The 57,120-nt window shown below is 68.8% G+C and carries 55 protein-coding genes (2 of these 55 only partly in view); 17 read left to right on the top strand and 38 right to left on the bottom strand.

Annotation, left to right across the window (positions count from 1 at the left end):
* Positions 1-178, top strand: partial view of a flavin reductase family protein gene (locus RJ03_RS14790; RefSeq protein WP_036502547.1) — the end only. Its footprint begins 314 nt before the window's first position; 178 of the gene's 492 nt are visible here — the last part of the coding sequence; its start codon lies off the left edge, out of view; its stop codon occupies positions 176-178.
* Between the two features lie 9 nt (positions 179-187).
* Here RJ03_RS14790 and RJ03_RS14795 read toward each other — a convergent pair whose 3' ends face one another.
* Positions 188-1,048: a LysR family transcriptional regulator gene (locus RJ03_RS14795; RefSeq protein ID WP_036502550.1), complete on the bottom strand. Its 861-nt coding sequence runs from the start codon at positions 1,046-1,048 to the stop codon at positions 188-190.
* Between the two features lie 70 nt (positions 1,049-1,118).
* On the opposite strand from RJ03_RS14795, the gene RJ03_RS14800 reads away from it, so the two are divergent.
* A complete protein-coding gene (locus RJ03_RS14800; protein WP_232329133.1) occupies positions 1,119-2,282 on the top strand; it encodes a YbfB/YjiJ family MFS transporter in 1,164 nt (387 codons plus the stop codon).
* On the opposite strand, the gene secG is transcribed toward RJ03_RS14800, so the two are convergent.
* Genes secG through RJ03_RS14820 form a run of 4 tightly spaced genes read right to left on the bottom strand, consistent with a single transcriptional unit; the run spans position 2,269 to position 5,098 of the window.
* Entirely contained in the window at positions 2,269-2,502 is a 234-nt protein-coding gene (gene secG / locus RJ03_RS14805) for a preprotein translocase subunit SecG (RefSeq protein WP_030518417.1), read from the bottom strand. The two genes, RJ03_RS14800 and secG, sit on opposite strands and share 14 nt — an antisense overlap.
* A 21-nt stretch (positions 2,503-2,523) precedes the next feature.
* Entirely contained in the window at positions 2,524-3,270 is a 747-nt protein-coding gene (locus RJ03_RS14810) for an SDR family oxidoreductase (protein ID WP_036502553.1), read from the bottom strand.
* Positions 3,271-3,305: 35 nt separating this feature from the next.
* The gene (locus RJ03_RS14815) at positions 3,306-4,490 is read right to left on the bottom strand and encodes an NADH:flavin oxidoreductase (protein ID WP_036502555.1); all 1,185 of its coding nucleotides are present in this window, start codon (positions 4,488-4,490) and stop codon (positions 3,306-3,308) included.
* Between the two features lie 2 nt (positions 4,491-4,492).
* Positions 4,493-5,098 carry a TetR/AcrR family transcriptional regulator gene (locus RJ03_RS14820; RefSeq protein WP_036502557.1) on the bottom strand — a complete coding sequence of 202 codons (606 nt, stop codon included), beginning with the start codon at positions 5,096-5,098 and terminating at the stop codon, positions 4,493-4,495.
* A gap of 166 nt (positions 5,099-5,264) precedes the next feature.
* Here RJ03_RS14820 and RJ03_RS14825 point away from each other — a divergent pair, with 166 nt between their 5' ends.
* The 3 genes from RJ03_RS14825 (at position 5,265) to RJ03_RS36010 (ending at position 9,699) form a co-directional block, all read left to right on the top strand.
* The gene (locus tag RJ03_RS14825) at positions 5,265-6,404 is read left to right on the top strand and encodes an LLM class flavin-dependent oxidoreductase (protein ID WP_036502560.1); all 1,140 of its coding nucleotides are present in this window, start codon (positions 5,265-5,267) and stop codon (positions 6,402-6,404) included.
* Positions 6,405-6,469: 65 nt separating this feature from the next.
* A complete protein-coding gene (locus RJ03_RS14830; protein WP_036502562.1) occupies positions 6,470-7,150 on the top strand; it encodes an FMN reductase in 681 nt (226 codons plus the stop codon).
* 125 nt (positions 7,151-7,275) lie between these two features.
* Positions 7,276-9,699, top strand: coding sequence for a thiamine pyrophosphate-dependent enzyme (locus RJ03_RS36010; protein WP_373281701.1), 2,424 nt, complete (start codon positions 7,276-7,278; stop codon positions 9,697-9,699).
* A gap of 53 nt (positions 9,700-9,752) precedes the next feature.
* On the opposite strand, the gene RJ03_RS14840 is transcribed toward RJ03_RS36010, so the two are convergent.
* Positions 9,753-10,928 (bottom strand): cytochrome P450, encoded by a 1,176-nt coding sequence (locus tag RJ03_RS14840; protein WP_036502567.1) that lies wholly within the window; start codon positions 10,926-10,928, stop codon positions 9,753-9,755.
* A 110-nt stretch (positions 10,929-11,038) separates the two neighbouring features.
* Here RJ03_RS14840 and RJ03_RS14845 point away from each other — a divergent pair, with 110 nt between their 5' ends.
* Positions 11,039-11,881 carry an SAM-dependent methyltransferase gene (locus RJ03_RS14845; RefSeq protein WP_051024699.1) on the top strand — a complete coding sequence of 281 codons (843 nt, stop codon included), beginning with the start codon at positions 11,039-11,041 and terminating at the stop codon, positions 11,879-11,881.
* A 94-nt stretch (positions 11,882-11,975) separates the two neighbouring features.
* Here RJ03_RS14845 and tpiA read toward each other — a convergent pair whose 3' ends face one another.
* From tpiA to RJ03_RS14885, 8 genes are all read right to left on the bottom strand, one after another.
* The gene (gene tpiA / locus RJ03_RS14850) at positions 11,976-12,761 is read right to left on the bottom strand and encodes a triose-phosphate isomerase (RefSeq protein WP_030514034.1); all 786 of its coding nucleotides are present in this window, start codon (positions 12,759-12,761) and stop codon (positions 11,976-11,978) included.
* Between the two features lie 2 nt (positions 12,762-12,763).
* Complete coding sequence (locus RJ03_RS14855; RefSeq protein ID WP_036502570.1) at positions 12,764-13,984, bottom strand: phosphoglycerate kinase; 1,221 nt, start codon at positions 13,982-13,984, stop codon at positions 12,764-12,766.
* A 4-nt stretch (positions 13,985-13,988) separates the two neighbouring features.
* Positions 13,989-15,008, bottom strand: coding sequence for a type I glyceraldehyde-3-phosphate dehydrogenase (gene gap / locus RJ03_RS14860; protein WP_036502572.1), 1,020 nt, complete (start codon positions 15,006-15,008; stop codon positions 13,989-13,991).
* Between the two features lie 406 nt (positions 15,009-15,414).
* Positions 15,415-16,398, bottom strand: a complete 984-nt coding sequence (gene whiA / locus RJ03_RS14865) for a DNA-binding protein WhiA (RefSeq protein ID WP_036502574.1) — start codon at positions 16,396-16,398, stop codon at positions 15,415-15,417.
* Positions 16,389-17,456, bottom strand: coding sequence for a gluconeogenesis factor YvcK family protein (locus tag RJ03_RS14870; protein ID WP_036502576.1), 1,068 nt, complete (start codon positions 17,454-17,456; stop codon positions 16,389-16,391). The genes whiA and RJ03_RS14870 overlap by 10 nt, the downstream gene beginning before the upstream one ends.
* Positions 17,453-18,394: an RNase adapter RapZ gene (rapZ, locus tag RJ03_RS14875; RefSeq protein WP_051024700.1), complete on the bottom strand. Its 942-nt coding sequence runs from the start codon at positions 18,392-18,394 to the stop codon at positions 17,453-17,455. The genes RJ03_RS14870 and rapZ overlap by 4 nt, the downstream gene beginning before the upstream one ends.
* 104 nt (positions 18,395-18,498) lie before the next feature.
* Entirely contained in the window at positions 18,499-20,619 is a 2,121-nt protein-coding gene (gene uvrC / locus RJ03_RS14880; RefSeq protein ID WP_036502580.1) for an excinuclease ABC subunit UvrC, read from the bottom strand.
* 53 nt (positions 20,620-20,672) lie between these two features.
* On the bottom strand, positions 20,673-21,527 hold the full coding sequence (locus tag RJ03_RS14885; protein ID WP_036502583.1) for a LysR family transcriptional regulator: 855 nt from the start codon (positions 21,525-21,527) through the stop codon (positions 20,673-20,675).
* Positions 21,528-21,598: 71 nt separating this feature from the next.
* Between RJ03_RS14885 and RJ03_RS14890 the strand changes: the two genes are divergently transcribed.
* Positions 21,599-22,639, top strand: coding sequence for a bile acid:sodium symporter family protein (locus tag RJ03_RS14890; protein ID WP_051024701.1), 1,041 nt, complete (start codon positions 21,599-21,601; stop codon positions 22,637-22,639).
* Here the strand turns inward: RJ03_RS14890 and RJ03_RS14895 are convergent.
* Complete coding sequence (locus RJ03_RS14895) at positions 22,617-23,903, bottom strand: winged helix-turn-helix domain-containing protein (RefSeq protein WP_036502585.1); 1,287 nt, start codon at positions 23,901-23,903, stop codon at positions 22,617-22,619. The two genes, RJ03_RS14890 and RJ03_RS14895, sit on opposite strands and share 23 nt — an antisense overlap.
* Positions 23,904-23,994: 91 nt before the next feature.
* On the opposite strand from RJ03_RS14895, the gene RJ03_RS14900 reads away from it, so the two are divergent.
* Positions 23,995-25,701 (top strand): FAD-binding dehydrogenase, encoded by a 1,707-nt coding sequence (locus RJ03_RS14900; RefSeq protein ID WP_051024702.1) that lies wholly within the window; start codon positions 23,995-23,997, stop codon positions 25,699-25,701.
* Here the strand turns inward: RJ03_RS14900 and RJ03_RS14905 are convergent.
* Together RJ03_RS14905 and RJ03_RS14910 are read right to left on the bottom strand one after the other, a co-directional pair.
* Positions 25,698-26,264, bottom strand: a complete 567-nt coding sequence (locus RJ03_RS14905; RefSeq protein ID WP_036502588.1) for a hypothetical protein — start codon at positions 26,262-26,264, stop codon at positions 25,698-25,700. The genes RJ03_RS14900 and RJ03_RS14905 overlap by 4 nt on opposite strands.
* 148 nt (positions 26,265-26,412) lie before the next feature.
* Entirely contained in the window at positions 26,413-27,132 is a 720-nt protein-coding gene (locus RJ03_RS14910; protein WP_036502590.1) for an MBL fold metallo-hydrolase, read from the bottom strand.
* A 162-nt stretch (positions 27,133-27,294) separates the two neighbouring features.
* Between RJ03_RS14910 and RJ03_RS14915 the strand changes: the two genes are divergently transcribed.
* The gene (locus RJ03_RS14915; RefSeq protein ID WP_036502592.1) at positions 27,295-27,993 is read left to right on the top strand and encodes a haloacid dehalogenase type II; all 699 of its coding nucleotides are present in this window, start codon (positions 27,295-27,297) and stop codon (positions 27,991-27,993) included.
* A gap of 115 nt (positions 27,994-28,108) precedes the next feature.
* Here RJ03_RS14915 and RJ03_RS14920 read toward each other — a convergent pair whose 3' ends face one another.
* A complete protein-coding gene (locus tag RJ03_RS14920; protein WP_083870828.1) occupies positions 28,109-30,157 on the bottom strand; it encodes an MFS transporter in 2,049 nt (682 codons plus the stop codon).
* A gap of 249 nt (positions 30,158-30,406) precedes the next feature.
* Here RJ03_RS14920 and RJ03_RS14925 point away from each other — a divergent pair, with 249 nt between their 5' ends.
* A complete protein-coding gene (locus tag RJ03_RS14925) occupies positions 30,407-31,210 on the top strand; it encodes an ABC transporter ATP-binding protein (protein WP_036502595.1) in 804 nt (267 codons plus the stop codon).
* A gap of 88 nt (positions 31,211-31,298) precedes the next feature.
* Entirely contained in the window at positions 31,299-31,712 is a 414-nt protein-coding gene (locus tag RJ03_RS14930; protein ID WP_036502598.1) for a DUF3291 domain-containing protein, read from the top strand.
* A 27-nt stretch (positions 31,713-31,739) separates the two neighbouring features.
* On the opposite strand, the gene RJ03_RS14935 is transcribed toward RJ03_RS14930, so the two are convergent.
* Entirely contained in the window at positions 31,740-33,209 is a 1,470-nt protein-coding gene (locus RJ03_RS14935; protein ID WP_036502599.1) for an amino acid permease, read from the bottom strand.
* Between the two features lie 100 nt (positions 33,210-33,309).
* On the opposite strand from RJ03_RS14935, the gene ggt reads away from it, so the two are divergent.
* Positions 33,310-35,253 (top strand): gamma-glutamyltransferase, encoded by a 1,944-nt coding sequence (ggt, locus tag RJ03_RS14940; protein ID WP_036502601.1) that lies wholly within the window; start codon positions 33,310-33,312, stop codon positions 35,251-35,253.
* A 4-nt stretch (positions 35,254-35,257) separates the two neighbouring features.
* On the opposite strand, the gene RJ03_RS14945 is transcribed toward ggt, so the two are convergent.
* The 4 genes from RJ03_RS14945 to RJ03_RS14960 all read right to left on the bottom strand — a co-directional run bounded on the left by RJ03_RS14945 (position 35,258) and on the right by RJ03_RS14960 (position 38,227).
* Positions 35,258-35,761: a PH domain-containing protein gene (locus RJ03_RS14945; protein ID WP_083870829.1), complete on the bottom strand. Its 504-nt coding sequence runs from the start codon at positions 35,759-35,761 to the stop codon at positions 35,258-35,260.
* 4 nt (positions 35,762-35,765) lie between these two features.
* Positions 35,766-36,245: a 6,7-dimethyl-8-ribityllumazine synthase gene (gene ribH / locus RJ03_RS14950; RefSeq protein ID WP_036502603.1), complete on the bottom strand. Its 480-nt coding sequence runs from the start codon at positions 36,243-36,245 to the stop codon at positions 35,766-35,768.
* A gap of 29 nt (positions 36,246-36,274) precedes the next feature.
* Positions 36,275-37,525 carry a bifunctional 3,4-dihydroxy-2-butanone-4-phosphate synthase/GTP cyclohydrolase II gene (locus RJ03_RS14955; protein WP_036502604.1) on the bottom strand — a complete coding sequence of 417 codons (1,251 nt, stop codon included), beginning with the start codon at positions 37,523-37,525 and terminating at the stop codon, positions 36,275-36,277.
* 81 nt (positions 37,526-37,606) lie between these two features.
* Positions 37,607-38,227, bottom strand: coding sequence for a riboflavin synthase (locus RJ03_RS14960; RefSeq protein WP_036502606.1), 621 nt, complete (start codon positions 38,225-38,227; stop codon positions 37,607-37,609).
* 491 nt (positions 38,228-38,718) lie between these two features.
* Between RJ03_RS14960 and RJ03_RS14965 the strand changes: the two genes are divergently transcribed.
* Positions 38,719-39,186, top strand: a complete 468-nt coding sequence (locus RJ03_RS14965) for a hypothetical protein (RefSeq protein ID WP_036502608.1) — start codon at positions 38,719-38,721, stop codon at positions 39,184-39,186.
* Here RJ03_RS14965 and rpe read toward each other — a convergent pair.
* Positions 39,158-39,820: a ribulose-phosphate 3-epimerase gene (rpe, locus tag RJ03_RS14970; RefSeq protein ID WP_036502611.1), complete on the bottom strand. Its 663-nt coding sequence runs from the start codon at positions 39,818-39,820 to the stop codon at positions 39,158-39,160. The genes RJ03_RS14965 and rpe overlap by 29 nt on opposite strands.
* Before the next feature lie 123 nt (positions 39,821-39,943).
* On the opposite strand from rpe, the gene RJ03_RS14975 reads away from it, so the two are divergent.
* The gene (locus RJ03_RS14975) at positions 39,944-40,366 is read left to right on the top strand and encodes an ATP-binding protein (RefSeq protein WP_036502614.1); all 423 of its coding nucleotides are present in this window, start codon (positions 39,944-39,946) and stop codon (positions 40,364-40,366) included.
* Positions 40,366-41,292, top strand: a complete 927-nt coding sequence (locus tag RJ03_RS14980) for an RNA polymerase sigma factor SigF (RefSeq protein WP_036502617.1) — start codon at positions 40,366-40,368, stop codon at positions 41,290-41,292. The genes RJ03_RS14975 and RJ03_RS14980 overlap by 1 nt, the downstream gene beginning before the upstream one ends.
* Before the next feature lie 8 nt (positions 41,293-41,300).
* Here the strand turns inward: RJ03_RS14980 and RJ03_RS14985 are convergent, their stop codons facing one another.
* Positions 41,301-42,221, bottom strand: coding sequence for a LysR family transcriptional regulator (locus tag RJ03_RS14985; RefSeq protein WP_036502707.1), 921 nt, complete (start codon positions 42,219-42,221; stop codon positions 41,301-41,303).
* 103 nt (positions 42,222-42,324) lie between these two features.
* Between RJ03_RS14985 and RJ03_RS14990 the strand changes: the two genes are divergently transcribed.
* Positions 42,325-43,524 (top strand): YeiH family protein, encoded by a 1,200-nt coding sequence (locus RJ03_RS14990; RefSeq protein ID WP_083870831.1) that lies wholly within the window; start codon positions 42,325-42,327, stop codon positions 43,522-43,524.
* Positions 43,525-43,537: 13 nt separating this feature from the next.
* On the opposite strand, the gene RJ03_RS14995 is transcribed toward RJ03_RS14990, so the two are convergent.
* The 6 genes from RJ03_RS14995 to RJ03_RS15020 all read right to left on the bottom strand — a co-directional run bounded on the left by RJ03_RS14995 (position 43,538) and on the right by RJ03_RS15020 (position 49,221).
* Positions 43,538-44,920 carry an RsmB/NOP family class I SAM-dependent RNA methyltransferase gene (locus tag RJ03_RS14995; RefSeq protein WP_051024703.1) on the bottom strand — a complete coding sequence of 461 codons (1,383 nt, stop codon included), beginning with the start codon at positions 44,918-44,920 and terminating at the stop codon, positions 43,538-43,540.
* A gap of 335 nt (positions 44,921-45,255) precedes the next feature.
* Complete coding sequence (gene fmt / locus RJ03_RS15000; RefSeq protein ID WP_036502619.1) at positions 45,256-46,179, bottom strand: methionyl-tRNA formyltransferase; 924 nt, start codon at positions 46,177-46,179, stop codon at positions 45,256-45,258.
* Entirely contained in the window at positions 46,180-46,740 is a 561-nt protein-coding gene (gene def / locus RJ03_RS15005; RefSeq protein ID WP_036502621.1) for a peptide deformylase, read from the bottom strand.
* A 67-nt stretch (positions 46,741-46,807) separates the two neighbouring features.
* Positions 46,808-47,830, bottom strand: a complete 1,023-nt coding sequence (locus RJ03_RS15010; protein ID WP_083870832.1) for an esterase/lipase family protein — start codon at positions 47,828-47,830, stop codon at positions 46,808-46,810.
* A gap of 54 nt (positions 47,831-47,884) precedes the next feature.
* The gene (locus RJ03_RS15015; protein WP_369817501.1) at positions 47,885-48,541 is read right to left on the bottom strand and encodes a PadR family transcriptional regulator; all 657 of its coding nucleotides are present in this window, start codon (positions 48,539-48,541) and stop codon (positions 47,885-47,887) included.
* 98 nt (positions 48,542-48,639) lie between these two features.
* Positions 48,640-49,221, bottom strand: a complete 582-nt coding sequence (locus RJ03_RS15020; RefSeq protein WP_036502626.1) for a TetR/AcrR family transcriptional regulator — start codon at positions 49,219-49,221, stop codon at positions 48,640-48,642.
* A 73-nt stretch (positions 49,222-49,294) separates the two neighbouring features.
* On the opposite strand from RJ03_RS15020, the gene RJ03_RS15025 reads away from it, so the two are divergent.
* Positions 49,295-50,134, top strand: a complete 840-nt coding sequence (locus tag RJ03_RS15025) for an NAD(P)H-binding protein (protein ID WP_036502717.1) — start codon at positions 49,295-49,297, stop codon at positions 50,132-50,134.
* A 43-nt stretch (positions 50,135-50,177) separates the two neighbouring features.
* On the opposite strand, the gene RJ03_RS38400 is transcribed toward RJ03_RS15025, so the two are convergent.
* The 7 genes from RJ03_RS38400 to pyrF form a co-directional block, all read right to left on the bottom strand.
* Complete coding sequence (locus RJ03_RS38400; protein WP_036502718.1) at positions 50,178-52,385, bottom strand: primosomal protein N'; 2,208 nt, start codon at positions 52,383-52,385, stop codon at positions 50,178-50,180.
* A 179-nt stretch (positions 52,386-52,564) separates the two neighbouring features.
* The gene (metK, locus tag RJ03_RS15035) at positions 52,565-53,779 is read right to left on the bottom strand and encodes a methionine adenosyltransferase (RefSeq protein ID WP_036502629.1); all 1,215 of its coding nucleotides are present in this window, start codon (positions 53,777-53,779) and stop codon (positions 52,565-52,567) included.
* 200 nt (positions 53,780-53,979) lie between these two features.
* A complete protein-coding gene (gene coaBC / locus RJ03_RS15040; protein WP_036502631.1) occupies positions 53,980-55,197 on the bottom strand; it encodes a bifunctional phosphopantothenoylcysteine decarboxylase/phosphopantothenate--cysteine ligase CoaBC in 1,218 nt (405 codons plus the stop codon).
* 53 nt (positions 55,198-55,250) lie between these two features.
* Positions 55,251-55,526, bottom strand: a complete 276-nt coding sequence (gene rpoZ, locus RJ03_RS15045) for a DNA-directed RNA polymerase subunit omega (protein WP_025350704.1) — start codon at positions 55,524-55,526, stop codon at positions 55,251-55,253.
* A gap of 63 nt (positions 55,527-55,589) precedes the next feature.
* Positions 55,590-56,171: a guanylate kinase gene (gene gmk, locus RJ03_RS15050; RefSeq protein WP_036502635.1), complete on the bottom strand. Its 582-nt coding sequence runs from the start codon at positions 56,169-56,171 to the stop codon at positions 55,590-55,592.
* 7 nt (positions 56,172-56,178) lie between these two features.
* The gene (gene mihF, locus RJ03_RS15055; protein WP_030513994.1) at positions 56,179-56,499 is read right to left on the bottom strand and encodes an integration host factor, actinobacterial type; all 321 of its coding nucleotides are present in this window, start codon (positions 56,497-56,499) and stop codon (positions 56,179-56,181) included.
* 615 nt (positions 56,500-57,114) lie between these two features.
* Positions 57,115-57,120 carry the final stretch of an orotidine-5'-phosphate decarboxylase gene (gene pyrF, locus RJ03_RS15060; protein ID WP_036502638.1) on the bottom strand. The gene runs 819 nt beyond the window's last position, so only the last 6 of its 825 coding nucleotides appear in the window; the start codon falls outside the window, past its right edge; the stop codon is at positions 57,115-57,117.

Below are 57,120 nucleotides of genomic sequence, written 5' to 3' on the forward strand. Positions count from 1 at the left end.
AGTGGTGGTGCTCGACGAGGCAGCGGCCTGGTTCTCCGGCCGGATCCTCGAGCGCCACGATTTCGGCGACCACGTGGGTCTGCTGCTGGAACCGCTCGGCGGCCCGAAGCCGCCGGCGGGCACCACCGGTCTGCGCTACAGCGACCTCGCCGATCTCACCCCCGGCCACCCCGCCTGAGACGGTCCGCTAACCGCTCGAGGCCCCCTGGCCGCTCAGGGCGATATCGAGGAAGCTCCGCACCGACCTGCCCGGCGCGGGACGGGTTCGCCAGGCCAGCCGCAGGGCCGAGGGCGGGGCATCGGGGACGTCGAGGTAGGCCACGCCGGGATGCGGCGCCCGGGTGCGCGCCAATTCGGGAACGGCCCCGATGCCCCGGTCGGCGGCGATCAGTTCGATCCATTCGTCGAAATTCGTGCAGGTGACGATCTCGCGCCCGGATTCGGCCGCGGGCCAACTGGTTTCGTCGGTGGTGCCGGAGACGGTGTTGACCACCAGCGGATGGGCGGCCAGATCCTGCCATCGCAGCGCCGACGCCTTCGCCAGCGGCGAGCGGGTGGAGACCGCCGCCACCCGCCGCTCGGTGCCGATGATCCGCCCGGTCATGGCGGATGGAAGCCGAATCTCCTTGCGATACAGGGCGATATCGATACGTCCCGCCGCGACGGCGGCCACCGGATCGTCGATGCGATGGATGCCGACCCGCCCGCCGCGCGCCTCGAAACGGGTGCGGACATCGGTGAACCAGTCGTCGGGCAGCAGCCAGGAGAAACCCACCGACACCCGGGCCCGCAGCCGCAGATCGGCGGTCACGGCATCGACGTCGGCGACGATCCGGGTCGCGGCGGCCAGCAGATACTCCCCCTCCGCGGTGAGGGCGAAGCGCCGCGCGCTGCGCTCGACCAGCCGGCAGTCCAGAATCCGTTCGGCCTGCTGCACCGTGCGGGTCAGCGACGGCTGCGTGGTGTGCAGCCGGGCCGCGGCGCGGGTGTAGTTGGCTTCCTCGCACAGCACCAGGAACGCGCGCAGATGCCGCAATTCCAGGTCCATACGCTCAGCGTATACATCGTGCACAGGAAGCATTTCACCGGAACGCGACGGATCCGTAGCGTGGATCGACGTGACCATCACACTTGCTCGCCAGGCATCCCTCGCGCCCGCCCTGCGCGCCTCGGCCGGTTTGGCCGCCGCCATGGGCATCGGGCGCTTCGTCTACACGCCGCTGCTTCCGGTGATGATCGACGCCGGACGCTTCGGCGCACACACCGGCGCGATCGTGGCCGCCGCGAACTACGCCGGTTACCTGCTGGGCGCGGTCGTCCTGGCACGCTTTCCGGAATACAACGGCGGCAAGGCTTTCCGGATCTCGGCTGCCGCGCTGGTGACGAGTGAAGCGGCCATGGCTGTTCCGGCCCCCGCGATACTGCCGATCATCCTGCGGACGGTGGCCGGTGTCGCGAGCGCGGTACTGTTCATCGGCTGCGCGCAGATCGCCGCGCGCCACGAAAACCGAAGGCGCGCAGCCGGTATCGCCTTCGCCGGAGTGGGTACGGGAATCGCGGCAACCGGTGCGCTGGTGCTGATCGCGCAATCGGTGCTGTCGTGGCAGGCGCTGTGGCTCGCCGCGGCCGCACTGACCGCCCTCCTGCTGTGGCCTGCGCTGCGGTTGGAGGTCGTCGCCGGCAGCCGTACCGGTGCGGCCACGGTGCGATCGAGACGCTCCTGGCGGCTGCTGCAGACGACCTATTTCCTGGAGGGTCTGGGCTATATCGTCCTGGGCACGTTCCTGGTCGCCGCGGTCGGCGCCACCGGACATCGGACGGCCGGCACCGCGATCTGGATCGTGGTGGGAGTCGCGGCCGCCCCGGCGACGGTGGTGTGGGGTCTGCTCGCCCGGCGGGCGACTCCGGTGATCGCGCTGGTGGCCGCGCTCGTGCTGCAATGTCTGTCCGCGCTGTTGCCGACGCTGTCGGCGGGTGTCTGGCCGGCGGTGGTGTCGGCCGCGCTGTTCGGCGCGACCTTCATGGGGATCACCCTGCTCGCCCTCGAGATCGGCGACGATCTGGCCGGGCCGGGTGCGGCGGCGACCTTGACCGCCGGATACGGACTCGGCCAGATGCTCGGTCCACTGGTGGTGGCGCCGGTGCTCGGCGACAGCTACGGCGCCGCGTTCACGATCGCGACGCTGATCCTGGCCGTGGCAGCCGGGACAGCGATCGCGATCGGATCGGGCCGGCGCCGCGACCCTGCGGCCGCAGCGCCCACGCCGATCAGGCGAACTTGATCTCGAAGCCGATGCCGAGAATGGCGATGAACCAGATCAGGCCCACGAAGATGGTGATGCGGTCGAGGTTCTTCTCGACGACCGTGGATCCGGACAGGCTCGACTGCACACCGCCACCGAACAGGCTGGACAAGCCTCCACCCTTCGCGCGGTGCAGCAACACCAGCAACACCAGCAACACGCTGGTGATGACCAGGAGGATATCCAGGAACATTTGCATGCCGACAGTTTATGCGGATGCTCAGCCCACCACCGAACCGGCCGTCATCCCGCCGTCGACGACGAATTCCGCACCGGTGCAATAGCTGGATTCGGTGCTCGCCAGAAAAACCACCAGATCCGACACCTCGGCGGGCAGGCCGAGCCGCGCCCGCACATTCTCGCCGCGATCGACGGCGATCTCCTCGGTGACTCCGATCATCGGCGTGAGGATGCCGCCGGGATGCACCGAGTTGACCCGCACGCCCTCGGGCGCGAGTTCCAGCGCGGCCGACTTGGTCAGTCCCCGCACCCCGAACTTCGAGGCGGTATAGGCGTGCATACCGCCCACGCCCTGGATACCGGCCGCGGAGGAAATATTGATCACCGCGGCCGGCCGGGCGGCCACCAAGGCGTCGCGCGCGGCGCTCAATCCCAGGAAGGGACCGGTCAGATTGATATCGATGACCCGCTGCCACTGCTTCTCGGTGTAGGTGCCCAGCGGGCCGCCGTCGAGGACGCCCGCATTGTTCACCAGCACGTTCAACAGGCCGAATCGTTCGACGGTGGCGGCGACGGCGGCCTGCCAGTCGGCGGACTCGGTGACGTCGAGGTGCACGTAGGCGGCCTGCTCACCCAGTTCCGCGGCCAGCGCCCGCCCAGCGTCGTCGGCGATGTCACCGAGCATCACCCGCGCACCCTCGGCGACGAAGGCCCGCGCGTGCGAGGCGCCCATGCCGGAAGCGCCGCCGCTGATGAGGGCGACTCGGCCCGTCAAACGTCCACTCATGAATTCGTCTCTCTCTTCTCTCTCGCCGATCCGGATCAGTGGGTGGGAATGGGTGGGCCGTCCAGCCGCAGCACGCATCGGGTCCCGGTGTAGATGCTGGGCATGCATTCGTTGCAGTGGATGCAGGCCGAGCGGGTGTCGGCATCGGACCGGATGCGCTGCAACAGATCCGGCTCGCGCAGCAGGGCGCGTCCCATCGCCATGAATTCGAAGCCTTCGCGCCGCGCCCGCCGCATATCGTCGATATCGGTGATGCCGCCCAGCAGCACCAGCGGCATCGACAGCTCGCGGCGGAATTGGCGGGCCCGTTCGAGCAGATACGTGCCGTGATACGGATATTCGCGCAGGAAGGCCTTGCCGACGAGCTTGAAGCCCAGCCGGGTCGGGCCGGGCAGCGTCTTGGCGAACGCCTGCCGTGGCGCATCGCCGTGGAACAGCAGCATGGGGTTGAGCAGCGAACTGCCCGCGGTCAGTTCGAGGGCGTCGAGTCCGCCGTCGGATTCCAGCCAGGACGCCACCTGGAGCGATTCGGCCAGCGAAAAACCGCCGCGCACACCGTCTTCCATATTCAGCTTGGCCAGAATCGCCAGCCGGCCGCCGACGGCTTCGCGCACCGCGAGGGCGATCTCGCGGGCCATCCGGGCGCGATGCTCCAAGGGCCCGCCGTAGGCGTCCTTGCGGCGGTTCAGCAGCGGGCTGAGGAACGAGCTGACCAGATAGTTGTGACCGAAATGCAGTTCTACGGCATCGAATCCGGCTTCCTCGGCCAGCAATACCGCCCGCACGTGCGCGGCGACGAGATCCTGGATGTCGGCCACCGATGGCGACTGCATCATCTTCATGCTGAGCGGCGACCACAGCCGCGTCGGTGCCAGCGCCGGTGCCCGGTTGGAGGCGGCGTTGGCCACCGGTCCCGCGTGGCCGATCTGCGCGCTGACCTTGGCGCCTTCGGCATGGATGGCGTCGGTGAGCCGCCGCAGACCTGGTAGCGCTTCGGGGCGCATCCAGATCTGGTGACGATCGGTGCGTCCGCCCGGCGCGACGGCACAGTAGGCGATGGTGCTCATCCCGACGCCGCCGGCCGCGATCTCCCGATGGAACTCGATCAGTTCGTCGGTGACCAGCGCATCGGGTGTGCGGCCCTCGAAGGTGGCGGCCTTGATCACCCGGTTGCGCAGGGTGATCGGGCCCAGATCGACGGGTTCGAAAATGTCGTTCACTACTACTCCTGTACGGCGGTGTGCGAAGCGGTGGAGGCGGGCACGGGCGGCGGCGCGCTCAACCCGGCGATGACGAATTCGCGCAGCGTCGCCACCGAGGACGGCGCTATGTCGTAGTCCTCGGTGCTGCCGAAGCGCATGATGATCAGGTCGAAGGCCAGTTGCCAGCGGCGGCGTGCCTCGCCGGAGGTCAGCTCGGGCAGCAGTTGCGACCACGACTCCATCCGGAACCACTGGTGCTGCCAGGACATCGGCCGCCGGCGCAGGATCAATCCGGCCAGCAGCCGCAGATGCAACCGGCCCATCGGGTCGGCGGCGAGGTCGACGAACGGCGCGAGCACCGCATCGACCACCGCCGGGACGGAGCTGGGTTCGGTGGCCGTGGCCGCCGCCAGCCCCTCGGCCCACAGCGGTCCGAGCCGATCCTCGATCAGGGCGGCGATCAGCGTTTCCTTGGAGCCGAAGTGGTAGTGCACCGCGGCCGGGTTGGCGCCCGCGGCCACGCAGATCGCCCGCACCGAGACGTCCTCGTAGCGCTCGGTCAGCAGTAACCGCTCCGCGGCCGCCAGCAGTTTGGCCCGGGTACCCGCCGCCACCTTCTCGCCCATGCGGTTAGTGAACCACGACACAGGACAGGTTTCAATCATTGATTGAATCAGTGAGACAAAGTGCTGCGCAACGGCGGTTTTTCCGATAGTGGACATGTCAAGGAATACTGGGGCAGCCGCCCTCGTTCAGGTGATTGAACTTTTGATCAGACCCCAGGAGGCGGCCATGCAGTTCGGCATCTTCACCGTCGGCGACGTCACCGTCGATCCGACCACCGGAATCGCGCCCACCGAGGGCGAACGCATCGACGCGATGATGCGCCTGGCCCTGAAGGCCGAGGAGGTCGGGCTGGACGTGTTCGCCACCGGTGAGCACCACAATCCCCCGTTCGTGCCGTCCTCGCCGACCACTATGCTCGGCTGGGTCGCCGCGCGCACCGAAAAGCTGCAGTTGTCGACCTCGACCACCCTCATCACCACCAACGACCCGGTGAAGATCGCCGAGGACTACGCGATGCTGCAGCATCTGTCGGGCGGCCGGGTCGATCTGATGATGGGCCGCGGCAACACCGGCCCGGTCTACCCGTGGTTCGGCAAGGACATCCGCAAGGGCGTCGAGCTCGCGATCGAGAACTATCACCTGCTGCGCCGGCTGTGGCGCGAACCGGTGGTCGACTGGCAGGGTCAGTTCCGCACGCCGCTGCAGGGATTCACCGCCACTCCCGCACCGCTGGACGGCACGCCGCCGTTCGTGTGGCACGGCTCGATCCGGTCGCCGGAGATCGCCGAGCAGGCCGCCTATTACGGCGACGGCTTCTTCCACAACAACATCTTCTGGAACAAGGAACACACCCAGGAGATGGTGCAGCTGTACCGGCAGCGGTTCGAGCACTACGGTCACGGCTCGGCCGACCAGGCGATCGTCGGCCTGGGCGGGCAGGTCTTCATGGCCGAGACGGAGACGGCGGCCAAGAAGTTCTTCCGGCCGTACTTCGACAACGCGCCCGTCTACGGGCACGGTCCGTCGCTGGAGGACTTCACCGAGATGACGCCCCTGACCGTCGGTACTCCCGAGCAGGTCATCGAGCGCACCCTCGGCTTCGCCGACTACGCCGGCGACTACCAGCGCCAGCTGTTCCTGATCGACCACGCCGGCCTGCCGATCGACGTCGCCCTGGAACAGGTCGAAATCCTCGGCCGCGAGGTGGTGCCGGTGCTGCGCAAGGAATTCGAATTGCGCCGTCCCGCACACGTTCCCAGTGATCCGCCGACCCACGCGTCGCTGGTGGCCGCCGGTCCGGAGGCGCCGCACCACTTGGTCGAGCCGGCGCGCGAGCGGCTGCTGGCCGCCGCCGAGCAGGCCTGATTCATCCCGCAGTAATCAACCGACCGCCGTACTCATCCACCGCATCGAACGAGGGACGAAAACCCATGTCGCATACCGTTGTCGTACTCACCGCCGGGTTGTCCCAGCCGTCGAGCACCCGTCTGCTCGCCGATCAGCTCGCCGATGCGGTGACCTCGGCCGTCGGCGCCCGCGGTGAGGCCGTCGACATCGAGGTCATCGAATTGCGCGATCTGGCAAGCGATCTCGCCGCCACGATGGTGTCCGGCGGTCTGCCGACCCCCGCGGTGGCGGCAGCGCGGGAGAAGGTCTCCGCCGCGGACGGTCTCATCGCCGTCACCCCGGTGTTCGCCGCGAGCTACTCCGGGTTGTTCAAGATGTTCATCGACGTGCTCGACACCGACGCGCTCAACGCCATGCCGGTGCTCGTCGCCGCCACGGCCGGAACCGCGCGGCACGCGCTGGTGCTCGAGCATGCGATGCGGCCGCTGTTCACCTATCTGCGCGCCGTCGTCGTTCCGACCGGCGTGTTCGCCGCGACCGAGGATTTCGGTTCGGCCGGACTCGGCGAGCGGATCCACCGCGCCGCGGCCGAATTCGCCACCCTCGTGGTCGCGGTGCCGACCGGTGTGGACGGCTTCCTCCCGGAACCGACCCGGGCCCGGCAGTCGGGCAACCATGTCGGCGAGGTGACGCCGTTCGCGAAGCTGCTCGCTGGCCACACGGGGCATACCCAACATCCCCATCGCCCGGCCGAACAGCGGTAGGACACCCCCGGCCGACGATCGGTTCGCCCGCTTTAGCAGGCGAGGGAAACATCTCGGCAGATTCACTGCTGCCGCCCGCGCACCGGATTCGGTGCGCGGGCGGCCGCAGGCGACATGATGGAGGGGTGACAACGGGCCCCGAAGAGCTTCTCGACGAATGGTTGCGTATTTCCCTGCGAGAGGTGCGGCCGGGACCGCGCCGCGCCGCCACCGATCCGATCGGCAGCGGTAGTCCGATCACCGTCGGGACATGTCTGGAGTTGTTCGATGCCCAGGCCACGAGCCGGCATCTGGATATCGCGGCGCGGCGGCTCGGCGTGGCGAAACGCGGGTACTACAGCATCGGCTCCAGCGGCCACGAGGGCAATGTGGTGCTGGCACAGGCATTGCGCAGCACCGATCCGGCGCTGCTGCACTACCGGTCGGGCGCCTTCTTCGTGCATCGCTGCCGCCAGGTCCCGGGGCTGGATCCGATTCGTGACGTGCTGCTGGGTGTCGTCGCGGCGGCCACGGAACCGATCTCGGGCGGGCGGCACAAGGTGTTCGGCAGCGCGCCCGCGTCGGTCATACCGCAGACCTCCACCATCGCCTCCCATCTGCCTCGGGCGATGGGTCTGGCGTTCGCCCTCGATCGGGCGCGACGGCTGGGCCGGGAAACACCGTGGCCCCGAGATGCGGTGGTGCTGTGCACATTCGGGGACGCCTCGGCCAACCACTCGACCGCGACAGGTGCGATCAACGCCGCGATCCACACGGCTCACCAAGGTATTCCGATGCCGCTACTGTTCGTCTGCGAGGACAACGGGATCGGAATCAGCGTGCCCACTCCCCCGGACTGGATCGAATCGGCCTTCGCGTCACGACCGGGTCTGCGGTATTTCGACGCCGACGGCTCCGATCTGCGGCAGGCCCTGTCGGTGGCCTCCGCCGCCGCGGAATCCGTGCGCGCGCGGCGGCGGCCCGCCCTGTTGCGGCTGCGCACGGTGCGACTGCTCGGCCATGCCGGATCCGATGTGGAGTCGGCGTATCGGCGACCGGAGGATATCGAGGCCGACCGGCGCCGCGACCCGGTGGCCGCCACGGCCCGGCTCCTCGTCGAGATCGGCGCGGCGACCGCCGAGGAGGTTCTCGCCCACTACGACGCGATCGGTGCCCGAGTGGCGGCGACGGCGGCCCGGGTGGCGGAGGAACCGCATCTGGACTCGGCCGAGGCGATCCGGGCGCCAGTGGTATTCGCAGGTGAACGACAGCCCCTCGCCATTCTCGGCCCGCGAGCCGACGATCGCACGCCACGCGTCGACTCCGCGCCGCAGCCGCAGGCCGAGAGTGCGCTTCGCACAAGCGCTTTCGATCAGACGGCCGCCGGATCCGCACCCACCGCCCGAGCGCGACCTCGCAACGCTCCCGGCGACTCCGGCTCCCGCGCTTCGACGCCGGCGGATTCCATTCACTCCTCGACCGACGGTGAGTCCGGTTCGACGGGGCGCGCGCAGGCGGCACCGGGACAGACGGCCGAGCGACCCGGGCCGATGACGCTCGCACAGTCGATCAACCACACCCTCGCCTCACTACTCGCCGATCAGCCCGATGTACTGGTCTTCGGCGAGGATGTCGGCCGCAAGGGTGGTGTCTACGGCGTGACCAAGGGGCTGCAGCGTGAGTTCGGGGCGCGTCGTGTGTTCGACACCCTGCTCGACGAGCAGAGCGTGCTCGGCACCGCGCTGGGCGCCGGACTCGCCGGATTCGTTCCGATTCCGGAGATCCAGTATCTGGCCTACGTGCACAATGCGCTGGACCAGATCCGGGGTGAGGCGGCGACCCTGTCGTTCTTCTCCGCGGGGCAGTACCACAATCCGATGGTGGTGCGGATCGCCTCGTTCGGTTATCAGCGCGGCTTCGGCGGGCATTTCCACAACGACAATTCCGTTGCGGCGCTGCGCGATATCCCCGGAGTGGTCGTCGCCGCGCCGGCCCGGGCCGACGACGCGGCCGCGATGCTGCGGCGGTGCGTCGAGGTCGCTCGCGGCGAGGGCAGGGTATGTCTCTACCTCGAACCGATCGCCCTCTACCACACCCGCGACCTGCACCGCCCCGGTGACGCGGGCTGGCTCGCCACCCCCGCCGACGAACCGGCATCCCTCGCCCGCGCCCGAATCCACGGCGACGGTGCCGATCTCACGATCGTCACCTTCGCCAACGGTGTGCCGATGAGCCTGCGCGCGGCACGCCGCTTGGCGGACAACGGCATTCACGCACGCGTGCTCGACCTGCGCTGGCTCACGCCGCTTCCCGTCGACGATCTGCTGCACCATGCCCGCACCACCGGCGCCGTACTCGTCGCCGACGAGACCCGCCGCAGCGGCGGGGTATCGGAGTCGGTGTGCACCGCGCTGCTCGACGGCGGTTTCGACGGCCGTCTCGCGCGCGTCACCAGCGCCGACAGTTTCGTCCCGCTCGGACCGGCCGCCGAACTGGTGCTGCTGAGCGAAGCGGCGATCGAGGCCGCGGCGCATCGGCTGCTGGAATCGGGCCCCCGCTCCCAGGTCTGACGCACGCGGGCGGGCGCGCCGAAGACCGGCCGCACCCGCCCCGCGGCCGATGCTCAGCGCAGGGTGACCGTTGTCGGCAGCGCGGCGAAACCGCGATTGTTCGAGGAATGGAGGCGCCGCAGCCCGGCCGGGTCGACGTCGTAATCGGCGATGCGGGCGGTGATCTCCCCGAGCGCGGTCCGCAACTCGAGCAGGCCGAGATTCGAGCCGAGGCAGTGGTGGCGGCCGCTGCCGAAGACCAGCGCATCGGAGGTGTCTCGATCGAGATCGAAGGCGTCGGGCCGGTCGAACACCTCGGGATCACGGTTCGCCGAACCGGTCAGCAACAGCATCCGCGCCCCCGCCGGAATCGTCACGCCGTGCAGTTCGACAGCTTCGGTGGTGGTGCGCAACTGCGACTGGGTCGCCGGGTCGTAGCGCATGCCCTCGGCGATCCAGTCGTCGACGCGCCCCAGCGCCGCGGCCCGCTGGTCCGGATTCGCCCACCCGGCGTACCAGAGATTGCCCAGGGTGAGCATGCTCGTCTCGATGCCCGCGCCGATCAGCAGGATCAGCACGCCCACGATTTCCTCGGGGGTGAGCCGGTCGTCCCCGTCGGCGGCGTCGAGCAGACCGGACAGCAGGTCGTCGGTGCGGTGCTTGCTGCGTTCGATGGTCAGCTCGGTGTAGTAGCCGACCAGGGCGCCGATCGCCTGCATCGCCTCCGGCCGCAGGTCGGTCGACTCCTCCTCGGTGTACATGATCTCCATGCCGAGTTTGCGCACCAGGTCGCGGTCCGCGCGCGGCACGCCGACCAGTTCGGAAATCACCTCGGTGGGGTACGGGCCGGCGAAGTCGGTCATCAGGTCGAAACTGCCGCGTTCGAGCAGCGGCTCCAGGAGGTCGGTGGCGATCTCACGCAGTCGCGGCGCCAGCGCCTGCACCCGGCGCGCGGTGAACGCGCGCGTGACCAAACCACGCAGGCGCGTATGTTTCGGCGGATCCATCGCCACGAAGGAGAAGAACTGCTCGGCCTGAGGTCCCCAGAAGGCCGGTTCCATCCGCAGCCCGTTGGCGCTCGAGAAGCGATCCGAATCACGCAGTGCGGCAAGGACATCGGCGTAGCGCGACAGTGCCCAGAAGTCGTCGTCGCCGTTGCGGAACACCGGCGCCTGTTCCCGAAGTTGTGCGTAGACCGGATACGGATCGTCGTGAATTCCGAAATCGTACGGACTGAATTGCACTGACATCTTCGACCTCCCCAGCCGCACGGCAGGGGCCGCGCCGGTTCGCCATCCGACCTGACAGGATGACAGTAGTCGATAATGGTTCGTCGCCGTCGACGGAAGGAAGAGGTGTCATGGAACCAGTGACCGGATCACACCGCCCGCATGCGGATCCGGTGGCGCCGCCCGGTATCGATGTCACCACCCCGCATCCGGCCCGGCGCTACGACTACTGGCTCGGTGGCAAGGACAACTTCGAGGCCGACCGAGCCTCCGCCGAAGCGGTGGCCGAGGCCTTCCCGAGCGTGCAGATCTCCGCGCTGGAGAATCGAGCATTCCTGCACCGAGTGGTCGGTTATCTGTCGGCCGAGGTCGGCATCCGGCAATTCCTGGATCTCGGCGCCGGCCTGCCGACCGCCGGCAATGTGCACGAGATCGCGCAGGCCGCCGCGCCCGAATCCCGCATCGTCTACGTCGACAACGATCCGATCGTCGCCCTGCACGCCCGCAGCCTGCTCGCCGGCGCACCCGAGGGCGCGACCGCGTATCTGGAGGCCGACGCGCGCGAACCCGAAAAGATCCTCACCCACCCGGACCTGCTGACCACGCTGGATCTGTCGCAACCGGTGGCGCTGATGATGCTCGCGGTGGTGCATTTCTTCACCGACGAGGACCGCCCCTACGACATGGTGCGGCAATGGATCGACGCGCTGGCGCCCGGCAGCTATCTGGTGATGTCGCATGCCACCAGCGACCACCTGTCCGAGGAGGACCTGGCCGACAGCGAACAGGCCAACAAGCGCAGCGGTATCCCGTTCCGGCTGCGCTCGACCGCCGAGTTCAGCCGATTCTTCACCGGGCTCGAACTCGTCGAACCCGGGATCGGGTCGATCATCAACTGGCCCATCGAGTCTCATCGGGCACATCCGCGGCCGGAGGCGGTATCGATGCTCGGCGCGGTGGCGCGCAAACCCTGATCCGGTTTCCTCGACGACGTCGGCCCCGATTCCGCGGAGTGCGGAACCGGGGCCGAATCGTCATGTGCTGCAGGCGGTTACCCGCCGGCCGCGATCAGGGCAGCGGACCGCCCGCGGCGATCGCCGACAGGGTCGCGAACTCGTCGCCCTTCAGCGAGGCACCACCGACGAGCGCGCCGTCGATATCGGCGGCCGCGATGAGCTCGCCGACGTTCTTGGCGTTCACCGATCCGCCGTAGAGGATGCGCACACCCGCCGCGACCTCCTGGCCCGCCAGCTCGGCCAGTTCGGCGCGCAGCGCACCGCACACCTCCTGCGCGTCCGCCGGGGTGGCGACGCGACCGGTGCCGATCGCCCAGACCGGCTCGTAGGCGATGACGACCTTCGCGATCTGCTCCGGCGTCAGCCCCTTGAGCGAACCCCGCAGCTGCTCGAGGTTGTACTGCACGTGGGTCTGCGCCTCGCGCACACCCAGCCCCTCGCCGATGCAGACGATCGGAGTCATGTCGTACTGCAGCACCTTCTTGGCCTTCGCCAGCACCGTGGCGTCGTCCTCGTTGTGGTACTGCCGCCGCTCCGAGTGGCCGACCACGACGTAGCTGCACGACAGCTTCGCCAGCATGGCCGCACTGATCTCACCGGTGTAGGCGCCGGATTCGTGCACCGACACGTCCTGGGCACCGAAGGTGATCCGCAAGCGGTCGCCCTCGATGAGGGTCTGGATGCTGCGAATGTCGGTGAACGGCGGGATGACCGTGACGTCGACCTTGTCGAAGTACTTGTCCGGCAGGGCGAACGCGATCTTCTGCACCAGGGCGATGGCCTCGAGGTGGTTGAGGTTCATCTTCCAGTTGCCGGCGATCAACGGTTTGCGTGCCATGATCAGCCCTCCCCGTCCTCGAGCACGCTGATACCCGGAAGCTGTTTGCCCTCCAGGTATTCCAGCGAGGCGCCGCCGCCGGTGGAGATGTGAGAGAACCCGTCCTCCGGCAGGCCGAGCGTACGCACGGCCGCGGCCGAATCGCCGCCGCCGACCACCGTGAACGCACCCTTACCGGTCGCGCCCACCAGGGCCTCGGCCACCGCACGCGTCCCCGCGGCGAAGGCCTCGAACTCGAACACACCCATCGGCCCGTTCCAGAACACCGTCCGAGCCTCGGTCAGCAGCGCGGCGAACCGCTTGGCCGACTCGGGCCCGATGTCCAGGCCCATCCAGCCCTCGGGAATCTCGTTGGCGGCCACCGTCTTCGACTCCGCGTCCGCGGCGAACTTGTCCGCGGCCACGATGTCCACCGGCAGGTGGATGACGTCGGCGAAACGCTCCAGCAGCCCCTTGCAGGTATCGATCATCTCCTCCTGCAACAGCGAGGAGCCGACCGAAAGACCTTGGGCGGCAAGGAAGGTGAAGCACATACCGCCACCGATGACGAGGGTGTCGACCTTGGGGGCCAGCGCCTCGATCACGGCGAGCTTGTCCGACACCTTGGAACCGCCGAGCACGACCGCGTACGGGCGCTCGGTGTCGGTGGTGAGCTTGCGCAGGACGTCGACCTCCGCGGCGACCAGCGTGCCCGCGTAGTGCGGCAGCAGTTCGGCCACGTCGTAGACCGAGGCCTGCTTGCGGTGCACCACCCCGAAGCCGTCGGAGACGAACGCACCGTCGTCGCCGACCAGCTCAACCAGCGCCCGGGCCAGCTTCTGGCGCTGGGCGTCGTCCTTGCTGGTCTCGCGCGGATCGAAACGGATGTTCTCCAGCAGCAGCACATCACCGTCGGTGAGGCCCTCGGAGCGCGCGAGCGCGTCCTGGCCCACCACATCACCGGCGAGCTGGACGTTGCGGCCGAGCTCCTCGCTCAGCTTCGCGGCCACCGGTGCCAGCGAGAGCTTCGGATCGGGTTCGCCCTTGGGACGGCCCAGGTGGGCGGTGACGACGACCTTGGCGCCGGCCTCGGCCAGCGTCTTGATCGTGGGCACCGAGGCGATGATCCGGCCCGGATCGGTGATCACGCCGTTGTCGAGGGGAACGTTGAGGTCGGAGCGCACGAGCACGCCCCGCCCCTCCACGCCCTCGGCAAGGAGATCCTGAAGGGTCTTGACTGCCATGGGTTTACAGCGACTTGCCGACGAGGCCGATCAGGTCGGCGAGGCGGTTGGAGTATCCCCACTCGTTGTCGTACCACGACACGACCTTGACCTGGTCGTCGATGACCTTGGTCAGCGGCGCGTCGTAGATCGAGGAGTGCGGGTCGGTCACGATGTCGCTGGAGACGATCGGGTCGACGTTGTACTTCAGGATGCCCTTCAGCGGGCCCTCGGCGGCGGCCTTGTAGGCGGCGTTGATCTCGTCGACGGTCGCCGACTTGCGCAGCGTCGCGGTCAGGTCGGTGACCGAACCGGTCGGCACCGGTACGCGCAGCGCGTAGCCGTCCAGCTTGCCCTGCAGCTCCGGGAGCACCAGGCCGATGGCCTTGGCGGCGCCGGTACCGGTGGGCACGATGTTCAGGGCGGCGGCGCGGGCGCGACGCAGGTCGCTGTGCGGGCCGTCCTGCAGGTTCTGGTCCTGCGTGTAGGCGTGGATCGTGGTCATCAGGCCACGCTCGATGCCGAATTCGTCGTTGAGGACCTTGGCCAGCGGGCCGAGGCAGTTGGTGGTGCACGACGCGTTGGAGATGATGTTCTGGCTGCCGTCGTACTGGCTGTCGTTGACACCCATGACCACGGTCAGATCCTCACCCTTGGCGGGTGCGGAGATGATGACCTTCTTGGCGCCGGCGGCCAGGTGTCCCTTGGCCTTGGTGGCGTCGGTGAAGATGCCGGTCGACTCGACGACCACGTCGACACCCAGATCGCCCCACGGCAGCGCGGACGGGCCCTCCTTGATGGCCAGTGCCTTGATCCGCTGGTCGCCGACCACGATGGTGTCGTCGCCGTCGAGCGAGACGTCCTGCGGCAGCCGGCCGAGGATCGAGTCGTACTTCAGCAGCGTGGCCAGGGTCGCGTTGTCGGTGAGGTCGTTGACCGCGACGATCTCGATATCGGTGGTGCCGAGCGCTTTCTGCGCCTCCACCGCCCGGAAGAAGTTACGTCCGATACGACCGAAGCCGTTGATGCCTACCCGGACAGTCACGTTATCGCTCCTCAGCTTTCAAGCGGATTCATTCCGATGCCAGACCACCCTAATGCCCGGCCATAACATCACGGACACGCCCCTGCCGCGACCTCACCGACCCGACGCTGCGCCGGTGAGCGTATATTCGCGCCTTTCGCACCGAACCGTCGCGGACGCGGCCGCCGGCCCTGCCCACTCGCGGCGGGGATACCCATCTGCCAGGCTTTTCACCGGCCCCGGATCACCTGTTTCGGTGCCGGTGGGTTCGGTAGCGAAAGCCTATCGCACCGCGCTCGCTCGCGACGGCGTCACGATCGCAGGTTGTGGACAACCACGAACCTGTGGACAAACCATCGCTCGTGCGGCACAAGGAGTTTCGCGGCGAGGGTCCGGGCCGGCATCCGCGGCCCGGGACCCTCGCCGCTCACGCGTCTTCGAGAAGTTCGGCCGTGACCGCCGACTCGGTATCGGGAATGCCCAAGTCCTTGGCGCGGCGGTCGGCCATGGACAACAGCCGGCGAATACGCCCGGCGACGGCGTCCTTGGTCATCGGCGGGTCGGCCAGCTGGCCGAGTTCCTCCAGGGAGGCCTGGCGGTGCTGCACGCGCAGCCGTCCCGCGGCGGCCAGATGGTCGGGCACGTCCTCGCCGAGGATCTCGAGGGCACGCTCCACACGAGCCGCGGCGGCGACCGCGGCCCGGGCCGAGCGGCGCAGGTTGGCGTCATCGAAGTTGGCGAGGCGGTTCGCCGTCGCGCGGACCTCCCGCCGCATCCGGCGCTCCTCCCAGGTCAGGCGCGTGTCCTGGGCGCCCATCCGGGTCAGCAGGGCACCGATGGCCTCCCCGTCGCGCACCACGACCCGATCGGTGCCGCGCACCTCGCGGGCCTTGGCCGAGATACCCATCCGGCGGGCCGCGCCGACCAGGGCCAGTGCCGCCTCGGGCCCGGGGCAGCTCACCTCGAGCGCCGAGGAACGCCCGGGCTCGGTCAGCGAACCGTGGGCCAGGAAGGCGCCGCGCCAGGCCGCCTCCGAATCGCCGATGCTGCCGCCGACCACCTGGGCGGGCAGCCCACGCACCGGACGGCCGCGCACATCGAGCAATCCGGTCTGGCGGGCCAGCGCCTCGCCCTCCTTGGACACGCGCACGACATATCGGGAGGTCTTGCGCAGACCACCCGCGCCCAGCACGTGCACATCCGATCCGTAGCCGTAGAGCTCGAAGATCTCGCGCCGTAGTCGCCGCGCGATCGAGCCCATATCGACCTCGGCCTCGACGATCACCCGACCGCCGACGATGTGCAGGCCACCGGCGAACCGGAGTAGGGCCGACAGTTCCGCCTTGCGTGCACTCACCTGCGAGACGGACAGACGGCTCAACTCGTCTTTCACCTCGGCTGTCATCGCCACGAGACCCGCTCCTTTCCACCCAACACGGACCGCACCTGCTGGACCGGATGCCGTCCTTCGACTCGAAGCCCTGCCAATTCCGGCCGAGGTTGGCGGATCACCTGATCCAGTGCGGCGGCTAGCTTTCCAGGGTGGTGCCGGTCCGTCCCCGCCTCGGCGACATCAGCGAAGGTTACTCGTGCACGCAGCTGTTCGGCAGCTCTTGCCACATGTTCGCGCTCCCTACCCTCGGGTACGGAGCCGGAGTCCACCAGCACATCATCGACAGCGAAATCCGGTGCGTGCTGGGACAATACATGCAGATGCCGTTCGGCGGAGAATCCCGCGGTCTCTCCGGGCTCCGCCGCCAGGTTCAGGACCAGCACTTTTACCGCGCGGGTATGCATCAGCGCCGCCCGCAGATCCGGCACGAGCATGTGGGGAATGACGCTGGTGAACCAGGATCCGGGGCCCAGGACCACCACATCGGCGTGCTCGATCGCCGAGGTGGCCTCCGGGCTGGCCGGCGGGTCGGACGGGATCAGCCGGACCCGGCGCACCTTGCCCGGCGTGGTGGCCACCGCGACCTGACCGCGGATACACCTGCTCACCCGCGGGTCGGCCTCCAGCCCGGAGACGTCGGCCTCGATGGTCAGCGCGGTCGGCGACATCGGCAGCACGCGGCCGGTGCAGCGCAGGATCGCGGCCATCTCGTCGAGCGCCGCGACCGGGTCGCCGAGCACCTCGGCCAGCCCGGCCAATACGAGGTTGCCCACCGAATGCCCGGCCAGCGCTCCGGTGCCGCCGAAGCGATGCTGCGCCGTGCGCGCCCAGATCCCGTCGGGGTCCTCGGCCAGGGCGGCCAGCGCCATCCGCAGGTCGCCCGGCGGCAGCATGCCCAGTTCGGAACGCAGGCGTCCGGACGATCCGCCGTCGTCGGCGACGGTGACGACCGCGGTGATGCGCTCGGTGATCCGGCGCGCGGCGGTCAGCGTGGCGTAGAGGCCGTGTCCGCCGCCCAGGGCGACCAGCGTGGGTTCGGAGGGAGTGGTGTCGTCACGATGGTCCGCGTCGGTCATTCGCGCCCCAGATCCCGGTGGACCACGCGGACGACATCGGTCGAGGCACTGTCGGGCCGGCCCAGCAGTTCACCCAGCTCCTCGGCGATCGCCACGCTGCGGTGCTTACCACCGGTACACCCCACTGCCACGGTCATATATCGCTTACCCTCCTGGCGGTAGCCGCTGGTGGTCAGGTCGACCAGATGGCGGCAGGTATTCACATAGTCGTCGGCGCCGGGCCGTGACAACACGTACTCGCTGACCACGGCGTCCTGCCCGGTATGTTCCCGCAATTCCGGAATCCAATGCGGATTCGGCAGAAATCGCACATCGAAAACCATGTCCGCATCCAGCGGAACGCCGTATTTGAATCCGAACGATTGGATCGTCACCTGCAGGGCCGCGGGCGCGCCGCCGCCGTAGGCCTCCTCCAATTTGCGGTGCAACTGGTGGACCGACAGCGCGGTGGTGTCGATCACCAGATCGGCGGCGGTCTTGACCTTCGACAAGGCACGGCGTTCCGCGGCGATCCCGGCCGAGAGGGTGCCGTCGGCGCTTTCGCTCTGTAGCGGGTGGCGGCGGCGGGCGAAGCCGAAGCGCCGGATCAGCACATCGTCGGAGGCCTCGAGAAACAGCAGGCGGGTGCCGACACCGTTGGCTCGCAGTTGATCGGTCACCCCGGACAGATCGCCGGTGAAGAAGCGGCTGCGCACATCCATGACCAGCGCCAGTTTCGTGATCGGCGGATCGGCGGCGGCGCCGAGCTCGATGAGCCGGCCGATCAGCTCCGGCGGCAGATTGTCCGCGACGTACCAGCCGAGATCCTCGAGGACTCGGGCCGCGGTACCGCGACCGGCACCGGACAGGCCGGTGACGATGACCACCTCGACCGGATGCGCCTCGGGCCGCGGCCGAATGCCGGTACTCGCGTTGGGGTTCGATTCGACGCTCGTCATGTCCTATCGGGTTCCGTCCGTGGCTGCCATTCGATCATCCTGCCCGCCCCCACCGGCCGCGGCCGTGCGCGCAGCGCCGGCGAAACCGAGCCGTGACCGAGACGTCATTCGGAGTTGAGTGCCGCGAGCACGGCCTTGGCCGTCGCCACCCCGATACCGGGCACCTCCGTGATTTCCTCCACCGTAGCCTGCTTGAGTTTGGCCACCGAACCGAAGTGCGTCACCAGTGCGGTACGCCGCGCCTCACCCAGCCCCCGCACCGAATCCAGGGCCGAGGCGGTCATCCGGCGCGAACGCTTACTGCGATGGAAGGTGATGGCGAACCGGTGCGCCTCGTCGCGCACGCGCTGCAGCAGGAACAGCGATTCGCTGGTGCGCGGCATGATCACGGGGTCGGGCTCGCCCGGCACCCACACCTCCTCCAGGCGCTTGGCCAGCCCGATCACCGCGACGTCGGTGATGCCGAGTTCGTCGAGCACCTCGGCCGCGGCCGCCACCTGCGGCGCGCCGCCGTCGACGACGTACAGGTTCGGCGGATAGGAGAATTTGCGCGGACGTCCGGTGGCCGGATCGATCCCGGGCGGCAGATCCGCGGGCTCCGCCTCGGCGGTGGCGATCGCCGCGGCGCCGGCCCGGTGCTGCGAAGCATCGGTTCCGCCCTCGTAATGCGCCGTGCCGGCGTCGGCCTTCGCCGCCGCACTCATCTCGTCCAGTTCCTTGCGCAACCGATAGAACCGGCGCCGGGTGACCTCGGCGATGCTGGCCACGTCGTCGGAGCGGCCCTCGCCCGCGGCCTCCTTGATGGTGTAGTGGCGGTATTCCGATTTACGCGGCAGCCCGTCCTCGAACACCACCAGCGAGGCGACGACATCGGTGCCCTGCACGTGGCTGATGTCGACACATTCGATGCGCAGCGGCGCGCTGTCGAGATCGAGCGCATCCTGAATGCCTTGCAGCGCGGCCGATCTCGCGGTCAGATCGCCGGCGCGCTTGAGTTTGTGCTGAGCCAGCGCCTCCTGCGCATTGCGCTGCACGGTCTCCATCAGCGCCTTCTTGTCACCGCGCTGCGGCACCCGCAGCGCCACGGCCGAACCGCGCAGCCCGGACAGCCAGCCCTGCACCTGCTCCGGATCGCCGGGCAGTTCCGGCACCAGGACCTCGCGCGGGACCGCGGTGGCGGGGGTTTCGGTATCGGTGTGCTCGGCGAAGGCGGCCTGCTCGCCGTAGAACTGGGTGACGAACTGTTCCACCAGGGCGGCCAGCTCGCTCGGCCCCCGGTCGCCCTCGTCGATCGGCGCGGCGCCCGCGGCGTCTTCGGTGCCGGCCCAGTTCAGGTCCACCGCGTCACCCGATTTGTCGACGACCCAGCCGCGCTGGCCGCGCACCCGTCCATCGCGCACGTGAAAGATCTGAACCGCGACCTCGAGTTCGTCGGCGGCGAAGGCGATCACATCCGCGTCGGTGCCGGTGCCGAGCACGACCGCCTGCTTTTCCAGCGCGCGCTTGAGGGCGGCGACATCGTCGCGCAGCCGGGCGGCGGTCTCGAAGTCCAGATCCGCTGCGGCGGACTGCATTCGGCGTTCCAGCTCCCGCACCATGCGATCGGTGCGGCCGGACAGGAAGTCGCAGAAGTCCTCGGCGATGCGGCGGTGTTCGTCGGCGTCGACCCGGCCGATGCAGGGCGCCGAACATTTGTCGATGTAACCGAGCAGGCACGGACGCCCGATCTGCCTGTGGCGCTTGAACACTCCGGCCGAACACGTCCGCACCGGGAACACCCGCAACAGCAGATCCACCGTCTCGCGAATCGCCCAGGCGTGGGCGTACGGCCCGAAATACCGCACGCCCTTCTTGCGAGCACCCCGATAGACGAACACCCGCGGATATTCCTCGTTCATACTCACCGCGAGCATGGGGTAGGTCTTGTCGTCGCGGTAGCGCACGTTGAAGCGCGGATCGAATTCCTTGATCCAGTTGTACTCCAGCTGCAGCGCCTCGACCTCGGTGGAAACCACCGTCCACTCGACGCTCGCGGCGGTGGTCACCATCTGCCGGGTGCGCGGATGCAGCGAGGACACATCGGCGAAGTAGGAATTCAGGCGGCTGCGCAGACTCTTGGCCTTGCCGACATAGATCACCTGCCCGTAGGAATCCCGGAATTTGTAGACGCCGGGTTCGACGGGAATGGTGCCCGGTGCGGGGCGATAGGTCGCGGGATCTGCCACGCCACCAGGTTAACGACCGGCACCGACAGCGGTTGACGCGCGGACCGCCCTCGTCATCGGTGCATCCGATGGGCGCCGGCGAGGATCGCGTCGCAGAGTGCCTGTTCGGGTTCGGAGAGCCGGCTGTGCCGGCGCAGCAGCACGAACTCCAGCTCACCCAATTCCGGCAGCTTCTCGTCCTCGACCGCGAAAAGCCCTGGCGGAAGCAGGGTTTCGGCGTGCGCCACGACTCCCAGGCCGGCCAGCACGGCGGCCCGCAGCCCGAGCTGACTGTCACTGACGCAGGCGATCCGCCAGGTCCGGCCCTCCCGTTCGAGTGCGCGCAGTGCCACGTGCCGGGTCAGGCTCGGCGGCGGATAGGTCACGACGGGCACCGGATCGACGATGTCGCCGATGCCCGAGCGCCCGGCCCACACCAGCCGGTCGCGCCACAGCAGTTCCCCGTGCCGCTCGCCGGGCAGCCGCTTGGCCACCATCAGGTCCAGCTCGCCCGCCGCCATCCTCGTCTTGAGGTTCTCGCTGAGCCCGACGATCAGTTCCAGATCCACGCCCGGATGCGAACGCTGAAATTCCAGCAGGACGTCGGGCAGTTCACGGGCCACCAGGTCGTCGGAAGCGCCCAGCCGGATCAGTCCGGTGAGGAGGGAATCGGAGAAGTACCGGTCGGCCTGAGCCTGTGCGTCGAGGATGCTGCGCGCGAAGCCGACCATCGCGGCCCCGTCGGCGGTCAACGCCAGATTGCGGGTGTCACGGCGGATCAGTTCGCGGCCCGCGGCCTGCTCGAGCCGCGCGATATGCCCGCTGACCGTGGACTGGCGCAGGCCGAGGATGCGGCCCGCCGCGGTGAACCCGCCGGCGCGTTCGACCGCCAGGAAGGTGCGCAGCAATTCCGGATCGAACACACTCATCACGTTACTCGTTCATAGATATCGCTTCCATCGGCTTTGGCGATCAGTGGGTCGCGCCGTACCGTGGCGAGGTGACGTTGCTGGCCAAACTCCGTATCGACGGCTTCCTGCTGGGCTTGTTCGCGGCGATGGCCATCGGCCTGATCCTGCCCGCTCGCGGCGGCGCGGCCGACGTCCTGGCGTGGGTCACCAAGGTAGCGATCGCGGTGTTGTTCCTGCTGTACGGCACCCGGCTCGAACCGCGCGAGGCGCTCGCGGGCCTGCGGCACTGGCGGCTGCACACCACGGTGCTCACCGCGACCTACGTCCTGTTCCCGCTGCTCGGCCTGGCGATGCGACTGCTGGTCCCCTCGGTGCTCAGCGACGAGCTCTACACCGGAATGCTGTACCTGTGCCTGCTGCCCTCGACGGTGCAGTCCTCGATCGCCTTCACCGCCATCGCGCGGGGCAATGTCGCGGCCGCGGTGGTCAGCGCGTCGGTGTCGAACCTGCTGGGCGTCTTCCTGACACCCCTGCTCGTGATGCTGCTGATGCAGACCACCGGTGACGCCACCGTCTCGCCGATGTCGATCGTGGAGATCGTGGTGCAGTTGCTGCTGCCCTTCATCGCCGGTCAGCTGCTGCGACCGAAGCTGCATCGGCTATTGGCGCACACCACCCTCACCAAGGTCGTCGATCGCGGTTCGGTGTATCTCGTCGTCTACGCGGCCTTCAGCGCGGGCATGGTCGAGCACGTCTGGCAGGGACTGGCCGTGGGTCGCCTGCTGGCGGTCGCAGGCGTGGCGATCGTCCTGCTGGCGGTGGTGCTGGGCGTGACGGCGGGAGCGGCCCGGCTGCTCGGATTCGACCGGGCCGACCGCATCGTGGTGATCTTCTGCGGATCCAAGAAGAGTCTGGCCACCGGCCTGCCGATGGCGACGGTCCTGTTCGCCGGCCATCCGGTGGGCCTGATCGTGTTGCCGCTCATGATCTTCCACCAGATCCAGCTGATCACCTGTGCCGCACTGGCCGGGCGATGGGGTCGCGCCGCGGAGGAGGCCGAGGCAGCCCGGACCGCGGTCACATCTCCCGACGCGGCGGTCCCGGGTATCACCCCGGTTCCGCGAAGCTGACCCCGGCCGGCGCCGAAAGCCGTTCGCGGGCAGCCACTTCGACGGCCAGCGCCGCCGCCAGATCCCCGCGTTCGCCGACCACCACGGTCTCGAGCTCGAGCCACCCGGCCATCGCCTCCAATTGCCCGGCCAGTTCGTAAGCGACGCGCGCGTGGGGCCGATCGGGTTCGGCGAAGGCCCCGAGCACGTGCAGCCGGCCGGTCGCACGATCCGCGCGCAGGTCCACCCGGCCGACGAGTTCACCGTCGAGCAGGAACGGAAAGACGTAATAGCCGTGCACCCGTTTGTGTTCCGGGGTGTAGATCTCGATCCGGTAGTGGAAATCGAACAGCCGCTCGGTCCGAGGCCGGAAGAAGATCAGCGGGTCGAACGGGCACAGCAGGGCGGCGCCGTCGACCCGCCGCGGGAGCCGGGCCCCGGTACGCAGGTAGGCCGGCTTGTCCCAGCCGTCCACCCGCACCGGCTCGAGTTCTCCGGCGTCGACCAGCTCGGCCAGCGCCGGTTCACACTGCCGCCGATGCAGCCGGTAGTAGTCGCGCAGGTCGGTCTCGGTGGCCACCCCCAACGCGTCGGCGGCCCGCAGGACCAGCGCACGCACGGCGTCCGCTTCGTCGACGCGGCGGCTCACGACCTCGGCCGGCAGCACGCGCTCGGTGAGGTCGTAGTGCCGCTGGAAGCCGACCCGCTTGTCCACCGAGAGCTCCCCGGTGGCGAACAACATCTCGCACACCACCTTGGTATCGCTGTGGTTCCAGCCCCAATGATCCTTGCGCCGCGGGCGATTCAGCTCGAGCTGCCGTTCCACCTCCGCCGCGGTACACGCACCGACCTGGTCGATCACGTTCAGTACACGGCCGGGCAGATCGGGATTCTCGTCGAGTACCCGGCGCGCCCCGCCCCAGCGGCCGTGCGCGTAACCGGCCATCCGCCACCGCAGCAGCGGCCAATCCTCGACCGGAATCAGCGCCGCCTCGTGTGCCCAGTACTCCACGAGCCGGCGCGGCCGCCGCGCGCTGTGTTCCCATATCGCCTCGTCGAGCAGCGTGCGATCGTAGGCGCCGATCCGGGCGAACACCGGCGCGTACTGTGCCCGGACCACCGCCGCGACCGAATCCAGTTGCAGCAGTTTGGTATTACGGACGACGCCGAGCACGGTGCGGCGGCTCGCGCCACCAGACCCGTCCGCGCGGTCGCGGGCGGCGGTGGCGAATCCCTGGGCGGCGAGTGCGGCCCGGCGGGCCGCGGCGGAGGTGATGGTGCGCACGCACCGAATCTGCCATGGGCCACCGACAGATATGCCGGAGCCGGGCTCACGACGGCTCGAATCTGCTACCTTGAACACGTTCGATACACGAATGTATCCAAATCGCCCCGAATGCGGAGGAGTGCCCGTGGCACCGTCACAACAGCCGGATGTCATCGTCGTCGGAGCCGGGCTGGCCGGACTGGTGGCCACCTACGAGCTGACGCGCGCCGGACGGCGGGTGCTGGTACTCGACCAGGAGAATCGCAACAATCTCGGTGGGCAGGCGTTCTGGTCGCTGGGCGGATTGTTCCTCGTCGACAGCCCGGAACAGCGGCGCCTCGGCATCAAGGACTCCTTCGCGCTGGCCTGGCAGGACTGGCTCGGTTCGGCGGGATTCGATCGCGACGACGAGGACCACTGGGCTCGCCAGTGGGCACGCGCCTACGTCGAGTTCGCCGCCGGGGAGAAGCGGCAGTACCTGCACGATCTCGGCCTGCGGGTGACTCCCCTGGTCGGCTGGGCCGAACGCGGCGGCGCCACCGCCGACGGGCACGGCAATTCGGTGCCACGCTTCCACCTCACCTGGGGCACCGGGCCGGAGGTGCTGCGCGTCTTCCTGGAACCGGTCCTGGCCGCGGAGCAGCGCGGACTGGTCGAATTCGCGTTCCGGCACCGGGTCGACGATCTGATCGTCGAGGACGACGCGGTGGTCGGCGTCCGGGGCAGCGTGCTGGAACCGAGCGACCTGGATCGAGGCGTGGCCTCGTCGCGAACGACGGTGGGCGAGTTCGAATTCCGCGCTCCGGCGGTGCTGGTGTCCTCCGGCGGCATCGGCCACAACCACGACCTGATCCGGAAGAACTGGCCCACCGAACGGCTCGGCCCCTGCCCGCAGACCATGATTTCCGGCGTGCCCGCCCATGTCGACGGCCGCATGCTCGCGATCTCCGAATCGGCCGGCGGGCGCATCGTGAACCGCGACCGGATGTGGCACTACACCGAGGGCATTCACAACTGGGATCCGATCTGGCCCGATCACGCCATCCGCATCATCCCGGGACCGTCGTCGCTGTGGTTCGACGCGAACGGAAAGCGTTTGCCCGCACCGTGTTTCCCTGGTTTCGACACGAATACCACGATGAAGGCGATCCTCGACACCGGCTACGACTACTCGTGGTTCGTGCTCACCCAGTCGATCATCGAGAAGGAGTTCGCGCTCTCGGGTTCCGAGCAGAATCCCGACATCACCGGCAAGGACCTCAAACTCACGCTCAAGAGCCGCGCGGCCAAAGGTGCTCCCGGCCCGGTCGAGGCGTTCAAACGGCACGGCGTGGACTTCGTCGTCGCCGACACCCTGCCGGAACTGGTGCGCGGCATGAACGAGATCGCACGCGGCCCGCAGCTGGACCTGGCCGCGCTGGAACACCAGATCGTCGCCCGGGATCGCGAACTGGACAACAAATACAGCAAGGACGCGCAGCTGATGGCGGTCGCCAACGCGCGACGCTCACTCGGCGACAAACTGGGCCGGGTCGCGGCACCGCACCGCATTCTCGATCCCGCGCACGGTCCGCTGATCGCGGTACGCCTGAACGTGCTGACCCGCAAGACGCTGGGCGGTCTGCAGACCAACCTCGACTCGCAGGTGATCCGCTCCGACGGCGCCCCCTTCCCCGGCCTGTACGCCGCGGGTGAGGTCGCCGGCTTCGGCGGCGGTGGCGTCCACGGCTACAACGCGCTGGAAGGCACCTTCCTCGGCGGGTGCATCTTCTCCGGTCGCGCGGCCGGGCTCGCGTTGGCCCGGCAGCCGCGTTAGGGGCGCTCCAGGCTCTTCGCGCCGACGGTGCGGGTCAGGCTGAAGATCGGCAGGCCGATCACCAGATGTTCGATAGCGGTGGACACTCCCACCCAGATATCGCTGGACAGCGTCAGCGGAATGACCACCGCCGCCGCGATGAGGATCCCGACGATCCAGGCGAAGAACATGTCCGGCGACGGCGTGCCCAGATGCAGCAGGTACCAGAGCACGCCGGCGAGCAGGGCGCACAGGAACGCGACCACGGCGAACCAGTAGCCCTGCTCGGCCATCGGGTTCCAGACGCCGAATTTGCCGCTCTCGGTGGCACGGGTGGCGACGACGTCGATGATCCACGCGCACAGCCACGCCGCCAGCGCGGTGACGACCGCGGTGGCGAGCACCCCGCCCGCGAACATGCCCACGTTCACCTCGGGCCGCCGGGGCGCCGGCGGCGCTCCGCCCGGCGTCCGGTAGGGCTGGTAAGCGGGATCCTGCTGGTAGGCGGGTTCCTGATACCCGCCCGGCTGATAACCGCTTTCGTACCGCGTGGTGTGCTGCTCACGCGGATCCTGGGGATGCACCGCCGATCACCTCCGTCGAATGTGTGTGCCGAGTGTAGGGCCGTACCCACCGCCCGGCGCGCCTACGGCATACCCGGTGTCGCGTCGGCATACACCCGCCCCTCCGTTGCGCGCCGGATCGAGGCGCCCCGATCCGGCGCGGAACCGATCATGCCGGAAGCAAGCGTCTCTCGTAGTCGGCCGCCAGTGCCCGCAGCGCGGCGGCGCCGTCCCCGGCGAAGCTGGAGCCGTGCATCACCGCGAGGGTCGCCGGATTCAACTCCGCCAATCCGTACAGGGCGGCCGGTACCGCGGGCCCCAGTGACGTCGCCCGGAAGACGTCCTCGGCGAGGACGGCCGGACCGACCACGTCGGATTCCGTCAGTGCGGGCCCGTCGCCGACCTGGGTCATGAGATCACCGCAGAACAGCACACCCGTGGTCTCCTCGTAGAGCACCCGCGACTCCCAGTTGTGCGGTGCGTGCGGAGTATCGATATGACGGACGCGCCGCTCGCCGAGTTCGATGACCTCCCCGTCGGCCAGCGGGCGTGGCGGCCGGTCGGCGAGATCGTCGAGGGAGACCTGACAACCGAGGATTCCGTGTGCCACCTGCGCGTGCGGCGCGGCGGCGAGGAACAGGTTCATCGCCCCGCATTCGTCGGCCTCGACGTGGCCGAAGGTGATCCAGCGCAGCCGTTCGACCGGCACGATAGCGTTGATCTGCTCGCTCACCAGCGGGTACAACGCGCGCATGCCGCAGTGGAACAGCAGTGGCTCCTCATCGACCACGAGAAATTGGTTGAAGCTGAATCCGGTCGGACCGACCTCGGGCACGAAGGTGGATATCCGGTAGATCCGGTCGGCTATCTCATCGGTACGGGTCTGCATGGTCTCGCTCCCATCCGGGCCTCGCGCGCCGGGCGATCACCTACGGCGGCGCGGACCCGCTGTCTCCGAGTCGACCCCCGAGTCAGATGTTATCCAGATCACACGGCGGTCGATAGTGCCTGCCGCGCGGCTCGCCGCCCGGCCGCCGATACGATCGCGATCATGAACGACCGGCCCAAGGCTCTGCTGTTCGACGTCCAGGGCACCGCCACCGATTTTCATTCCACGGTCGTGGCGGCGGCTGCGGCGACCCTCGGGCAGCGATATCCCGGCCGGGACTGGTCCGCATTCGTGAACGATTGGCGCGCAGCGTATTTCCGTGGCACCGCCGCGGTCAGTGACCACTGGGTCAGTGTCGATTCGATCTATCGCGCGGCACTCGACGAACTCCTCACCGAGCGCGGGATGGATGCGCCCTCGCAGGCCCGCGCCGAACTGAATTCCGCGTGGAAGCGCCTGGATCCGTGGACGGACGCGGTGCCGGGCCTGACGCGCCTGCGACGCCGCTACACCCTGGCGACGTTGTCGAATGCCGACGTCGACGCGGTCGTCAGCATCACCCGGCACTGCGATTTCCCGTGGCACGCCGTGTTCACCGCAGAGATGGCGGGCGCGCACAAACCTGATCCCCGCACCTACCGCATGGCCGCGCACTACCTCGGCGCCCAGCCGGGCGAGATCATGATGGTCGCGAGCCACAAGTACGACATCCGGGCCGCGGCCGCCCTCGGCTTCCGCACCGCCTTCGTCGCACGGCCGCTCGAATTCGGCGATCCGGCCCTGGCGGACACCGCATTCAGCGACGAATTCGACCTCAACGTCACCGATTTCGAGGATCTGGCCGAGCAACTGGGGTGTTGAACCGCATCGGCGAGCGCGTACGCCGGCATTCGACGATCGCCGCCATGACGATCGCCGCCATCGAGGTCCGGAACGTACGCGCCGCCCGTTCCGGACCTCGATGCGCGTCGCGGAACTACCCCGCGGGCGCCGGCTCGGCAGGCGGCGCGGCTTCACCCTCCGCCGATTCACCTGCGCCGGACGCACTTTCGGCGACCGCGACCGGCTCTGCCGCGGTCTGCGCCGCACCATCGGTTTCCGCCAGCGCCACGAGTTCCTGACGTACGCGCAGGTCGTGTTCGGCGGCATCGGCGGCGGCCCGCTTCGGACTCCAGCGCCCGGCCATCAGGAACACGAACGGCAGGAACAGCACCTGGGCGATCAGGCAGATCCACCACCACTGCCGCCACTGCACCGGCGAATCGGCGGCCGCCTGTTTCACCTCGGGGCCGTGCGCGGCGACATAGGCCAGATCATCGGCCGGCACGGTGGCCACCGCCTGCAATTGCGATTGCGCGGTAACGAGTTTCGGGCCGACCGTACTCGCGACCGCGAGCTGCTCACGCGGCACCTGCTGGGTCGCGGCCAGCCGCCCCGCCGCTTCGGCCGGGCTGACGCCGAACTTCGCCGCCACCTGACCGACCGCAGCGCCCGCGGCCCGCGCATCGTTCGGATTCGCCGCCAGGGCGCCGAGCGTCGCCGGATCCACCGCCTGCAGGGTCGCCAATTCCTGCGGGTAGCGGGCGTTCAACGCGATCGTGGCCTGGATGTCGGCGGGCGCCGCGCCGGTCAGCTTCGTCAGCGCGGCCATCTGAGCGGCCGGATCGGCGGGATTGCGGCCGAGTTGCGTCATGGTCTCGGCGCCGACGGTCTGGATGGTCGCCAGCTGCGGTCCGTACTGCGCCTGGATCTCCTGCAGTCGCGGACCGTTGTTGACCAGCGGCCCGGCGGCGTCGACCACCATCAGCAGACCGAACAGCGTGAAGGTCACCACCGTGCGCAGCACACCACCCCACACGGCCAGCCCGACCGCGGTCGCGGCCGGGTTGTGGCGCTCCACGGTTTCGGTGAAGCTCGCCATCCAGGTGGCGTAGGCGATGCCGCCACCGACCGCGATGACCATCATCACCACCGCGAACGAGTAATAGCCGGTGTCGGGATGATCGGTGTAGCCGAGGAAGACGTACAGCCCGACGATGCTGATCAGGGCGCCCAGGATCATGAACGGTTTGCGCACCTTGAGGATGTCGGACACGATGCCGGTCACCACCAGCGCCACCGCGTTCGCGATCCAGTACCAGTTGCCCAGAGCATTGGCCTGCGCCGGTGTGAAACCGAAGTTCGTCGCCAGATAGACCGGCAGGAACGACACGATGGTGTAGAAGAATGCCAGGAAGATGCTGATGGCCAGGGCCGAGCCGACCACGTCGACGCGCATCATCTGACGCCACTGCCCGCGCTCGAGCGCCTCGACGTCCAGCCCCTTGGCCCGTGCCTCGACCAAAGCCCGATCCCGCAGGCTCACCATCACCTGATCACGCAGGCGCGGACTCAGTTCGCGCAATCCGATCACCGCGACGACGGCGACCGCACAGCTGATCACCCCGCACAGCCGGTAGTGGAACTGCCAGTCCGGGTGGCTGTCGAGGGTGCGGGCGGTGATCTCGCTGGTGACCAGTGCGCCGATCACCGGTCCCAGGGTCCAGAATCCCATCGCCGAGGCGCGGCCCAGCTGCGGCGAGAAGTCCCGGATCAACGCCGGGGTGGCCACCAGCACCGCACCCTCGACCACGCTCACCACGCAGTAGACGAGGAGATAGGCCATCTTCGTGGTCGTCGCCGGCAGCGCGAACAGGGTGAGCAGCGAACAGATCACCACCCCGTAGGCCACGATATTGGCGCGCCCCCAGCGATCGAGCAGCCCCGCCGCCACCGAGGCCGCGGCGCCGAAGGCCGCGCCGATGATGAAGATCCACACGAAATAGGCGAAGGAGAGGTGGAAGTAGGCGATCAGCTGATTTCCGACCGCGCCCGCGACGAAGAGCTGGTAGTACAGCACGATCGAGGTGATCACCACGAGCGTCAGGTACCAGGAGCGGGCGGGGGTATCGGGATAGTGCGGTAGTTTTCGCCGCCACAATCCGGTGAGCAGGGTGGGAGCGGCTGCTGTCGAGGTCGAGCTCATGGTCGAGATGCCTTTCTGACCACGGCATCTCGTCGCGGGACGAATCTCTTGTGATTCCGCACGAGCACCGGGTGGGAAAAGGGTAGCGGCCGATCGTGATCCACATCACTTTTCCGGCAACTCGATCGAACCGACCGCTCCGATTGCGGGGCACATACCGACCGGTCGACGGTTGCCGAGTATTCGCAGCGCTGTTCGCGCAACCCGCGACCTATCAGCTTGTCTGAGGAGTTTGCTACCGTGGAGCCCATGGTCGACTCCCCCATCCTGCAGGTGGACGCCGTAGATTTCGTGCGCAACCGCAATCCGATCCTGTCCGCGGTGTCGCTGACCGTGCGCGCCGGCGAGCATTGGACGCTACTGGGCCCCAACGGCGCCGGCAAGACCACACTGCTGAAGATGCTCGGCGCGTTCGAACATCCCACCCACGGCAGTGTGCACGTCCTCGGCCATCGGCTGGGCCGGGTGGATATGCGCGAATTGCGCACGGCCATCGGGCATGTCGACCCGCGGCACACACCGCCCTACCCCCTCACCGCGCACGAGGTGGTCCTGACCGGACTGACCGGTACCGCCGATACCAAGCAGCGCTGGTCACCGACGCCCGAAGAGGATGCCGAGGCGGATCGGCTGATCGAACTCATGGGACTGTCCCCTCGCCGCGACGCCCGCTGGCCCACTCTGTCTCAAGGTGAGCGCGGGCGCGCCCTCATCGCCCGGGCGCTGATCGCCGAGCCGCGACTGCTCCTGCTCGACGAACCGGCCACCGGCCTCGACGTGGGCGGCAGGGAACAGCTCATCGACCGGATCGATCTGCTGCAGGCCACTCATCCGGAACTGGCGTCGGTCCTGGTCACCCATCACCTCGAGGAATTACCTCCGGGAACCACCCACGCGCTCCTGCTGCGCGCGGGACGTTGCGTCGCGAGCGGACCCGTGGACGAGGTGCTGACGAGCGGCAATATCAGCACCTGTTTCGACCATCCGATCCGGCTGACCCGCACCGACGACGGACGCTGGCATGTGCGGGCGGAGCGCAGCGTGCACGCCTGAGCACGAATCTTGTCATTGACAAGATTCGTGCAACATGCGATGTTGGGCAGGCGTCAGCATTCACTCGCCTCGTCGAAAGTTCTTCGCCATGCCCACACTGCCCTGGGTCACCGTCGAGCGGCCCACCACCGATACCGTCCACGTCATGGCCTCGCGGCTGGAAGTCCGGTCACTGCGGCACGTGCCAAGATTCCTCGCGACCTCGATCGTGCTGCGGCGCCAGGCCCGCCGCTCCCCCGGCGCCCTCGGCATCGCTCTGCAGGCCGACCTCGCCCGCCGCACGTTCTGGACCCTGTCGGCCTGGACCGATCAGGAGGCGATCGGCGCCTACGCCCGCACCGATCCGCACGCCTCGGCCATCGTGCGCGCCCGCGCGGTGATGCGCGAATCGACGTTCGTGTTCTGGTCCGTCCCCGCCGCCGACCTGCCGATCGACTGGTCCGAGGCTCGCCGTCGCATCGCCGAGGAACGCGAGAAGCGAAGCAGCACAGCCGCTCTCTGAGACGACCCGCCGCCGCGCCCGGCCGGCTCAGTCGTCGACCGGGACCGATTCCGACAGCCTGGCCGGCTGCTCGTCCTCGGGCGGTTCCCGCAGCCGCGCCACCTCCAGTACCCGCGAGCGGGCCGCGAACCAGCCGACGATCAGCGCCGGGATCAGAATCACCAGACTCGCGACCGTCCAGGTGCCGACCGGGTGATCGAAGGCCATCAGCACCAGCATCGCGGCCAGGAAGACCAGGGTCGCGATGCCGGTATACGGGGCGCCGAACATGCGGAACGCGGGACGTTCCAGCTCACCACGCCGCCAGCGCCGCCACAGCGCCAGCTGGCACAGCACGATCGTCGCCCAGGAGGACAGGATGCCCAGCGACGCGATGTTGAGCACGATCTCGAAGGCGCGCGCCGGCACGATGTAGTTGAGCCAGATGCCGACCAGAGCGATCACACTCGTCAGCACGATGCCGCCGTAGGGCACACCGCGGCTGTTCATCCGCGCGGTGAATCGCGGTGCGCTGCCGTTGACCGCCATCGAGCGCAGAATGCGGCCGGTCGAGTACAGACCGGCGTTGAGACTCGAGAACGCCGCGGTGAGCACGACCAGATTCATCACCGAACCGGCATGCGGGACACCCAACTTCGTGAAGAAGGTGACGAACGGGCTCTCGTCGGCATGGTAGGCGGTGTAGGGCAGCAGCAGGGCCAGCAGGATCAGGGAGCCGACATAGAACACGGCGATACGCAGGATCACCGAGTTGATGGCGCGCGGCATGATCTGCTGCGGATTCTCGGTCTCGCCCGCGGCGGTGCCGACCATCTCCACCGCGGCGTAGGCGAACACCACTCCCGAGGCGACCGTGACCAGCGGCAGCACCCCGGTCGGGAACCAGCCACCGGACTGCGCGACCAACCCGAAACCCGTTGCGGCCCCGTCGACCCGGAATCGCCCGCCGAGGAAGACGATGCCGATGATCAGGAACGACACCAACGCGACGACCTTGATCAGCGCCGCCCAGAACTCGAGTTCACCGAACCATTTGACCGAGATCAGATTCACGCTCAGCACCAGGCACAGCGCGATCAGCGCCAGCACCCACTGCGGGATCGCACCGAACGCGCCCCAGTAGTGAAGATAGGTGGCGATCGCGGTGGTGTCGACGATGCCCGTCATGGACCAGTTCAGGAAATAGGTCCAGCCGGCGATGAAAGCCGCCTTCTCCCCGTAGAACTCGCGCGCATAGGAGACGAACGACCCCGACGAAGGCCGGTGCAGCACCAATTCGCCCAGCGCCCGCAGGATGAAGAAGACGAATACACCGCAGACCGCGTACACCAGGAACAGTCCCGGTCCCGCGTGCGCCAGCCTCCCGCCGGCGCCGAGGAACAGGCCGGTGCCGATGGCGCCGCCGATCGCGATCATCTGCAACTGCCGCGGCTTGAGGCTCTTGTGGTAGCCGCTGTCCTCCGCGGACAGGTGCGTCTGTGCTGGTATCTCGCTCATCGGTGGGGTGATCCCTTGGTCGAGGTCGGGGCGGCTCGACGTTACCCGGTGTGGGAATGATGCCCGGCGTGGTGGGGCAGGTGCGCGTTAAAGTGCCTGCATGAGGCGCACGCGAGCGATTCTGGCCGGCGCGAGCGCCGCCCTGCTGCTGACCACCGGGCTGCTCACGGGCTGCTCGCCCACCACCTCCGAGGCCGGCCGAAGCTGCGTCGAAGGTCCGGACGGCACCCCGATCACGGCCGCGGCGGGACCGGCGGCGAGTGCGACGAATCTGGCCACCAATCCCGAGATCGCCACCGGCTACCGCAGCGGTATGACCCCGGTCCGAACCCACACCTTCGCGGTCTCCACCGCGAACCCTCTGGCCACCCACGCCGCCTGCGAGGTTCTGGCCGACGGCGGCACCGCGGCCGACGCGCTGATCGCCGCGCAGACGGTACTGGGCCTGGTCGAACCGCAGGCCTCCGGCATCGGCGGCGGCGCATTCCTGCTCTATTACGACGCCGCGGCCGGATCGGTCGACGCCTACGACGGTCGCGAGGTCGCCCCCGCCGCCGCGACCGAGAACTATCTGCGCTGGATCAGCGACACCGATCAGTCGATGCCGCAACCGAATACCCGCGCCAGCGGACGGTCGATCGGCGTACCGGGCGTGCTGCGACTGCTCGAGGCGGCCCATCGCGACCACGGCAAGCAGTCCTGGCGCGACCTGTTCGGTCCCGCGATCTCGCTGGCGGACAACGGTTTCGACATCAGCGCCCGGATGGCGAGCCAGATCGCGCAGTCGGCCCCGGATCTGGCCCGGGACGCGAATGCCAGGCAGTACTTCCTGCAACCGGACGGCTCCCCCAAACCGCGAGGCTTCCACCTCGCCAATCCGGCCATGGCAAAGACGTTGAGCGCCGTCGCCTCCGACGGTCCCGACGCCTTCTACACCGGAGCGGTCGCCCGCGACATCGTCGACGCCACCGCGACCACCAGTGGTGGCCGTACCCCGGGTCAGATCTCGCTCGACGATCTCGCGCGGTATCAGGCGAAGAAACGCACCGCCCTGTGCACCGACTACCGCACCCACCGGATCTGCGGGATGCCCAATCCGTCCTCGGGGGGTATCACCGTCGCCGCGACCCTCGGGATTCTGGAGAACTTCGACCTCGCCGGTCTGTCCCCAGACCGTCTCGACCGCAACGGCGGCGTCCCGAAAGCCGAAGCGGTGCATCTGATCTCGGAGGCCGAACGGCTGGCCTACGCCGACCGCGACAAGTACATCGCCGATCCCGATTTCGTTCCGCTGCCCGGCGGCTCACCCGCCGCGCTGGTGAACGAGGACTATCTGAAGCAGCGGGCCGCGCTCATCGATCCGAACCATTCCATGGGTACCGCGCAGCCGGGTGACTTCGGCCCGGTCCCGCTGGGCACCGGCGTGCAGCAACCCGAACACGGCACCAGCCACATCTCCGTGGTGGACCGGTACGGCAACGCCGCGACCATGACCACCACCGTCGAATCGGCGTTCGGCTCGTTCCATCTGGTCGACGGATTCGTCCTGAACAACCAGCTCACCGATTTCAGTGCCCAGCCGGCCGATGCGGCGGGTGTGCCGCTGGCCAACCGGGTGCAGCCCGGGAAGCGGCCGCGCAGTTCGATGAGCCCCACCCTGGTCTTCGATCGGACGCCGGATGGGTCCCGCGGTCAACTGGTCGATGTCGCCGGGTCCCCCGGCGGTTCGGTGATCATCCAGTTCGTGGTGAAAGCGCTGGTGGGCCTGCTGGATTGGCATCTGGATCCGCAGCAGGCGGTCTCGCAGGTGGCCTTCGGCGCGGCGAACACACCGGTGACCGGGGTGGGCGGGGAACATCCGGCGATCGACGCCACCGACAACGGCGCCCATGATCCGCTGGTGCAGAAGCTGCGCGAAATGGGGCATCAGGTCTCGGTCGACCCGCAGTCCAGCGGGCTCAGCGCCCTGCAGCGCGAGAGCGGCGGCTGGATCGGCGGAGCGGATCCCCGTCGGGAGGGCATAGTCCTCGGCGACGCCCGCTGACCGGTCAGTCCTGCTGTGCGGCGGTGTATTTCGCGCCGAGTTCGCGGAAGCGATCCATCGCGCGGGCGGCGTGATCCTTGTCGTTGACGCGGATCGCCAGCATCGGAACGTACTCGTCCCCGGCCAATTCCAGTCGCGCCCAGGACTTCTTGTCCGGAATCGCGACGCCGCGGATATCGGCCCAGCGGAACTCGTTGTCGCCCAAGATGTTGCGCACGACGACGCCCTGCGGTCCGACGCGCACCCGCGGCCGGGTCAGCAGCAGCACGGCACCGGCCAGCAGCAATCCGAAGCAGATGATCGCCACCTGGTCGGCGCCGCGGAAGTTCACCCCGGTCGTCGAATTGCTCGACAACACCCCGGCCAGGATGAACAACACCGCGATCACGGCCGCCACGATGCGCGCGGTCCGCACCGCCCGGCGCGGACGCACCTCGAGATCCCACTGCTGTCCGTCCGCGCCCGGGGGCTGCGGACCGCGTTTGAACAGATGCACGACCGGCGGCATCGGCTCAGGCTTCTCGGCGCAGCGCGCGCAGGGTCAGCGCGGCATCCAGGGCCGCGGCACTCGCCTGCTCGCCTTTGTTCTCGGCCGAATCCGGCAGGCCCGCGCGGTCGAGGGCCTGCTCCTCGGTATTCACCGTGAGCACCCCGTTGGTGACCGGCGTGCCCTCGTCCAGCGACACCCGCGTCAGCCCGGCGGTCACCGCATCGCAGACGTATTCGAAATGCGGTGTCCCCCCGCGGATCACGACGCCCAGCGCCACGACCGCGTCGTGGGTGCGGGCCAGCGCCTGCGCGACCACCGGCAACTCCATCGCCCCGGCACAGCGCACCACCGTGATCTGCTCGACGCCCGCTTCCCGGGCCACCCGCTCGGCATTGGCGAGCAACGTATCGCAGATGGTGGTGTGCCACCGCGAGGCGACGATGCCGACCCTCAGGTCCTTCGCGTCCGCCAGCGCGAACTCCGGTACACCCGTACCGCTCATCGACCGATACCCCTTCTCACGAATTCTGACTACTGCGCGGTCTCGCCGAGGTCCAGGTCGTCCAGGCCGACCAGGTCGTGGCCCATCCGGTCGCGCTTGGTGCGCAGATACCGCAGATTCTCGGCATTGGCCCGCACCGGCATCGGCACCCGTTCGGTGATGCTCAGGCCGTAGCCGTCCAGGCCGACCCGCTTGGCCGGATTGTTGGTGAGCAGCCGCATCGACTTGATCCCGAGATCGACCAGGATCTGCGCCCCGGTGCCGTAGTCGCGGGCATCGGCGGGCAGGCCGAGTTCGATATTCGCGTCCACGGTGTCGTGCCCGGAATCCTGCAGCTGATAGGCCTGCAGCTTGTGCATCAGGCCGATGCCGCGGCCCTCGTGCCCGCGCATGTAGAGCACCACACCGCGCCCCTCGGCGGCGACCATCTCCATCGCGGCATCCAGTTGCGGGCCGCAATCGCAGCGCAGCGAGCCGAACACGTCGCCGGTCAGGCACTCCGAGTGCACGCGCACCAGGACATCGTCACCGGAGTCGACGCTCAGATCGCCGCGCACCAGCGCCACATGTTCGACGTCGTCATAGATGCTCTTGTAGCCGACGGCCTTGAATTCGCCGTACTTGGTGGGGATGCGCGCCTCGGCGATCCGCTCCACCTGCTTCTCGTGCTTGCGGCGCCACGCGATCATGTCGGCGATCGAGATCAGCGCGAGTTCGTGCTCGTCGGCGAAGATCCGCAACTCTTCGGTGCGGGCCATATCGCCCTCGTTCTTCTGGCTGACGATCTCGCAGATCACACCGGCCGGGCTCAGACCGGCCATCCGGGACAGATCCACGGCCGCCTCGGTGTGGCCGGGCCGCCGCAGCACCCCGCCGTCCTTGGCGCGCAACGGCACGACGTGGCCGGGCCGGGTGAACTCGTCGGCACGCGAGGCCGGATCGGCGAGCAGGCGCATGGTCGTCGCGCGGTCGGCGGCCGAGATGCCGGTGCTGATGCCCTCTCGCGCGTCCACCGACACCGTGTAGGCGGTGCCGTGCTTGTCCTGGTTCATCGAATACATCGGCGGCAGGCCCAGCCGATCGCAGTCCGCACCGGTCAGCGGCACACAGATGTAGCCGGAGGTGTATCGGATCATGAAAGCCACCAGCTCGGGGGTCGCCTTCTCCGCGGCGAAGATGAGGTCGCCCTCGTTCTCCCGGCCCTCGTCGTCGACGACGACGACCGCCTTACCGGCGGCGATATCGGCGACTGCGCGCTCGATGGTGTCGAACCTGGTCACGTCTGCTGTGCTCCACTTCGGAATAGGTGCGACTCGAGCCTACTGGGTCGGGTCGCCGGTACGACGTCGCGGTTGCCCCGGTCAGCCACGCTGCTGGAGCCGCTCGACATATTTGGCGATGACGTCGACCTCCAGGTTCACCGTGGTGCCGGCGGGCGCGGCGCCGAGGGTGGTGAGCTCGCGGGTGGTGGGGATCAACGAGACCTCGAACCAGTCGCGGTGCCCGGGTTCGCCGCCCTCGTCGACGCCGAGGGCCGAGACGGTGAGCGAGATGCCGTCCACGGTGATCGACCCCTTCTCGACCACATAGCGAGCCAGATTGTCGGGCAACGAGATTCGCACGACCTCCCAGTTGTCGGAGGGGATGCGCGACACGATGACCCCGGTGCCGTCCACATGGCCCTGCACGATGTGGCCACCGAGCCGGCTGTTCACCGCCGCGGCGCGCTCCAGGTTCACCTTCGAGCCGATGTCGAGTTTGCCGATGCCGGAGCGGTTGAGCGTCTCCCCCATCACGTCGGTGGTGAAGCTGTCGCCGTCGACCACGTCGACCACGGTCAGGCAGACGCCGTTGACCGCGATGGAGTCGCCGTGGCGGGCATCGGAGGTTACGGTCGCGCCGCGAATCGTGAGCCTGGCCGCGTCCGCGGACCGCTCGGCGGCGACGATCTCCCCCAGCTCCTCGACGATGCCTGTGAACATCCGTATCTCCTGTCAGCCCGGCGCCCACCGCGTCGGGGCGTCCGCTAGCGCAAACGGTGCCGGCGGCCCGGGGTATTCCCCCGCGGGTCGCGGTGTCATCAGCGTAACGACGCGCTGTAGCAGAGCACATCCGGCCGTCCTACCGACCGGTCATGGCCGGACATTCAAGACTTTCGGACCGGAAAAGCGCACCGAACCGGGCGCCGTATCGGCGACGCGCCGAGCGGGCTGATCGGCTCCCCCGCGCGACGGCCACATCGCCGAATGCCGAAAAGGAATAGCGAACAATTTCAGGAAAAGGAAATCGAATTTTTGGTTTTCACCGGTCGAATATCCGGCTTCTACCGGCCCGGATCGCAGCCGAATTCAATTTGTTACCCACGTGACTGCGAATTCAACCCCAACGCTTGCACCAGGGCGTATTCGGTAGCAATATTGTTATGCAGTTGATTCCAACCGTTCATTGGACAACAACCTCATGGGGGTGCGGCGTGACCACGGTGATCGATACGTCTCTCACGGATCGTTGCGAGCGGTATCGCCGCGTCTTTCATCTGCCCGCGTCGGTGGACGACGCATCGCGGCACATCGTGCTCGAGATCGGGCAGCAATTCGGCGCGGTCACAATGCCGGCCGATGTGGGTGAGCGGGTCCTGCGCCAGCTCACCCAGTCCGGACTGGTCACTCCCGTCGTGCACCATCCGCGGGCGCGGCGCTGGACCTTCATCACCGGCCCGTCGTGCTCCGCCAGCGTCAGCACATCCGTTGCGGCCGAACTGTTCCGGCTGTACACGACGGTCGCGTGCACGGGTAGTCACGTGGTGCTGCCCTCGGCCGAGGACGAACGAACCGGCTATCGGATCTGGGTGCAGACGCCCGACCATCTCGAGGCGGTCGTCCCCATGGCCGCGGTCGTGGAGGCCGCTCGGCTCAGCGCCGCGCCGCCTGCTCCTCGATGACCTTCTCGCGCAAGGCTTCCACGGTCGCGGCCGGATCGTCCGTGCCGTACACCGCGGACCCGGCGACGAAGCAGTCCACACCGGCCTCGGCGGCGGCTTCGATGGTGTCCATATTGATGCCGCCGTCGATTTCGACGACCAGACGCAATTCACCGCTGTCGACGAGCCGGCGGACCGCGCGCGCCTTCTCCAGCACGTGCGGAATGAACGACTGACCGCCGAATCCGGGCTCGACACTCATCACCAGCAGCGTGTCGAAATTGCGCAGAATTTCCAGGTACGGCTCGATGGGCGTATTCGGTTTCACCGACAATCCGGCCTTGGCGCCGGCGGCGCGGATATCCCGGGCCACCGCGACCGGATCGTCGGTCGCTTCCGCGTGGAAGGTCACATTGTAGGCACCGGCCTCCGCGTACGGGGGCGCCCAGCGGGCCGGATCCTCGATCATCAGATGGCAGTCCAGCGGGATGTCGGTGGTCTTCAGCAGACTCTGCACCACCGGCAGGCCGAGGGTCAGGTTCGGTACGAAGTGGTTGTCCATCACATCGACGTGCAGCCAGTCCGCTCCCTCGACGGCGCGTACCTCCTCCGCCAGACGAGCGAAATCAGCGGACAGGATGGACGGCGCGATCATCGGCGACGGCCGGTGAAAGTGGGAATTCGAGAGGGACACAGCGCGTGAGTGTACTGGGTCGATCACACCGGTTTTCGGCACTGTCGGCGATTGCGCGACGCGAAGTTGGGTAGCCTTCGTAGGGTGATCAACATGTCGGCTGAAGAGGGACTGCGCAGTACACCCGTCGAAATCGGAGTGGCGGCCACCGTGTCGCAACTGCCCATCGTGCGCGGATTGGCCGAAACACTGGTCCTGCTCAGCGATTTCACGCTCGACGAGGTCGCCGATATCCGGCTGGCCGTCGACGAGGCGTGCTCGACGCTGATCGAACTCGCCGTTCCCGGCAGCACCCTGCAGTGCCGCTTCACCGTCGGCGACAACGATCTGCTCGTCCGGGTGGCCGGCATCGCGGCCACCTCGAAGCTGCCCGACCAGCGCAGCTTCGGCTGGCATGTACTGCGGACGCTCACCGACGGCATCGACGTCGCGCAGGAGCCCTTCGATTCGGCGATTTCCGGATACCCGACGGTGGTCGAATTTCGCCGGGTCCGGGGGAAGGCGTAGTGGCCGACGAGAACAACGTGTTCGAGGCCGAGGACGCCGAGAACACCGCGGGTACGGCCGCGAGCGGATCCCCTGACGACACCGGCGCCGAGGACGGCGAGGGCCGCACGGACGGCGGTGAGGCAACCCCGGACGACGAGGAGGACGGTGACGAGGTCGCCGAGGTCACCGGTTCGGTTTCCGGATACGACGATGTGAACCTGCTGTTCCAGGCACTGTCGGAGGCCGGTGACGGCCGCCGCGCCGAACTGCGCGACGAGTTGATCAATCGCTGTATTCCGTTGGCGGACCACATCGCCCGCAAATTCAGCGGCCGCGGCGAACCGTTCGACGACCTGACGCAGGTGGCTCGGGTCGGGTTGGTCCACGCCGTCGACCGTTTCGACGTCTCGCGCGGCTCGAACTTCCTGTCCTTCGCGGTGCCCACCATCATGGGCGAGGTCCGGCGCTACTTCCGCGACAACACCTGGGCGATGCGAGTTCCCCGGCGGGTCAAGGAAACCCATCTGCGCATCGGTTCGGCGATCGATACGCTCTCGCAGTCGCTGGGCCGCTCCCCGACCGCCAAGGAGATCGCCGCCGAACTCGACATCCATCCCGACGAGGTGACCCAAGCCGTCATCGCGGGCAACGCGTATCAGCCCAGTTCCATCGACGCGGTGTCGGTGGGCCGCGATACCGAGGCCTCGCTGCTGGACACCCTCGGCGAGGAGGAGTCGCAGTTCGACCGGGTCGAGGAGTACGTGGCGATCCGGCCGCTGCTCGCGGGCCTGCCCGAACGGGAACGACGCATCCTCACCATGCGCTTCTTCGAATCGATGACGCAGACCCAGATCGCGCAGCGGATGGGGATATCGCAGATGCACGTCTCCCGGATTCTCGCGAAAACCCTTGCGCGGCTCCGGGAGCAGAGCGCCCGCGAGTGACGCCGACGCTACACCGGATCCGGTGTAGCGGCCCGCTGGGCGTGCACGATGGCGGACATCAGTTGTCCGGCCGGACCGCCGAGTTTGCGCGGTGGACGCCACACCGCGCGCAGGGTGCGCCGTAGATCCAGGCCCGCGACGGTGACCGCGCGCAGTTCGCCACGCTCGAGCTGGTCGCCGACCGCCAGCGTGCTCAGTACCGCGGGCCCCACGCCGCCGAGCACGCTGGTGCGGATGGCCGCGGCGCTGCCGAGTTCCAGCAGTGGTTCGGCGCGCGGATATTCGGCCAGCGCGACGTCGAGGGTACTGCGAGTCCCGGATCCGGGTTCGCGCACCACCAGCGGTGTCGCGGCCAGCTCGGCGACGGTGAGCGGTGTGCGGCGGCGCGCCCAGGGATGCCCGGGGTCCACCACGACGAGCAGTCGATCGTGCGCGACGGTCACATGCGGCAACCCGTCGGGCACCGCCGGCGATTCGACGAATCCCAGATCGCATTCCCCGGCCACGAGCCGGTCACACACCTGGCGCGAATTGTGGACCTGCAGATGGACTTTCACATCCGGATGACCGCGGCGGAACGCGCCGAGCCACCCCGGTAGCAGACATTCCGCGACCGTCATGCTGGCGGCGACGGTGAGTTCGGCCTCCTGGTCGGTGCGCAGTGCGGCGGCGGCGTCGAGTAGCCGGTCCAGGTCCGCCAGTACCTCGCGCGCCCAGTGCACGACGACGGTTCCCGCGGGGGTCAGCGTGGAGCCGCGCGGTGAGCGGCGCAACAGGGCCAGGCCCAGCCGATGCTCCCACTGGCGCACCGCACGGCTGGCGTTCGGCTGCGCCATATCGATCGAGCGTGCGGCCGCACCGAGACTGCCGTGGTCGTCGATGGCGACCAGCAGCTCGAGGAAACCCAGGTCGGGGCGTACGTCGGCCATACCGCAATCATATGCGTTGAGCACAACCCATATCACCAGGATATGAGTGCGATGCCGTTTCGGCCGCTACCGGCCCCCACCGATTCACGAGACCGTTGTCGTCATGACAAGTCTGGATTCCTCGCGAGCGGCCGAGGCCGCCGACGACGTGCCCGGCGCCACCGAGCCGGGCACGGCCGACCACACCGTTGATACCGACAAGCTCGCGGTCGGTTCGCAGCGCGGTATCGAATCCTCCCCGCAGACCTCCGTCCGCACGCTACGACGGCGGTGGCGAGCCCGGCTCGGGCGACGCGGAGTCGCTGCCGGGCGCTCGGACGCGGCCGGCGGGGCGGATATCGTCCCCGGATTGACCCTGACGGTCGCGATGACCGCGCTCGTGCTGGGTATCGCCCAGTTCACGCCCACGGTCAGCCCGCTCCTGCTGGCGATCGTCGTCGGGGCGGTGCTCGCCAATTGCGTGCCGTTGCCGCACCGGGTGCAGCCGGGACTGCAGTTCTCGGCGAAGCGGCTGCTGCGCGTCGGCGTCGCGCTGCTCGGCCTGCAGCTGACATTCGCCGACATTCTCGGGCTCGGGCCCGCCGTGATCGCGGTGGTCGTCGCGATCGTCGCCCTCGGCATCGGCGGCACGATGTTCATGGGCCGGCTGCTGGGATTGAGCTGGACGCAGCGACTGCTGATCGCGTGCGGATTCTCCATCTGCGGTGCGGCCGCCGCGGCGGCGGTGGACGGCGTGGTCGACGCCGAAGACGAGGAAGTGCTGACCGCGATCGCGCTCGTGGTCGTCTTCGGCACGATCATGATCGGCGCGCTGCCCCTGCTGTCGAGCGCTCTGGGCCTCGACGATCGCACCGCCGGGATCTGGGCCGGTGGGTCCGTGCACGAAGTGGCGCAGGTCGTGGCGACCGGCGGCGCGATCGGCGGCGCCGCGCTGACCGTCGCGGTCGTGGTCAAACTGGCGCGGGTGGTCCTGCTGGCACCCGTGCTGGCGGTGATCGGCTGGCAGGTCCGGCGCCGCGAGGACACCGCGCCCGGCACCCGCAGGCCGCCCCTGATTCCGCTGTTCGTCGTCGCCTTCCTGGCCTGCGCCGCACTGCGCACCACCGGGCTCCTGCCCGAATCGGTACTCGGCATGGCCAAACTGCTCCAGACCGCGCTGCTCACCGCCGCCATGTTCGCCCTGGGCGCGGGTGTACGCCTGGCCGCCCTGCGCCGCGTCGGGCCGCGCCCGCTGATCCTGGCGCTCCTGTCGACCGTGTGGGTGGCCGGCATCGCGCTCACCGGCGCGGTTCTGGCCGGCTGAGCGAACCGTGGTGTCAGAGCGGTTTACGCAGGGCGGCCATGAACATGGCGTCGGTGCCGTGCCGGTGGGGCCACAGCTGAGCGGCGGGACCGTCGCCGGTGTCGGCGACTCCGGGCAGCAACGTGCGAGTGTCGAGTTGTTCGGCGTCGGATCGGCGGACGAAATCGGAGACGACCGAGACGGTTTCGGCCAGGTGCGGGGAACAGGTGGAATACACCACCACACCGCCCGGGCGCAGCAGATCCCATGCGGCGGTGAGCAATTGGCTCTGCAGGGTGGTCAGGTCGCGCACATCGGCCGGGGTGCGCCGCCACCTCGCCTCCGGGCGCCTGCGCAGCGCGCCCAGTCCGGTACACGGCGCGTCGACCAGGATGCGGTCGTAGCCGGGTTCCAGCCCGGAGTCGCGGCCGTCGACCACATGCACGCTGACCGGAAGGCCGCGAGTGGCCTTGCGCACCAGCTCGGCTCGGTGTTCGGCGGGTTCGACGGCGTCGACCCGATACCTGTCGATATCGGCCAGAGCGCCCAGCAGGGCGGTCTTACCGCCGGGGCCGGCACACAGATCGAGCCAGCGCCCGCCGTCCGCACCGAGCAGCGGCGCCCGGGTCAGCGACAACGCGACGAGCTGGCTGCCCTCGTCCTGGACCGCGGCCATACCCTCGCGCACCGCTTCCAGCTGTCCCGGGTCGCCGCTGTCCAGGTACACCGCATACGGTGACCAGCGGCCCTCCTCACCACCACTGACCAGCGCCAACTCCTCGGCGGTGATATCGCCGGGCCGCGCCACCAGGTGCACGATCGGCCGTTCGTCGTCGGCGGCGAGCAGATCGCGCAGCTCTCCCGCCCGAGCACCGAGTGCGTCGGCGAAGGCCTGCGCGATCCAGACCGGATGCCCGAATTCGAATGCCGCGCGGCCGATCGGATCGCGCGGCGCCAGATCCTCCACCCACTGCTCCGGTGTCCGCGCGGCCGCCCGGCGGAGTACCGCGTTGACGAAACCGGCTTTGCCGCTTCCGGATTCGGTGCGCACCAGATCGACCGACGTATCCACCGCCGCGTGCGATCCCACCCGGGTCCGCAGCAGCTGATATACGCCCAGACGCAGGACGTCGAGCAGCGGGCCGTCGATCTCCGCGATCGGACGTCCCGCGCATTCGGCGATCACCGCATCGAGGACGCCCATCGCGCGGCAGGAGCCGTAGGCGAGTTCGGTCGCGAAAGCCGCGTCGCGCCCGGACAATCCGTATTCGCGCAACAGGACGGGCAGAACGAGATTGGCGTACGCGTCGCGCTCACGCACCGCTCGCAGCACATCCCGGGCGACCAGCCTGGGAGCGTCACCCACCACACCGCGTCGTCCCTGGGGCCGGGCCGCGGGGCGACCGGTCCGCCGCACATCACGGTCCGCACGACGAGAGTCCGCGCCCTGAGCGGAATTGTCGCCGCGAGACGAATCCTGACGCGTGCCCCGCCTCGGGTCGGCGCCCCGCGACGTTTTTCCGGCGCCCCCGGCACCGCGAGCACCACTCGCGCCGGAGCGTCGTCCACGCTCGTCCGACGAATCGCGCCCCTCGCCCCGGCGAGCCCGAGCAGCGTCACCACCCCGGCTGCCCGAACCTCTCCCCGCGTCGCCGCGACGCCGAGAATCGTTGTCCGCCCGGCCTTTTCCGCGGCGCGCATCGTCGGCTCGCCGCCCGTCACGGTCCCGGTCGTCTTCTGCGCGTGGGCCGGTCACTCGACCACCGCGCCGGGCTCCAGGCGTGCGCCGCGGGCCCAGTCCAGAGCCGGCATCATCCGTTTGCCCTGGGGCTGCACCTGGTCCAAGCGCACGGCGGTGGTGGCGGTGCCGATGTAGACACCGGACTTCCGGACCTCGATCACCCGCTCGGGCAGTTGGTCCTCGACCAGTTCGACCGGGCCGAGTTTCAGTCGCTTACCGTCGATTTCGGTCCATGCGCCCGGCGCGGGAGTGACGGCGCGAATCCGGCGGCCGACCGCCAGCGCCGGTTGATCCCAGCGGATGTGCCCCTCGTCTGCCTCCACCTTGGGCGCATAGGAGACACCCTCACCGGATTGCGGCACGGCCTGGACGGTGCCGTCCTCGATTCCGTCGAGGGTGGATTCGAGCAGTTGCGCACCGGAGACCGACAACCGCTCCAGCAGGGCGCCCGCGGTATCGGTGATGCCGATGCGTTCGGTGACCACGCCGTAGACCGGCCCCGTGTCCAGACCTTCCTCGATGCGGAAGGTCGAGGCGCCGGTGATCTCATCGCCGGCCAGGACCGCCGCCTGCACCGGTGCCGCGCCCCGCCAGGCGGGCAGCAGCGAGAAGTGCAGGTTGACCCAGCCGTGGGGCGGGATGTCGAGCACCACCCGCGGCAGCAGCGCGCCATAGGCCACCACCGGACAGCAGTCGGGTTTCAAATCCGTCAGTGCCGCAACGAATTCCGGCTCCGAGGGTTTGCGCGGGGTCAGCACCGGAATGCCGTATTCGTCGGCCAGCCGCCCGATCGGCGAGCGTGTCACCTTGCGACCGCGACCGGCCACCGCATCCGGCCGAGTGACCACCGCCACCACCTCGTGGCGCTCGGATTCCAGCAGCCGCCGCAGGGACGGCACGGCCGGTTCGGGAGTCCCCGCGAAGACCAGGCGCATCTACTCGCCCCGCCCGGACTCGGGGCGGCTGCCGGCGACCTCGGCCGCCGACATCACCGTCTTACCGGCGACGAACCACTCCGACTCCCGCACCGCGCGCATGGCCTGCTTGCGGGTGGCCGGTTCCAGCCGCTGCAGATACAGCACGCCGTCGAGATGATCGGTTTCGTGCTGCACGCAGCGGGACAGCAGCCCCTCGGCCTCGAATTTCACCGGCTCACCGTGCATATCGACTCCGCGTGCGACCACGCGGTGGGCCCGGGTCACGTCGTAGCGCAGCCCCGGAATCGACAGGCAACCCTCCGGGCCGGTCTGCTCGTCGGTGCCGAGGACTTCGAACACCGGATTCACGACGTGCCCGGCGGCATCACCGGTGTCGTAGACGAACACCCGCAGGCCGACACCGATCTGCGGCGCGGCCATGCCGACGCCGCCGCTGGCGTGCATGGTGTCGGTGAGGTCGGTGACCAGCTGCTCGAGGTCCCTGTCGAAGGCGTCGACCTCGTCCGCGCGGGCGCGCAGGACGGGATCGCCGAACAGGCGAACGGGCTGGATTGTCACAGGCACACTCCCGGGCGAGACGACATTGCGGTCGCCCCAGTTTACGGGCGGCCGGAAATCCGTTTCGTCAGGAATGCGCGCCCAGGATCACCTCACCGATTTCGGTGCCCAGCGGCACGTAGGCGCACTGCGGCAGCGGCGCGTGCTCGGGGTCGAGCAGGGTGAGCAGCAGCTGCTGCACGTACGGGTCGTACACCATGTGGAAATGCCCGGTCAGATCGATGGGGCACAGATCCTGCAACACGATGTTGCGCGCGCCCGGGCCGGTCAGGGCGATGTTGGTAGCGGGCTGGATGATCTCGTCGACGCGGCTGCCGACGGTGGTGTATAGCACACCGGGCACGGTGTCGCCGCCGGCGTCGAGTTCGCGTACGAACGGCGAACCCTGCGCCTGCTGCACAGCGGCCAGCGACGTGACCTGCTGATAGACGTTCCAGAGTCCGGGCACGGCGTCGGCGAGCGGAACCAGCCCGTACATCTGGGCGCCGTAGCTGGGCGAGGCGAGTCCGATCCACTGATCGACGTGGGGAGCGCCACCGAGTTTGTCGATGTAGTAGCGAGTGATGTTGGCGCCCTGGGAAAATCCGACCAGGTCCACCTTGCCGGCGCCGGTGGCGGTCAGGACGCGGTCGACGAAGTCGCCGAACTGTCGCGAGGACGCCCACAGATCCTCGGTGCCGTAGCTCGTGGCATCCGGTTTGCCGCCGTAGTTCGGGGCGAAAACGCAGAAGCCCGCGGCGACGAGCTGCGGGCCGATGCCGCCCCAGTCGGTGTAGGCGGTGGCGTCGGTCCCGTGGGCCAGGATGATCGGGCGCGGATGCCGCGCGCTCGGCCGGCAGGTGAAATCGTTGGTGCCCCACGGCGTGGTGCCGGGGTGCGCTTTCAGATAGCGCGAGGCGGCGAGATGGTCGCCCTGCGGTGGCCCCCAGTCGGTGGGGACCACCGCCGGGCGAGTGTCCGGCGGCGAGGCCGGGGGCGGTTCGGCCCAGGTGTTCGCGCTGCCGCCGAACGCCGCCCCGCACGCCGCCACCGTCGCGAGTGCCCTACGCCACGCGAGGCCCCCGTCTCGGCGGTTCCGACCTCGTCCCATCCTTCGATTCTGCGCCGCGTGGACCGGTACGTGTGACGGGCCACCGGATCGGCCTCACTCGGCCGCGGTGGTGTCGTCGTCGGCGAGGATCCGGTAGATCGAACGCCGGGCCTCGGTGAGGACCTCGGCGGCCTTACCGGCCTGTTCGGGCGTGCCGGCGCGGGCGACCTGCCCGACCGCACCCATCAGCTGGCCGACCAGTTCGCGCAGGTCCAGCGCCTGATCGCCGACACCCTCGCGGACGTCCTGCCAGGGATCGCCCAGTTCGTCGCGATGTTCGGTGACGTACTCGGCGCCCGCGTCGGTCAGTTTCGCGGTTTTGCGACCGGCCACCTTCTCGATGATCACCAGGCCCTCGTCCTCGAGCTGGGACAGCGCCGGGTAGATCGAACCGGGGCTGGGCCGCCAGATGTCGTCGCTACGTTCGCGGATCTGCTGGATCAGCTCGTAGCCGTGCATCGGCCGTTCCTGCACGAGCAGCAGGATCGCCGCGCGGACATCTCCGCGCCGTCCGCGCCCGCCGCGACCGCGCCCGCGGCCGACATGACCGCCCGGACCGAATCCGGGCCCGAAATCCGGGCCGAAGGGTCCGAAGCCGTGTCCGCGCGGGTGGCGACGGAACTGTTCGTGTCCGCCGCGTTCCTGTGGGTCCGGCCGGGGTCCGCGACGGCGGCCGCGACCGAACCTGTCCATGTTCTCCATGCGTTCCATGATTGCCTCCTCGGGCATTGTCTTACGTTGACGCAATCAACGATATATCGGCAATGCATCTTTGACAAGTATGGGCGCGCCACAGCAAGAGCCGCGGTTCAGGCCGCGAGCGAATCGATCCAGCGTTCCAGCCGGTCGCCTTCCGTTCGCATCAGTTCCGGGTCGCGAAAGGTGTTGGTGAGCAGGGAAATTCCCTGGTAAGAGGCAATCAGCGCGACGGCAAGTTCGCGCGCGTCGGGGCGGCCCATCTCCTCGAATTGCCGCTGCACCCAGGCCAGCAGAACGCCCATCACCTCGGCGAGCTGCTGCTCCATTCCGTCGGAGCGTTTGTCGAGTTCGGTGGCCAGGGTTCCGGACGGGCAACCGTATCGGGCCGCGAGATCGCGCTGATCGACCCAGGACCGGATCAGCGCCCGCACCCGATCGACCGGCCGGGGTTGCCGGTCGAGTTCGGCGAGGAAGCCGTCCAGAGTGTGGGCGTGAGCGCCGATGGCCGCCTGGATCAGCTGATCCTTGGTCTTGAAGTAGTAGTACACGTTGCCGACCGGCACCTCGGCGGCCCGGGCGATGTCGGCGATCGTCGTCTTCTCCACTCCTTGCCGATGGAAGACCTCGGCGGCCGCGGCGGCGAGCCGTTCGCGCTTACCGCCGGCCCGCTTGCTGTCGACTGAGTTAGTCATACAACTAACTATAGACACCTCGCCGACGATGCCGTACGGTCATATTAGTCAGTCAACTAACTTAGGAGTGAAGATGATCGTGGTAACCGGAGCGACCGGCAACGTCGGACGGCCGTTGGTGCGGATGCTCGCCGAAGCCGGTGAGAAGGTGACCGCAGTATCCCGCCGCCGTCCCGACGACCTCCCCCACGGCGTGCGGCACATCGCGGCCGATCTGACGAATACGGGCGAGGTCACGGCAGCCCTCGACGGCGCGGAACAGCTGTTCCTGCTGCTCGCGCCGGGATCGCTGGCGGCAGATGTGCCGGGCGTGCTGGCCGCGGCACGGGACGCGGGAGTGCGGCGCATCGTCCTGTTGTCGTCCCAGGGGGTCGTTACCCGGCCCGACAGCGCCTCGCACGGACAGTTCGGAAAGCAGGTCGAGATTGCCGTCCAGAACTCGGGGCTGGAATGGACCATATTGCGGCCGAGCGGTTTTCAATCGAACGTCGCGATGTGGGCGGACGCCGTGCGCACGCAGCGAACGGTCACCGCCCCGTTCGGTGATGTCGCGATCCCCTTCGTGGACCCCGACGATATCGCCGCCGTGGCCGCCGCCGCCCTGCGCGAACCCGGTCACGCCGGCCGGACCTACGTGTTGACCGGCCCCGCGCCCGAATCACCGCGTGACCGGGTGCGTGACCTGGCCGAAACCCTCGGCGAGCCGGTGCGTTTCGTCGAGCAGACGGCCGAGCAGGCGTACGCGCAGTTGCTCACCGTGATGCCCGCCGACGCCGCCGACACCACCTTGGCGATCATCGGTGCGCCGACCGCCGAGGAACTGCGGGTCAGCGGCGATGTCGAGGCGGTCCTCGGCCGGGCACCGCGGCCCTTCTCGGCGTGGGCGCGGCGCAATATCGACATGTTCCGTTGAACATCACCGCGGCCTGGCCCGGCACGACGAATTCGCTTGCGCGTCAGCCGATGTCGACCGGATCGATCTGCACCCGCAACGGACCGTCCGAGCGATGACTGCTGCGCACCGCGAGGGCGGCGGCCAGTGCGCGCGACAGCGCCGAGCCCGCCCGCCGGTCGACCCGGAGAATCATCCGTTCGACCTCGGCGGGCGCGGCGTCGCCGGAGAACGGCGTCCGGGCGCCGGGCGGCAGTGGCACCGGGCCCAGCACTTCGACGCCGTCGGGAAGTGCCGTCTCACCGAGGAGCTCACCGATGGTGGCGGTCGTACCGTCCACCGCGGCCAAGCGCACCGCGGGCGGGAAGCGGACCTCACTGCGAGCGGCCAGTTCGTGGCGGGCGTGGCCGATCGGATCCCAGCGCACCAGCGCCTGCACGGTCGGCAACGCCGGTTCGGCCATCACGAGCACTTCGCCGGTGGGGCGGACCAGGGCGGCCGCGGACATCCAGCGCCGCAGCGCATCCTCGGCGGCCCGCAGGTCCGCTCGGCCGAGCAGCGCCCAGCCGTCGAGCAGCAGCGCCACCGCGTAGCCGCCCGGCACCGGGGGCTCCGCACCGATGGTCGCCACCACCACCTGCGGGCCGTCCGGCACCGCATCGAGCACCGCGGTACCCCCCGAACCGCGGATCGGCACACCGGGAAAGGCACGGCCCAGTTCCTCCGCGGTGCGCTGGGCGCCGATCACCACCGCCCGCAGCGCCCGTGAACCGCACGTGCCACACCGGAAGGCCGCTTCCACCTTGCCGCACCAGCGACAGCTCGGGCTCTGAGCGAGATCCCCGGAACCCTTGCTGCCCAACGGAACTACCGATGGCCGGCGTTCGTCCGGGGCCGTGTCCGGGCGGAAGAGGTCCGGACGCTGTGCGCCGGCATGTCCCACGCGATGATCACCGGCGAGCGTCTGGCCGACCCGGCCGGCGGCGGGCGCATCACCTGCCGACCGCGCCGTACCCCGGGAAGCGTCGCCTCGGGATCTATTGTTCGGCCGGGCGTCTCGCCTGCCCCAGGTTCCGCTCTCCGGCAACGACAGCGGGCCGTTGCAGTGCCGGCAGCGGGCCGGGGTGCGGCATTTCGCGCAGGCCAGGGCCGGGACGTATCCGCGTCGGGGCACCTGCACGAGCACCGGGTCACCGGTGGCCAAGGCCCGGCGCGCCGCGGCGAAGGCGGTGCCCGGGATGCGGACGGCCCGCGCCATCGGGTCGCGCTCCAGGGCGATGTCGCTGTCACCCGGCGCATGGATTCGAGGTGTGTTGGCGCGCAACGTCTTCCGGTCGGCGATCAGATCGTGCGCCCATCCGGATTCGACGATGGCCTGCGCCTCGGCGGTCCGCGCGAAGCCACCGACCAGGAATGCCGCGCCGGTTTCGTGCGCCCGCAGCATCGCCACCTCACGGGCGTGCGGGTAGGGTGCGCGCGGTTCGGCGTAGGTGTCGTCGCCGTCGTCCCATACGACCAGCAGACCCAGGTCGTGAGCCGGTGCGAAGACCGCACTGCGGGTTCCGACCACGATCCGGGCCGCGCCGCGCAACACCGCGAGCCAGCGCCTGTACCGAGCGGCGGGCCCCAGCCCGGCCGACAATCCGGCAACCGAATCACCCACCAACGCAGCACATTCCGCCACGACCCGGTCGAGGTCGCGCTGGTCCGGAACCATGATGATCGCACTGCGGCCTCCGGCGACCGTCGTGGCGGCAAGTTCCGCGAGCCGGCGCGGCCACTGCTCCCCCGGCATCGCCTGCCAGGCCGCGCGAGGTCCGCTTCCGCGCCGCAGCGCGGTCAGATAGGAGTCGCCGTGCACATAACGCGACCAGCCCGGGAAGTCGGCTGGAATCTCCGGCAGCTCAACCGGTTTCGGTTCGGCCGCTTCGGTGCGCGCATGCCGCGGCGGAATCGCCAGCCGCAACACGTCGGCGCGGGTTCCGGCGTACCGCGCGGCCACCGCGGAGACGAGGCGAACGATCTCCGGCGTCAGCACGCGCTCACCCGACACCACCCGCTGCAACGGCTGAATCTTGCCGGAATGCTCTGTGCGCGTGAGCCGTTCGAGAATGTAGCCGTCGACCAGGCGGCCGGAGAAGCGCACCCGCACGCGCACCCCCGGCTGGGCGAGCTCGTCCATCTCCCGCGGCACCGAATAATCGAAATCGCGGTCCAGATGGGCGGGTTCGAGCAACGGCAGCACCCGCGCGATCGGCTTGTCGAGCGGAATGTCGCGAGCCTTCTCGACATCGGACGTCGACACCGCGCCGCGGGCCGCCGCGGAGCCGTTCTCGTCCCCGGCTTCCGGATCGGCCGCCTCATCGGTGGACGGCACGCAAACGGCGCCCTCCGTCGGAACGGAGGGCGCCGTCGGTTCTACCGCTTCCGCCACGGCAGGCGCGGACCCGATCAGAGACCGGCGGCCGCGCGCAGCTTGTCGGCGCGGTCGGTGCGCTCCCACGGCAGGTCGATATCGGTGCGGCCGAAGTGACCGTAGGCGGCGGTCGGCGCGTAGATCGGCCGCAGCAGGTCCAGGTCGCGGATGATCGCACCCGGGCGCAGGTCGAAGACCTCGCCGATCGCCTTCGAGATCTGCGACGGATCGACCTGCTCGGTGCCGAAGGTCTCGACGAACAGGCCCACCGGGGCGGCCTTGCCGATCGCGTAGGCCACCTGGACCTCGACGCGGTCGGAGAGTCCGGCGGCGACCACGTTCTTGGCCACCCAGCGCATGGCGTAGGCGGCCGAGCGGTCCACCTTCGACGGATCCTTACCGGAGAAGGCGCCACCGCCGTGACGGGCCATACCGCCGTAGGTGTCGACGATGATCTTGCGGCCGGTCAGGCCGGCATCGCCCATCGGACCGCCGAGGACGAACTTGCCGGTGGGGTTGACCAGCAGCCGGATATCGGAGGTGTCGAGCGGGTTGGGCAGTTCCAGATCGGCCAGGACCGCGTCGACGACCTTCTCACGGATATCGGGCGCCAGCAGGTTGTCCAGGTCGATATCGGCCGCATGCTGGGTCGAGAGCACCACCGTGTCCAGCCGGACCGGACGATCGCCCTCGTATTCGATGGTGACCTGGGTTTTGCCGTCCGGGCGCAGGTAGGGCAGCACACCGGACTTGCGGACCTCGGTCAGCCGCCGCGAGAGCCGGTGCGCCAGCGCGATCGGCAGCGGCATCAGCTCGGGGGTCTCCTTGGTGGCGTATCCGAACATCAGGCCCTGGTCACCGGCGCCCTGGCGTTCGATCTCGTCGTCGGACCCGCCGACGCGCGCCTCGTGCGAGTGGTCGACACCCTGCGCGATATCGGGCGACTGCGCGCCGATGGCGACGTTCACGCCGCAGGAGGCGCCGTCGAAGCCCTTCGCCGACGAGTCGTAGCCGATCTCGAGCACCTTCTCGCGCACGATGGTCGGAATATCGGCATAGGCCTCGGTGGTGACCTCACCGGCGACATGGACCTGACCGGTGGTTACCAGGGTTTCGACCGCCACCCGGCTGTGCGGGTCCTCGGTGAGCAGCGCGTCGAGGATGGAATCGCTGATCGCGTCACAGATCTTGTCCGGGTGACCCTCTGTGACGGACTCACTCGTGAATAGCCGGCTACCGGACGTGCGCACAGTTGTTCCCTCTCCCTCAACGGGTTTCTCATGTCGGGATGCGACAGTAGCGGCCTCGCGTCACCGCACAACCCTTTACCTCAGACTATTCCAAACTTGCCACGGCCGGGCGAAGCGGCGGCGTCCGGGCCCTCGCATCGGCCGCCGCGGGTATCCCGACCGCGTCGCCACGGCGGCGGCGCGGTCGAACAGCTTGCGGCTCAACGCAAGAGCGGGCCCAGCGCATCGAGTACCCGGCTGGCGAGCAGCGCCTTGGAGCCGTGATCGAGCGACTGTTCGGTGCCGTCGGCGCCGAGCAGCCAGCCGTCGTTGTTGTCGACCTCGAACGCCTTACCCTCGCCGACGGCATTGACCACCAACAGGTCACACCCCTTGCGAGCCAGTTTCGCCCGCGCGTGGGTCAGCACATCGCCGTGTTCGTCGCCGGTTTCGGCGGCGAAACCGACGATCGCCAGGCCGCCGAGCTGCCCGTCGCGCCGCGCCTGCACCAGTCCGGCCAGAATGTCGCGATTCTTGGTCAGCTCGATCGAATTCGGTTCGTGCGCACCCTTTTTGATTTTCGCGGCGGCCACGTTGACCGGCCGGAAATCGGCGACCGCGGCGGCCATGATGACCGCGTCCGCGCCCACGGAGTGCTTGTCGACGGCGGTGCCCATCTGCTCGGCGGTCGTCACGTGCACGACCTCGACCGCGGCGGGCCGCTCCAAGCCGATGGTGTTGCCGGCGATCAGGGTGACCTGGGCGCCCCGCTGAGCGGCTACCCGGGCCATGGCATAGCCCTGCTTCCCGGAGCTGCGATTGCCGAGGAACCGGACCGGATCGAGCGGTTCGCGGGTGCCCCCCGCGGAGACGACGACGCGGCGCCCCTCCAGATCGCGCGGTAGCGCGTCGGAGCGCTCGAGCAGCAGCGAGGCCAGCGCGAAGATCTCTTCCGGTTCGGGCAGCCGGCCCGGGCCGGTATCGGCGCCGGTGAGCCGCCCGGAGGCCGGTTCCATCACGGTCGAGCCGTGGGCGCGCAGCGTGGCGACGTTCGCGATCGTGGCCGGATGCTCCCACATCTCGGTGTGCATCGCGGGAGCGAAGACCACCGGACATCGGGCGGTGAGCAGGGTGGCGGTGAGCAGATCGTCGGCGCGGCCGGAGGCGGCGCGCGCCATCAGATCGGCGGTGGCCGGGGCGATGACCACCAGATCGGCCTCCTGGCCGATGCGCACATGCGGCACCTCGGGCACATCCGCGAAAACCCCGGTGTGCACCGGATTGCCCGACAGTGCCTCGAAGGTGGCCTTACCGACGAACTGCAGTGCGGACTCGGTGGGAATGACTCGGACGTCGTGCCCGGTCTCGGTGAACTTGCGCACCAGCGAGCACGCCTTGTAGGCGGCGATCCCGCCGCCCACGCCGACAACGATTCGCATCTGAATCAAGCCTCTTCGGTCCGGTGGAGAGACAGCGGGTTACGACCGCAGGGTCACTCGCCCTCGGTGTGTTCGAGCAGGTCGGAGTGGATCTCGCGCATGGCGACCGAGAGCGGCTTCTCCTGCAGGCCCGGCTCCACCAGCGGACCCACGTACTCGAGGATGCCGTCACCGAGCTGGTTGTAGTAGTCGTTGATCTGACGCGCCCGCTTGGCCGCGTAGATGACCAGCGCGTACTTGGACGACGTGCGCTCGAGCAACTCGTCGATCGGCGGGTTGGTGAGGCCGACCGGGGTGTCGTAGGCGGGCACGGTCTTGGTGTCGCTCACTAGGGAGGCTCCTGCGGGTCGATGGGGAGTTGCGGTCGAGACGAGTTCGCGGATCGCCCGCGGTCATCTCGAATTTGTGCTAACGAACAACGATACCAACTGCTCACAGGCCGTGGTCACGTCGTCGTTCACGATCACGATGTCGAACTCGTCACAGGCGGCGAGTTCGGTCTTCGCGGTGGCGAGCCGGCGCTCGATCACCTCGGGTGATTCGGTACCGCGGCCGGTCAGCCGGGCCACGAGTTCCTCCCAGCTGGGCGGGGCCAGAAAGACCAGCAGCGCCTCGGGCATCGCCGCTCGGACCGAGCGGGCGCCGGCGAGGTCCACCTCCACCAGGACCGGTTTCCCGGCGGCCACGGCCGCCTTCACCGGGGCGGCCGGGGTACCCGACCGTTGCAGGCCGCCGTGAATGTCGGCCCATTCGAGTAGTTCGCCTTCTTCGATCATGGTGTCGAAGTCGGCACGGGTCACGAACCGGTAGTCGCGGCCGTCGACCTCTCCGGGCCGGGGGGCCCGGGTGGTGGCCGACACACTGAACACCAGTTCCGGCAGCCGTTCCCGGACGCAACGGACCACGGTGGACTTGCCGACGGCCGAGGGGCCGACCAGTACTACCAGCCGACCCTTCTGTGTGTGTTCGACCACCCTCGGATCAGGCTTCGAAGTCGAACTTCGCCAGCAGCGCCTTGCGCTGCCGGTCGCCCAGGCCCCGCAGGCGGCGGGTCGGCGCGATCTCCAGCTCGCTCATGATCTCGGCCGCCTTGACCTTGCCGACCTTGGGCAGGGCCTCCAGCAGCGCGGATACCTTCATCTTGCCGAGGACCTCGTCGGTCTCGGCGTCCTTCAGGACCGTCTTCAGGTCAGTGCCGCCACGCTTCAAGCGCTCCTTGAGCTCTGCCCGAGCGCGGCGAGCGGCAGCCGCCTTCTCCAAAGCAGCGGCGCGCTGCTCGTCAGTCAGCTGGGGAAGGGCCACGGTTCCTCCGTCTCATCGTTCATTGCTAGATCTACCTCCGGTAACCCGGTGGTCTCAGCGACCGTACCCACGCGGCGCTCCGATTGCGAACCCACCCCCCAGGTCAGCGCCCGATTCGCGGTATCGGGCCCGTTACCGGGCAGGTCACGCGACCGAATGCGCCCGGTCGCGGCGACGGTCCGCAGTATTTCGTCAACATGCCGATGACCTGGGGTTATCTTGCTTTCGACGGGTTCGCCGGTGGATTCGAGGCCGGTTGGATGCGGCCGTAACCGACCCGTAATCGCGCGACCTGGAACTTTCTGAAAATTCTCCGCGTGTCGCGGATTTTTGCCCCAGCGTGTCGCGGTGTGGCGCGGCAGCGGAGACGCGCTCGGCACCGGTCGGCGACACGCGGAACAGGGCCGTAAGACACTCCGGAAGGGCCGCTGAGCCGGAAAAACACGTATGTGTAACTTCCACCCGGGAACGGGCACGTACGCGCGCGAACGAGCCGCAAACGCAAACAGACCGGTCGCCTTTCGAAGGGGTAATCCGTCCCCCGGCACGGCGGCGAGTCGCGGATGCGTTGCGCCCGGGCGCGCGACAGCTCGCGTCGAACCCGGGCGGAACGGATCAGGA

The organism is Nocardia aobensis NBRC 100429, assembly GCF_000308375.1.
Classification (GTDB): Bacteria; Actinomycetota; Actinomycetes; order Mycobacteriales; family Mycobacteriaceae; genus Nocardia; species Nocardia aobensis.

Coding starts and splice junctions, on each gene's coding strand:
- RJ03_RS14795 (WP_036502550.1), bottom strand. CDS start 1,048: ATGGACCTGGAATTGCGGCATCTGCGCGCGTTCCTGGTGCTGTGCGAG.
- secG (WP_030518417.1), bottom strand. CDS start 2,502: ATGCAAATGTTCCTGGATATCCTCCTGGTCATCACCAGCGTGTTGCTG.
- RJ03_RS14810 (WP_036502553.1), bottom strand. CDS start 3,270: ATGAGTGGACGTTTGACGGGCCGAGTCGCCCTCATCAGCGGCGGCGCT.
- RJ03_RS14820 (WP_036502557.1), bottom strand. CDS start 5,098: ATGGGCGAGAAGGTGGCGGCGGGTACCCGGGCCAAACTGCTGGCGGCC.
- RJ03_RS14825 (WP_036502560.1), top strand. CDS start 5,265: ATGCAGTTCGGCATCTTCACCGTCGGCGACGTCACCGTCGATCCGACC.
- RJ03_RS14830 (WP_036502562.1), top strand. CDS start 6,470: ATGTCGCATACCGTTGTCGTACTCACCGCCGGGTTGTCCCAGCCGTCG.
- RJ03_RS14840 (WP_036502567.1), bottom strand. CDS start 10,928: ATGTCAGTGCAATTCAGTCCGTACGATTTCGGAATTCACGACGATCCG.
- RJ03_RS14845 (WP_051024699.1), top strand. CDS start 11,039: ATGGAACCAGTGACCGGATCACACCGCCCGCATGCGGATCCGGTGGCG.
- tpiA (WP_030514034.1), bottom strand. CDS start 12,761: ATGGCACGCAAACCGTTGATCGCCGGCAACTGGAAGATGAACCTCAAC.
- RJ03_RS14855 (WP_036502570.1), bottom strand. CDS start 13,984: ATGGCAGTCAAGACCCTTCAGGATCTCCTTGCCGAGGGCGTGGAGGGG.
- RJ03_RS14870 (WP_036502576.1), bottom strand. CDS start 17,456: ATGACCGACGCGGACCATCGTGACGACACCACTCCCTCCGAACCCACG.
- rapZ (WP_051024700.1), bottom strand. CDS start 18,394: ATGACGAGCGTCGAATCGAACCCCAACGCGAGTACCGGCATTCGGCCG.
- RJ03_RS14885 (WP_036502583.1), bottom strand. CDS start 21,527: ATGAGTGTGTTCGATCCGGAATTGCTGCGCACCTTCCTGGCGGTCGAA.
- RJ03_RS14900 (WP_051024702.1), top strand. CDS start 23,995: ATGTATCCAAATCGCCCCGAATGCGGAGGAGTGCCCGTGGCACCGTCA.
- RJ03_RS14910 (WP_036502590.1), bottom strand. CDS start 27,132: ATGCAGACCCGTACCGATGAGATAGCCGACCGGATCTACCGGATATCC.
- RJ03_RS14915 (WP_036502592.1), top strand. CDS start 27,295: ATGAACGACCGGCCCAAGGCTCTGCTGTTCGACGTCCAGGGCACCGCC.
- RJ03_RS14920 (WP_083870828.1), bottom strand. CDS start 30,157: ATGAGCTCGACCTCGACAGCAGCCGCTCCCACCCTGCTCACCGGATTG.
- RJ03_RS14925 (WP_036502595.1), top strand. CDS start 30,407: ATGGTCGACTCCCCCATCCTGCAGGTGGACGCCGTAGATTTCGTGCGC.
- RJ03_RS14930 (WP_036502598.1), top strand. CDS start 31,299: ATGCCCACACTGCCCTGGGTCACCGTCGAGCGGCCCACCACCGATACC.
- RJ03_RS14935 (WP_036502599.1), bottom strand. CDS start 33,209: ATGAGCGAGATACCAGCACAGACGCACCTGTCCGCGGAGGACAGCGGC.
- ggt (WP_036502601.1), top strand. CDS start 33,310: ATGAGGCGCACGCGAGCGATTCTGGCCGGCGCGAGCGCCGCCCTGCTG.
- RJ03_RS14945 (WP_083870829.1), bottom strand. CDS start 35,761: ATGCCGCCGGTCGTGCATCTGTTCAAACGCGGTCCGCAGCCCCCGGGC.
- ribH (WP_036502603.1), bottom strand. CDS start 36,245: ATGAGCGGTACGGGTGTACCGGAGTTCGCGCTGGCGGACGCGAAGGAC.
- RJ03_RS14960 (WP_036502606.1), bottom strand. CDS start 38,227: ATGTTCACAGGCATCGTCGAGGAGCTGGGGGAGATCGTCGCCGCCGAG.
- rpe (WP_036502611.1), bottom strand. CDS start 39,820: ATGATCGCGCCGTCCATCCTGTCCGCTGATTTCGCTCGTCTGGCGGAG.
- RJ03_RS14985 (WP_036502707.1), bottom strand. CDS start 42,221: ATGGCCGACGTACGCCCCGACCTGGGTTTCCTCGAGCTGCTGGTCGCC.
- RJ03_RS14990 (WP_083870831.1), top strand. CDS start 42,325: ATGACAAGTCTGGATTCCTCGCGAGCGGCCGAGGCCGCCGACGACGTG.
- fmt (WP_036502619.1), bottom strand. CDS start 46,179: ATGCGCCTGGTCTTCGCGGGGACTCCCGAACCGGCCGTGCCGTCCCTG.
- RJ03_RS15010 (WP_083870832.1), bottom strand. CDS start 47,830: ATGGGACGAGGTCGGAACCGCCGAGACGGGGGCCTCGCGTGGCGTAGG.
- RJ03_RS15015 (WP_369817501.1), bottom strand. CDS start 48,541: ATGGAACGCATGGAGAACATGGACAGGTTCGGTCGCGGCCGCCGTCGC.
- RJ03_RS15020 (WP_036502626.1), bottom strand. CDS start 49,221: ATGACTAACTCAGTCGACAGCAAGCGGGCCGGCGGTAAGCGCGAACGG.
- RJ03_RS15025 (WP_036502717.1), top strand. CDS start 49,295: ATGATCGTGGTAACCGGAGCGACCGGCAACGTCGGACGGCCGTTGGTG.
- coaBC (WP_036502631.1), bottom strand. CDS start 55,197: ATGCGAATCGTTGTCGGCGTGGGCGGCGGGATCGCCGCCTACAAGGCG.